Here is a 57671-nt window from a genome sequence, read left to right as displayed (position 1 = left end):
TCGTCCGCGTTCGGGACGCGGTTGTTACGGCCGACGCGTACACCAGATACGACGACGTCCTGGATCGCCTCCGCGAGCGCTCGGCCGTCCTCGTTCATCCCCATGAATCAAACGTTAGCGGCTGTTGGTCGTAGGCCTGAAGCCGGCACTCCTGCGATGACGCCGTGCCCCAGCTCTCCCCACATTCGCCCCAGGTCGCATGCCCTCACCAGCCGTGGGCTGGGCCCCAAGTCTGGTCGTTGCGTTCCATCTGGGGCCGAGTGATGTGGGTGGTGTCAGCGGTTCTCAAGCCTCGAAGGGAAGCCCCCGTGAACACCACCCAGCCCGACCCGATTCCGCACCTCATCGCGGCCGTCACGGAGCTCGGCTTCGCGCTGCGCGACCTCGACGCGTCGCGTCCCGCGCTCGTTCCCAACGCGCCGCTCGCCCAGGACGGCGCCGAGTATGCCGACGAGATCGAAGCGCTCCTCTCGCTGATCGTGAAGCGCCTTCGCGGGGAGGACCCGAAGTGACCCGCCGCGGAGTCTCGGCCCTCGCGGACGAGATTGTCGCACGCGAATCGGAGTCCGGTCAGGATGCCTTCGCCGGTCTCAGCACACTGGTTGCCCGTATCGCTGACGAAGTCTGCGTCCGCAACGAATCGCAGCTCGCGGGTCTCACGTGTGCCTTCCGCTCACGCGTCGTCGTCGTGCTCGGCGGTCGGGCGCTCGGGCCCTACGGCTCCTACCAGCCGGAGAAGTGGCAGCTGGACGAGCGGGCGCTGGACGAGATCCACGTCAACATCGGCGTGTTCCTCTTCGCGCAGATGGACTCGTCAGCCCGTGCCGAGGAGATCTTCGACACGATCTGTCACGAGCTGGCGCACCTCTACACGCGCGTCACCGGCCAGCGCGGCACCTCGGGACGAGGCAACCGCTACCACAACCGCATCTTCGCGCGCATCGCCGTGGCCCTCGGACTGCGCGTCGAGAGGAGCCCGCGCTCCTACATCGGTCACATCACGACCGGCCTGTCCACGGCGGGGTGGGAGCGCTACGCGGACCTCGTGCTCGAGCTGGAACAGGCACTGCGCCTGCTCCCAGCCGACCAGCAAGGCCACCCAACCTCCCTCGCCCCGTCCGTCGTCGTGGCCACGGCCGCCGACGCCGTGCCCGCGACCGGCAAGTACGTGTCCGCTCAGTGCGGGTGCCGAGATGAGCGTGGCAGGCCGCGGACGCTTCGCATGGCGCGCGGCTGGTGGCTCGACGGCACCGTCGGCTGCAGCCTCTGCCAGCAGGTGTTCATCGAGTCTCCGCCCACCCGGACGAGCACTACCTCCACCACCCCAGCCCACTAACCGACGAAGGAGACCTCATGTCCACCATCCCCAGCGCACAGCTCGAGGCGATCACCCGCCTGGAGTTCGCTGGCGGCGCGATCGTCGCCCCGCCTGGCATCAAGCATCTCGGCCAGATCCGCAGCACGCTGCAGGCCATCGAGTGCACCTTGCGTCAGTCCGATCCGACCACCTACGGGGACAAACCGGACTCGCCGCCGGAGACCGCGCCTGACTCGTCGCCGTCGACGGAGAGTCTCGGCCTGACCGCGGTCGGCATCCGGCTGCTGGACGGCGTGATCGTCAGTCTCGCGGCGGACCTCCGCAACGCGATGACCCGGGCTCGCGCCCAGCTCCGTCTGCTGCCCGAACTCCAGGGAGACCCGGAGCGGCTCAGCCAGGTCCTGCGGTCTGCGCTGCGCGACGGCAGTCGGTTGGGCCGCCGCATCTTCGAGGCGCTCAACAGCGACGACAATGCCGACGCCTGAGCGTCCTGACCACGGCCGCAACGGAACCGGCCCCGAACTCAGAAGCGGGGTGGCTCAGCGCCAACTGAGCCACCCCTTGTCATCGCGAAGTACCCATCCCATCACCTGCAACAGATCAAGGAAGAAGGACATCCCATGACCCCTCAAGTATCGCGTCGCACTCGTCGCGTCGGCATCATCGCCACCGCCATCGTGGCCAGCTCGGTCGCCCTGACGAGCTGCACCGGCCACGCGCCCGGCGAACTCGGTCGCCTCCAGGCGACACTCGCCAACTGCCCGGACCGGCCGCTCAACGCGCTCAACCTCAGCGACGGCTCCGGCACGACGCAAAGCGCCGAGATCGCCCGGGAGTACCTCGCCACGATCGAAGCCGACGTCGAGAGGGTAGCCGTGTGCGGTGGGCACCTCAGTGTGTCCGCGTTTGGCACCAACTCCGTCACCGCTCCCATCTACGACGGAGACCTCGAGGCTGCCGGGAGCACCGACATCGCCAAGCTCCGGCGCGTTCCGGACATGGTCGAGGAGGTCATGGCCGAAGTAACCAAGAACTACGCCCCGGCCGTAAAGCTCCTCCCCGAGGGCGGGACCGACGTCACCGGACTGTTCCGTCTGCTCGGTGAAGCCCGCGACCTGCGGCCCGACATGGCGCTGCAGGTGACCCTCAACACGGACGGGCTCACCAACCAGGGCATCGTGATCGACCACACCCTCACGGAGGCCGAGGCGACCGCGCTGGCGGACACCGTGGCCGTCCCGGATCTCTCGGGAGCGAGCATCTCCGTGGTGGGGATCGGCCGGACCACCGGCGACCCCCTGCCGAGTGACTTCATTGCCGGCCTGAAGGCCTTCTACACGCGGCTGTGCGCTAACACCGATGCCGCGAAGTGCCTCGTCGTGACGGATGGGCGGTGAGTGGCGTGGCACGCGACATGGACTCCGAAGCGGCTGCCCTTCAGGCGGAATCGCAGGCTGAGCAGATCGCACTGCAGCCCGTCGATGAGGCACGCGCCGTCACCCGGCCGTCAGAACTCGGCGAGACCTACCTGGAACTGGAGCGCCGCGCACTGGAGGACGAGCAGCCGCCGCTGTTCGACGCCACCGGGCTGGAAGCCTGCCGCGAGGCGGCGAAGGAAGCGGCGGGCCTCGGGCCCGCTGCCTCCGAAGCGGAGCGGCTCATCGAGGGGCACCTCCCGATGCTGACCGCCGCGGAAGGCCGGCACACTCGCGCCCACGACGCCCTCGGGTCGTTTCGGCGCCGCCCTCCCGGCGCGACGAAGTGGCACTACCTCGCCAAGACGGGGCTGCTCATCGGCGACGTCACGACGCTCGCTGGGTCGTTCATCTGGCTGGGTGAGGAACCTGTGCTCGCGACCGTCATGGCCGTCAGCGCCGCGGTCGCCACGGTCACTGCGGGGCTGTCCGGAGCGGAGGTGCGCGACGTGCGCAGCCGCGCGCGGCGCGCCCGTCCTGCCGAAGAGCTCACGGAGGCGCAGCGAGAATACGGGCACCTGTTCGAGCATCCCGATAAGGGGTGGCCGTTCGTCAAAGCCCTGAGCTGGGTGTCGGTGACGGTCGCGGGCACCATCGCGGCCAGCATCTTCGCGCTCCGGGCCAGCTTGGAGGATCCGCTCGTCGGGCTGGTGTTCGGCGGCATCGCGGCGGCCATCGCCGCGGCCAGCTGGATCGAGAGCTACATGTACGCCGACGACATCGCGGACCTGCTCGACACGACCGAGAAGGACTACCAGCGCGAACTCGCCCGCCACGAGACCCTCGCCGCGTCTGCTGCGTGGCGAACTCGAGAGGAAGCGCTCGTCGAGGCGGACTCCATCACCGCGGAGCACACAAAGCGCGGAGAGGCCGCAGCACATCACCTGCGGTCGCTGCGCTACGGAGTGCTTCGCAGGAATCCGCAGATTGTCGGGCACGGAGCGGCAACCGAGCCGACCGCGATCGGGCAGACGGCTCGTCGGAGCGGGGGTGCGAAGTGACCCTGTACATCCAGCCCTCCGGTTTGCTGCCCGGTGGCGTGCTGCCGCTGCACACCGAGCGCACCGTGCGGGAGCCCTATGTCGAGCTCGGGTGGCCGGGTCTGGACCCGAAGCGACCCTGCCTGGACATCCTGATCTTCGACGACTCCGGCTCGATCATGGCTCCGCACGGTGCGGACCCTGTCGGCAACCGGTTCGAGGAAGCGCGGCGGGCTATCAAGCTCGTCGCGTCCTGGGCCATCAGCGACCGGTCGAAGATCGCGATCCTGCACTTCGATCACCCTCACGGGTCATCGGGTGTTGTCGCGCTGAACGACCGGCAGCTCGGGAAGAAGCTCGTTCCCTCGTTGGAGAGTCCCGGTGGACCTGGGATCAGCGACCTCAGCCCGAGCCTGACGGAAGCGGAGCGGCTCGCCGAGGCCTACCCAGACCACGACGTGCGGATGACTCACTTCACGGACTACGAGCTGACCGACCACGATCCTGCCGCCGTGCTCTCCCGGGTCACGAGCTTCCCTGGTCACGTCCACGCGGTTGTGCTCGGCGGGGTCACTCCGCCGGACCTTGAGTCGGCTGACAACGTCACGGTGACTCCGCTCAGTCCGGGTGACCCGCCTGGCGCGTTTGCGGCGGCGATCCACCGATCGCTCACGTCGACTCGTCGGGCGTCTCGCTACTCCGTGCTGCACACCCCGCACGGGAAGCACGTGCTGTCGTGACCAAGTCCGAGCGCGAGCCCAGTTCCTGCCTGCACCAATCGCAGTCGCTGCAGTGGCGGACTTCGCCTCCGTCACGCCGCGATCGGCGCATTGACATCTCGACTCGACCCGTTCTTACTCATCCGTCCGCCCGCCGTAACCACGGGCGAGAGAGGAGGCTCATCATGACCACCACTACGAAGACCGCAGCAGCGCCCCCTGCGGCGGCAGATCAGGAGATCGCCGCTTCGCTGCAGCGCTACGGCGTAATCGCGGCAGACCCGCCCTGGGACGTGCAGCAGAAGGGAAGCTTCGGAGCCGACCAGCATTACGACCTCATGACCTTGGAGCAGATCAAGGCCATGGGCCCGGCGGTCCAAGCCCTCGCCGAGGACAACGCCCACCTCTATCTGTGGGTGACGAATGCGACGCTCCGCGTCGGCTACGACGTCATGGAGGCGTGGGGGTTCATCCCACGCTCGCCACTCACCTGGGTCAAGCCGCGCTTTACCCTCGGCAACTACCTGCGTAATGCCACCGAGCACGTCCTGTTCGGCACGCGAGGCAAGGCGCCGGTGCAGTTCCGCAGCCAGCCGACCTGGGTGTTCGCGCCGCTTCAGGAGCACTCGGTCAAGCCGGACGAGTTCTACGCCATCGCGGACCGTGTCTCCGGGCGGGACACGAAGAAGCTGGAGCTGTTCGCTCGGCGCCGCCCGCCCGCGCCGAACTGGAGCGTGTGGGGCAACGAGATCGAGAGCGACGTCTCGCTCGCGCCGTGGGGCTACCCGGTGCCGAGCGACTACGCCCGCCAGGACGACGGCGAGATGACTCCCTCCGTCGGCGACGGAGAAAGCGAGGGCTGAGTCGTGTTCGGACACGGAGACAACGAGCCCGGAGACGAGAGACCGGAGACGATCATGCAGAGGTTCTTCCGCGGCTGCCTGCTGGCCCTGGCCGGAGTGATCGCGCTCTGGCTGGCGCTGCATCTCCTGGCGCAGTTCTGGGGGTGGCTGCTCCTGGCGGCCGCCCTCGCCGGGCTCATCTGGGCCGCCGTCTGGTTCATCCGCTGGCAGCGGGACAGGCGGTGGTGAGCATGAACACGTTCACCTCTGACCGAACGATGTGGAATACACAACAGGGATTGACAAAAGACCGGGTCTACTTCATAAACGGTCATCCGCTCTGCGCTCCGGAGGCCTCCGCAGCCGCCGAGCCCGTTCTTACCAATCCGAACCCGAAAGGAGGTGAATCATGACCCACCACACCGCCAAGCGTCGCTCGTACCGGCGCCGAAATCGGCACGTTTATGTGACGACCATCCGGGGCGACCACAGCCCGGAAGCGATCGCTCTCGTCGTCACCAACATCGCGCTCTCTGGAGCCCAGCGTGAGGTAGAGGCTCGCGCCGACTATCAGGCGCGTCTCGCCCGCGAGCGAGCCCTCGAAGCCCCGCAGTGGCAGACCGCCAGCGAAGGGGCCGGCAATGCCTGACCCCTTCGTCTACACCCGCCTGTACCTGCCGCGACCGCTCGACGGCGCCGCAGTCACGAACCTGCTGGCCCGTTTGGCCGGACCGGACATCCCGCGGCCCCTCGCGTTCGAAGTCCGAGCGGGCGACGACGGCATCCAGTACATCCTGGGCTGCACGCCGACGAGCGTCCATCAGCTCAAGCACCTGTTGCGTGGCTTCGTGCCCAGGATCATTTACGGCAGCGCAACGCGTCACGCGGCTGCATCGGCCGGACGCGTGGAAGCTCGTCAGCAGGGACTCCCGCCCGGCTCCCCCGATCCCGAGATCGTGACTGCCAGCCTGTACTCCGCGCTGGCCTCGCGGAAGCAGGGCGAGACGGTCGCTCTGCAAGTCCTACTTGGACGAGCCCAGGCACCCCGTGCGCTGCGCCAAGGTCATCCGGACCCGCTCCAACCGATTGGGTCCCGACTCTGGCACGGGGTGAAACCGGCCGTCTCCGACACGCGACGCAAGCTCCAAGACCATGCAGGCGAGGCCAGGTTTCAGGTCACACTCCGCATCGGCGTCAATGCCGCAACCCCAGAGCGGCGCGCGGCGCTGGCTCGTGGCCTGTTCGGCAGCCTGCACGGGCTCGCCGCGATCGGCGTGAAGCCGAAACTCATCCGCGAGAGCCTCGACAAGCTCAACCGCGCCGTTTCCTCCGGGACGCGACTCGAACTCACTGCCGCCAACCTGACCGCCCTCCTGGGGTGGCCACTCGGCCAAGCTGACCTTCCCGGCGTCGACCCGCTCCATCCAGTGCGTCTCCCGGTGCCAAAGGCCGTCTCGAACAGAGAAAGCGTCTTCGCCGTCGGGACCGCACCCGGGCCGGAGCGTCTGATAGGGCTGACCGCTCAAGCGCGCACCAGCCACGCGGCGATCCTCGGGCCGACCGGTTCGGGAAAGACCGAGGCCGTCTTGGTGCCCTGGCTTCTCTCCGACGTCCGCGCCGGTCGGCCGGTGTGCTTCGTCGACCCGAAAGGGCAGGGCGTCGAGTACGTCCTCGACCTGCTGACACCCGAGGAAGGCGAACGCGTCGTCTTGTACGACCCGGCAGATCCCGAGGGCACGGCCGGGTTCAACCCGCTCGATGCCCGCGGACGTGACGCGTATGCCGTCGCCGACAGTGTGCTCGCCGTCTTCAAGAGCGTCTTCGCCAGCGGGTGGGGGCCAAGGACGGAGGACATTCTCTATGCCAGCGTGCTGACGCTCGCCATTGACGGACAGCGGCGACCAAGCCCGCACACGCTCCTTGACATCCCGAAGCTCCTCACGGACCCAGCGTTTCGCCGCACAGCCACGCCGGCCGTGGCCAGCGAGCCAGAGATCGCTCGGTTCTGGGCACGCTATGAAGCGCTGAAGCCGGCCCAGCAGGAAAACGAGATCGCTGCGCCGATGAACAAGCTCCGACGCTACCTCATGCGGCGCGGAGCGACCGCCATCCTGGGGCAGGCCGATCCGCCTTTTCGGCTCCGTGACATCTGGCAAGGCGACCAGATCGTGCTGGTCAGCGTCAACGAAGCGTTGGCCGGCACGGAGACCGCACAGCTCATCGGCGGGCTCATCTGCGCCGAGGTCTTCATGTCCGCCCAAGAGCGCGCCAACGAGAAGAACCCGAAGAAGCGACCCGGCTTTGTCTACGTCGACGAGGTGAGGAAGTTCCTCAAGCTCCCTGTGCCCCTTGAAGCGGCCCTTGAGATCTCACGCTCGTACGGCGTCGGCTGGGCGCTGTTCGGACAGGGCTTCTACCAAATGGGCAGCGAGCTCGCCGATGCCATCGAGATCAACACCAAGAGCAAGGTCATCTACGCTACCAGCGCGAAAGAGGCCAACCGAATCGCCAGCTCGAGCCCGGCGCTCTCCGCCGCAGACATTCAGGAGCTGCCCCAGTACGAGATCTACACCACCCTGCTGACGAGCCAAGGGCCGAGCGGCTGGATGTCCGCCCGGACGCTGGAACCACCGCCACGTCTCGGCCACGGCCGCTCCATCAAGACAGAACTCCAGAAGCGACAAGCTGCCGCCGCAGCCGCTCCCCCGAGCGCCGACCCGTTGACAACTGCAGACCCCCCGCCCGCGGTCTCCTCGAGCGCGTCGTCGCCAGTGAAGCGGAGGCGCTCATGACGGCCGTGCGAGCGACTTTCGGAAGTGGGGGAAGTGCGCGAGTCGATGCGCCAGTCGCAGCTCCGTCGTGGTGCACCAATCGGCCAGCTTCCGGCCTCACCCCGCCCATTTGGGATGGGACTCCCGCTCATTCGAGCGGTGCAGGCTCGGCCCAGCAGGCTCAACCTGGAGGTGCCCGATGACCGACACCTGGACGCCCACCAAGGTGCGCTACCTCGAGAGCCTGCTCACTGAACGCGACAGCCAGATCCTCGCCGACCTCGAACGCTTCCGAGCACTCTCAACGCGACTCGTCCAGCGGCTGCACTTCCCAGCCGGACCTCACGGCCTCCACGCCACTGCACCGACCGCAACCCGTCTCGCCAACCGTGTCCTGCTGCGACTCGAAGCCCACGGCTTCATCGCCCGCATCGACCGGCGCGTGGGCGGACCACTGCGAGGCTCCGCTGCCACCGTCTGGCACCTGGCGGCAACTGGCGAACGGCTCGTCCGAGCTCGGCGCGGCGAAGCAGGCAGGCGACGATTCATGACGCCAAGTCGCGACTTTCTCGCTCATACCCTCGCGGTGGCCGAGTTCGCCGTCACCGTCAAGGAGGCAGAGCTGGGCACCGTGCTCGACGTCCTCGAACTCGACACTGAGCCCAGCTGCTGGCGACCGTTCCAGAGCGCGCTCGGCGTGGTGACGCTCAAACCCGACCTGTTCCTGGTCGTGGCCAACTCCGATGTCGAAGCACACGTCTTCGTCGAGATCGACCGCGGCACCGAACACCTGCCCGCCGTGCTCAAGAAGTGCCGCACCTACCAGCAGTACCGGCAGAGCGGCATTGAGCAGGCGAGGAGCAGTGTCTTCCCGGCTGTGCTCTGGATCACTCCAGATGCCGAACGAGCTCGCAAGCTCCGGACCGCGATTCGAAGAGAGACCGACCTTCCGGTCGACCTCTTCAGCATCTGCGCGGAGGCCGACGCACTTCCTGCGCTGCAGAGCTTTCTCTCCATCACTCACTAACTGAAAGGACGACCCCATGTTCATGTGCCCTGACTGCCTCAAGCGGTTCACCACGAAGCGAGCCTGGCTCGACCACATGTACCGCTGCACGGCTCCGAAACGCTGACGCGCTTCCTGAGCCCCATCACCAACTTCACGAAAGGAGGTTCATTTTGACCACTTCAAGACATCAGATTCCCTTCAACTTTGACCCCGTAGTGCCGGCCTCGCTCGACCAGGCCGACACCGCACTTCAGATCCTCGACGACTGGAGCTACGGCGATACGACCGTCGCCGACGAGGGCATCGCGCGGCTCCTCGCCGCGACCCTGCACGACGGCCCAGGCACAGCGCTCGAACGCTTTGCCGCAACCGGAGAACTCGATGCGGAGGCCGCCCTTCGCGAACTCGGCGACGCCTCAGTCCCACCCGAGCGTGAAGGGTGGGTCGATGCGCTCGGCCGCTACATCATCACGAAAGGAGGCCGATCATGAGCGAACACGAACCGCACATGACAGCAGAAGCCCGGCCCTCGCCGGAACGCGCACGCCCTGACTGGCGACGACTTGTCGTTGCCCGAGACCGCTTCCTCACTCCGATCGCAGACGGCATCGCCCAGGCGACCGCTGAAGGTGAGGAGATCGACGAAGGTACCGCTCGCTGCATCGCGCACGCCTTGGGACGCGCCTACGGCCCGGGCAGCGCCCTCGCCACTTTCGGTCGCACCGGAGAAGGCAACTACCTGTCGCTTCGCGACGAGTACCTCGACCTCTACGGCGACGAACAAGCCGACGCGGTGACCAAGGAGATGATCGACTGGCTCGGCACCTACCTCGTGCAGAAGGAGAACACCGGCTCCGGCCGGCGCTTCATGAACGAGCACCTGCCACCTAAGCTCGACCAACTACTGGTGCGTACAAGCGTGCGGGTCGGGGACGGGCGATTCATTGTCAACGTCCCTGCCAGTTGGCACAGCGGCCACGAGGACGAGCTCATCGAGCTCCTCACCACGCTCCAGCTCGACCAAGACGAAGCACTCCAAGCTTTCCTGTCACTTCCTGACGTCAGCGTCGGCACCGACGACATCATGGAGAGCTTCCACGAAGCCTTCGCCGGAACCTTCCAGTCCGAAGAGGCGGCGCTCCGCGCGCTCAGCCCGCTCGAGGACTGGCAGACCAGCCTCGCGGACTGGTGCATCGACAACGGTCTCGAGCCGGAAGCTCTCGACTGGAACTACGAGCCCCTCATGGCCCGACTGCGCGAGGTGTACGACGTCGTCGAAGGGAAGGAGGCACTCCATGTCTTCAACAAGTAGCGATGCTTGGCGCCCGCAGAGCACTCACCACGCTCCTCGACGGGGAGGTCGGACGCTCACAAATCGCCGCATCCGGATATCGCCTGAGCGCCGCAACACGATCGAAGTTCACCACCTCGGTCGAGCGCTCCTGCGCCTCGCGCAAGAGCAGTACGACTCGGACGCGGGGTCAACCGCTGCCCCGCACCCAAGCCCTCCTGAGGCCCCTGAACGGCCACACGAGGCCCCAACGCGTGCGAGAGCGCCCATGGGTGCCACAAGGCCACCGGGCCGCCCAGACGGGCCGGCGGCGTAACTCGCGGCAGCACGATCACCGACATCAGGAGCAACGGAGGTTGCCATGACAAGCGATGACGACCGAAGCAATTTCTACAACGCCCGGGCGACACCGGTGGGCCCGCCCGAAAGCCCCCGGAGCGCCGAAGAGGGGCTGGACTTCGAGGGCCAACAGAGGGTTAATCCGGAGGACCTAAACGGAGGGAACCCACTTATGAGCCCACAAAACCTGGGAATCGCAAGTCCGGAGGCACCCGTCAACTCACTTGACGGGCTCGAACACCTGTTGAACGCGCACACGGGGCGAGCGCCCGAGGGCGGTCACACGGGCCTCGCTCAGGCCGTCGTCTACCTGCGCGTCTCGACCCCGCGGCAGTTGCACACGGCTGCGGACATCGATGAAGACGGCAACAGCATCGCGACCCAGCGTGTGGAGGCATTGCGGAAGGTGCGCGAGCTACGGGCGACGGTCGCGAAGGAGTTCGTTGAGCCTGGCCAGTCAGCACAGACCATCTCAAAGCGCACGGAGTTCAAGAAGCTCCTGCGCTACGTCGATGAGCACCCTCAAGTGAAGTACGTCGTGATCTACATGCGCTCACGCGTCTTCCGAAACTTCACCGATGCAGCAATCACCAAACGCCAACTACTCGAAAAGGGTGTGCGGCTCATCTCGGCCAAGGAAGAGTTCGGCGAGGGCTACATGGCTGACGCGATGGAGGCCATCACCGACATCATGAACGAAGTCCAAGTCCGTATGAACGGCGAGGACGTCAAGGTGAAGATGGCCCACAAAGTCGAGCAGGGCGGCACGGTCGGACGCGCCAAGCTCGGCTACCTCAACGTCCGCAAAGACTTCAACGGCCGACTCGTGAACACGATCGATGTCGACTTCGAGCGGGCGCCGCTCGTCGCGTGGGCCTTCGAGCAATACGCCACCGGGCGATACTCAATCTCCCAAATGACGCACATGCTCGAAGAGCGCGGCCTCACGACACGCCCCTCACCGTCCCGACCTGCTCAGGCAGTGAGCCGCAGCCGCCTCGCGCTCATCCTGCGCAACCCCTACTACACCGGTGTCATCCGCTACAAAGGCAGCCTGTACGTCGGCAGGCACGAGCCCCTCGTCTCCAAGGAGACATTCCTGAAGGTGCAAGAGGTGCTGGACCACCGCAATCGCAAAGGCGACCGCGACATCGTCCACTTCCACTACCTGAAGGGCCTGCTCTACTGCGGGCCGTGCAAAGACGCTGGCCGCACCAGTCGGCTCGTGTACAGCCAGAACGCCGGCAACGGTGGCACGTATGAGTACCTCGTGTGCACGGCTCGCCAACACAAGGAGTGCTCACTGCCGTGGCTTCGCGTCGAACAGATCGAGGGCGAGGTCCTCCCCGTCGTCGCTGCCGAAGCACTGTCTCCGGAAGCGATCGAAGACATCCGCGATGCGGTGAACAAGTCGATCGCGAACATCCTCGCCCAGGACCGCGACGTCAAGGCCCAGCTCACGAAGCAACTCCGCAAGCTCGAAGCGCAAGAAGAGCGACTCATCGAACTCGCGGCGACGGGCTCACTGCCCATCGCCAAGATCCGTGAACGAATCGAGAAGACCACCCTGCAGAAGGAGGCCGTGCTCGAACAGCTCGAGGTGACAGCCGACCGCCTGCAGTACGGAACCGAGACGGCGCTCGCCTACATCGACCTGCTCAGCGACCCCGGCGAGCTCTACAGGCGAGCCTCAGACACCGTGCGTCGCGATTTGCTCACCGCGTACTTCGACAGCATGACCGTGCGGGTCGAAGACAGCCGCGTGCACGTCTCAGGCGAGCGGCGGGCGATTAGCAATCGGCTCCGCGAGGTCGGCGGCGAGATCGCTGTTGCGGAAGGGCAGAACAACCAGGGAAAAACAGAAACTCCCCGCTCGCGAGCGGGGAGTTCAGTTCGTTCCACAGTCAGTTCATTTGACCATGGTTCGAGTAACGTTCGTATGGCTGGGGTACCTGGACTCGAACCAAGAACAACTGAGAGCCGCTTGGCCTGTCCGAGCGAAGCCCCGAATCGGTGGAGTTCCCCGTAATTTCAGGGATCTCATGGGGTTGACTCTACCGCGGGCTACCGACAGCTACGCAGTGATTCGTGCTGATTCGCGCCTCTCGGGAGGGTTTCTGGTCACCAATCTGGTCACCGGTTCTCGACGTCATCGAGCCGCTGGACGGGCACGAATGCGGCGAGCGGTTGGGGATCTCTGGTGAGGTCGTACTGACGCAGCAAGGCGATGTATCGGCGCTTGTCGATGTCCCAGTCGTACGTCTCTGCGATCGCCTCCGCGTCTTGCGCAGCGAGGAACACCAGGTCGGCGAGCAGGCGCGTCGTTCGCCCGTTCCCATCGACGAAGCCGTGGATGCGGACGGTCTCGGCATGCACGGCGATGCCGAGTTCGCGCGCGGTCCAGTCGTCGGTGTGCTCCCACCGGTACCGGATGTTGTCGAGCGATCCGCGGAGCTCGACGGCGATGTGCTCGGGTTCGACGCCGATGTTGAGATCACGCCTTCGGTACCGACCTGCCCACGTCCACAGGTCTCCGTAGAGCTTCTGATGGAGGTCACGGAGGAACGCGTCCGTGAGGATATCGGCGAGCACGAGTCGCCCGTCGGCGATGTCGTCGAGCAACGCGATGCTGACCTCATCGTTGATCGCCTGCTCGGCCTCGTAGAGGTCGATCTTCTTCGGCTCATCGCCGAAGATCTCACGAGCCTGTGGGGTGAGGGCGTCTGCTTCTTCCGGGCCCAACGGCGTTTCGCCGTAGCCGGGCTCAACACCCATCAAACGCGCTGCTTGCGCGCGGCGAGGAAGCGCTCGACCCGTTCAGAGCGAGTGACACCGACCGGCACCGACCTGTTCTCCAACGCAGCCGACGCCCGCGTCGAACGCAGAGCGGCACGATGAAGCGCCTCACGAGTGACGTCCTTGCGCTTCATATGCTCACCTCCGGGAGAACAAGATCGACTTCATTCTATCGTGCCGACTCCCATCTGGTGGGGCACGGTGCACGCCCCGCCCCCAGGCACTTCTCTGACGAGCAGTGGGGCGGAAGCCGACGTACTCCGCGAGAATTGTTCACGATGGCGCGTCCCGACGTGATGTGCCCGTGACGGGAGAAGGAAGATGGCATCCGAGAAGTTCGAGGCACCGGATCTTCAGAAGTTCATCGCCTCGCTGCGGTCCGACGCTGATGACCTGGACGACCTCTGGCGGCGTCCCGAACCACAGCTTCTCCCTGTCCCCTCGGCGGTGCGGGGTTTCCGCATCCGCATCGATCTGCAGCGCACGAAGCCGCCGGTGTGGCGACGTGTCGAGGTGCCTGGCGATATCCTCCTCCCGCGGTTGCACGAGGTGATCCAGGCGGCGATGGGATGGGCCGACAGCCACCTGCACCGCTTCCGCACGAGCAATGACCGCAACGCTCCCGAGTTCCTCACGCAGTTCGACCTTGACGAGGGCGGAGAGGGGGTGCTCGAAGACGACGTACGTCTCGATCAGGTCATCGCCGACGAGGGTGATCGGCTCTGGTACGACTACGACTTCGGCGACGACTGGAAGCACCTCCTGCGCGTCGAGAAGGTGCTCGACGACCCTCCATCGGCGCCGGTGTGCGTCGGTGGGAAGCTTGCCTGTCCGCCAGAGGACTGCGGCGGCGTCTGGGGCTACTCCGAACTCGCCGATTGGGTGCGCAGCGACTACGACGACGCGCTCCGCCCCGAGGTGTTCGAGAACGCGGAGGAAGGGCGCGCATGGTTGCCCGACGGCTGGCATCCCGACGCCTTCGACACGGATGAGACGAACGAGCTGATCACCGCGGTCACCGCGGAGCCGATCCCGGTCGTCGAGGAACTCGAATCTCTGCTCGAACTGGCGCAAAACCGCGGCGCACGCGGCCTGCGCAACGCGCTCGCGCATCCCTCTGCTTCCGGCGCGACCGATGTCAGCACCGACGATGCTGCTGATCTCACCGAGCCGTTCCGTGTGCTCCTCGACGTCGTCGGAGACGGCGTGACGCTTACCGGTTCGGGGTATCTGAAGCCCGCTGTCGTCGAGCAGCTCGCACATCGCACAGGCATCACCGAATGGTGGAACGGCAAGGCCAACCGCGAAGACCTCACCTGGCCCGTCGCGGACCTGCGCGCCACGGCGCGAGCACTGGGGCTCGTGTCGGTGCGCAAAGGCCGCATTGCTCCGACTCAGGCCATCGCAAGACGTAGAGATGACCCGCACGCGATCCTGAGGCACATCACCGGCCGGCTCCCGCTCGGAACAACCCCTGCAGAGCGGCACGCCGGATGGATGGCACTCGCCGTCGTCGCGAACGAGACACCCGCGGAACTGTGGGAAGCGAGCATCAGCGAGCTCCTCTTCGACCTCGGCTGGCGCGACCGTGAGGACCCCTACCGTGTTCCCTCCCCCGACAGCCTCACGCTCGATACACTCAACCTGCTCGCGGGCACGATCCGCGCGAGCTGGAGGCCTAAGGGCGTGAACGCCGCCGTCGCAGCCATCGCCCGGGGCGTCATACGGGCTTGACCGTGTGGTCACCGGATCGGCTGCGGCTGAGCCCGACGAAAGCCGTCACAGGTCGGTCGTACCTGTAGTGGATTCTGTCGGCTCGGACGGCGTGACGGGTGCCGTGCGCCAGCTCCGTTCGGCGGGACTCCAGATGGCTTTGCCGTCGAGCGCGTCCAGCACCGGGTCGACGAAGACAGCAGCGGCAGCAACGGCGTCGGAGAACCGCTCGGGCAGATTCGCGCCCGCCTCGCCAAGCCCCTTCCGGTAAGCGACATAGGTCGAGTTGCGCAACACTGCGAGCCCCTCGGCGGCTTGCGCCAGAGGGATCAACGTGGTCCCGCGGAACCCTGCGGTGGCCGTGAGCGCTTCGCGCAGTGCTCCGCACTGAAGAGCCTGTGTGCCGGTCAAGAGGTGGATGTCCGCGAAGTCACGCACGCGCGTGTTCGCTCGCCCCAGTTCGATCGCGGTGACGAGTTTCTCTGCGAGCACCGTCTCGATCGGGTAGCCCAGGATGCGGATCGGCGGAGCGTCCGGCCGCAGCGATGGCAGCTCAACTGTTCGCGGGGCCGGAGTGACGGGGTCGCCGAAGTTGATGTCGAGCCGCAGCTTGACCTGCGCTGTTGCGAGCTGTGCCGTCATCGTCACCCGCACGCCGGAATACAGCGCGTCGTCACGAATCACCGCAGTGGTGACTGTGTCGGACAGGAACTCCACGCCGTCGTCTGGGTCTTCGATCGCGGCGATCTCGGCCACACGACGGGCCACGGTCTCTTGATCAGAGGCCATATTACGAGCGAGGGCGTCGGCGTCGACCGTGGGACGGCGGGTGCCGAACGAAGCCAGCAACATCCCGCCCTTCAGAATGAAGTCCTCGGCGTACGGTGAGCGCGACATCCGCGACAGCCATCGCTCGACGATGTACATCGTGAGCAGTTCCTGCGTGCCACGCTTCTGGCGGCGAGCCTGGTTCTGCAGGTCGAGGTATGAGCGCCCTGCGGCGCTCTCTCGCGTGGGCCGACTCATCGGGCACTCGCAACATCGAGCGCAGCGCGCATCGGCCCAAACGTCCCAAGCGCCTCCGCGTACTCCAGCAGCAGTGCCGGTTTCGAATTCGGCGCTGCCAGGTATCGGTAAAGCGCGGCGGGCGCGATCGGCTCGCCAAGGCGCTTCCGGAACCGCATGAGATCCACCACCGTCCTCGCCGCGTCGTAGATACGGACCGGCTCCCCCGGCCCCGCCTCGAACGACGTCAACCCGAGTTCGAAAGAGGCTTCGTCGAAGCGGAACACCATCACCGGAGGGTAGGTGATTGCCGGCGTATGCGACCGTTTGGGAACCGCGATCTGTACCGACGCCGGCATCTCATCCGTCAGTTCGTGGATCGCTGCCGCCGAGACGCAGCACACGATGGCGCGAGGAGCGCGGTGCGCCACTGCGATCATGTCGGGGTACGACGCCGGGGGTGCGTCTGCTCGACGGAAGACCCCGCGCGAGAGTTCGATGATCTGCCCGCCATCTCGCCAGGCATACAGATCTCGCGGATGCACACCGTGCGCCCGCGAGGTCTCCGTCGTGAACGTCGACGGGAGCGACTCGTCCAACTCCTTCATGGATACAATCCTTGCACAGCTCACTCAAGTGTGTGCGGTTTTTATCCACCCCTGGTCACACGTTCTTCTTGCGCTGGTCAACAGCTTCCGAATGAAGCCCTCCGCGTATGGATGTCCTGCTCTCCGACCAGCTCTCGTCGCAGCGCTTGAGAGACGAGGGCCTGCCATCGGTCGGACCACATCCGATCCCACCAACGTGATCGAGGCACTGGCATACCAAGATGAATCTGGTGTAGCAGTTGGCAGGATGGGTGAGGGGCATCCGCCGACCCCGACGCTGACGGCGCTCACTGAAACTCCCCACTTCTGCTCATTGAAATTCCCCGCCCTGGGTCGCTCCGTCTCATGAGGCGGGCCTCCCTCGATGCTGGTGGTCTCTGACCACACACCAGCTTCCGAGGGAGGCCCTGTTCCTCAGGCTTTCAGAGAGGAGCAGCGTGGACATCCACGCTCTGAAACGGCAGGGGATGACGATCAGTGAGATCGCTCGTCGCACCGGCCATGACCGCAAGACCATCCGTTCATACCTGAACGGTGACCGTGTCCCCGGGGTTCGCCGTATCCGCGGAGAGCGCCGCGAGCAGCGAGCTTTCGCACCTCGACGGCGGGCACGCCCGCGTCCTCCGCCTCGGCGACGGTCACTACACCGTTGCGGGATGCGGCAATCTCCCACAGATCCTGGCGATAACCCACAGGTTCATCTCGCGACAATACCGTACTGTAAGTGGTACGCAATTGGCCTGCGTACCCAACCATGCTAGCGCTAAGCCCGTACAACGTGTGCTTGCTCTGTAGGTCAATCGTCGTCCGCGGGTATGTCGAGCGTGCCCTCATCCAGTGCTGGGTCTCCGTCAAGTTGAATGCATTCACGCCTTGCTCGTGTAAGGGCGACGTAGACGACGCAGTGCTCGTCCTCGAGCTCGTGCAGCCCGGTGGACAAGAGCGCGCGCTGCGCCCTGGTGAGGATGACGCCAACACGCTCCCACTCACGTCCTTTCGCCTGGAAGACGGTCATGCCGGGAACAACCGAATCCTTGACAAGTCGCGCCGCGAGACGCTCGACTTGTGCGACCCGTTCAGCCTCTGCGGCCGAACCAAGGCGACGCGGCCGAGTGACACCGAGATCCCTGATCGCATTTCGGAGTTCATTGAGCGCGTCAGCAGGTGCTCTCCCCGCGCGCAGCCCGGCGACTATCGGTTGCAGGACTCGATCCTGCTCGGCCAGGAACCGCTCACGATCAAGCCCGAGCCTGGCGATCGCTGCCTCTCGCCCGAACGACGACACTCCGAGACGCCCACGCGTCACGACATCCAACAACAGATTGAGTGCGGCATCAGTCGCATTCTCGATCGTGCGGAACGACAAGGGAAGGATGTTGTCTCCGGCGGACCACAGCGGTCGCCAGGTGCGCGCAAGCGCCACGTCGACCTGCTCACTCGTCCCACTGGGCAGACTCACGGGCTCGCCGTTTCTGAGCGCCCTTGCCAGCTCAGGCATTTGATCGCCAACGAATCTGAAGGACTGCGGCTGCTGGTACTCGACGAACCTCTCCGTCGTCGCCCCTAGGAGACGCTGCACCTCATCCGGTGTTGCGCCGCGCCACTTGTAGAGCGCCTGCCAAGGGTCGCCGATCAATGTCACGTCCAGGCCAGCTTCAGCCGCAAGGTGGGCGACCTTGAGGTCCAAGAAGGCAGCGTCGTACACCTCGTCAATGACGAGCGCGCGGTAGTTCTCCGCCAGCCACGTCGCCGCGAACTCGCTCAGTTCATCGACTTGCATCGCAGACAGCAGAATGTTGCGCACGTCGTCGTGACTGACGATGCCGGCACTGAGCAGCGCGTCATGCGCTGCGACATTTCCGATCCCGGTCGTTGGCCGCTCTACTCGGCGACCGCGGGAGACTACGTTTCGCTGTCCGTCGAGGACAGCGACTCGTAGGAAGTTGCTGGGAGGTGCGAGGAAGCGAAACCCGGCGGTGCCCCGGTAGTCGTCTCGAACGTCGAGTTCGCGCAGGCCAGTCGGCCAGTTGACGAGTCCAGCGTCGAGCAATCGGTGCAGCAGCTCGACATGCAAGTGATCGAAGGTCATCACTCTGTGGGGAGGCGAGATTGCGCCGCCGCCCCATCGCGCACTGATCCGGGCACGCAGCTCAGCAACAGCCGCCCGGTTGAAGCTCAGGCCGAGTACCCCTCGATCGTCACCCGCGAGATGCCGCTGGTATCCGAACCGCTCGGCGGCAATGGTCGTCTTCCCGCTGCCCGGCGCGGACACAATATTGACTAGGCGGTCCTGAGCTGCTGCTGCGAGCGCCTGCTCAGGGGTAAGCCTCACCATCCGTCTGGGTCGGCAGCTTCGTCACTCGGGGACGCCGGAGCCCCGTAGAGCCAGTCGAACATCTCAACTATGTGCAGGGGCACCGCGACGGTTGTAGGACTGGCGTCCATAATTCGGGCGAGCGCGAGCGCGAATTCGCCCTTCGCTCCCGGCTGTGCCCTGAACGCGGCATCGACAGTCTGTGCAGTGATGGGATTCGGCTTCGTCGCTCCCACTTCATCGAACGCTTGGGCCACGATCACCTCGTTGCCTGCTACAAGCGACGGCTCCAGAGTGGGTCTCGACCAGAAGAACCGGGCAGATGCGCTGTCGAGCTGGCCGTGCCAGGCGGGCGGGCGGGGGTCAGGAAGTGGATCGCCTCGGCGGTCGGTGTCCGCGAGAGCGGCGATCTTGGTTACCAACTCGTGGCCGGGGGTCGCAAGCAACCGGATGGGCCATTCACCGACCTTGTGGCCGAGCGGGAGGATTGCAAGCGAATCGACAAATCCGGTTCGGAGCTCGTCGTCTCCGGCCCATGCGTGGCCGAGTATGCGGAGCAAGGTTGCTTCCGTGACTCCTTCGACCACAAGTACTCGGTCTCCGAACAGCGCTGATGAACGTGTCGCGTCGAGGTGGAGACGCGTCTGTTGGAACAGCCGCTTCTTCAGCGCGCTGGGCAAGGGAACATCTGCCATACGTCGGGCAACGCTTGTGCCGTCTGCATCGCGGCGAACGATGACGAGTTCTTCGGGTTCGCAGGCAGCCGCAAGCTCCGGCGAGTGCGTGGTCACGATCACCTGAATGTCGGGGCGCTCTTGCACAAGCTTGCGCAGGTAGCGGATCAGCCCGAACTGCAACTGCGGATGGAGGTGCGCTTCCGGCTCCTCGATGAGCACGGTCGCGTGGAAGAGCTGCGGGTAGAACGAATCGGCGTCCGCGTCGGCCGACGCGTCTGCTGCGGCCAGACGTTCTCGTGCATTGGCAACCGGATCTTGCGGGAGATCGCTCTCGGTCCCGGCGATCTCACTGCCTGGGAGGGGTATCGTGCCCGCGTCCGGGATACCCGCCAGGGTGACGGCAATGTGCAGCAAATTGACGTAGCCGAGGCTTGAAGCCTCCAACCGCTTCGTAGCACCCCGATCTGGAAGTATCGCCAAGAGCAGCTCGAAAACTCGGGCCAGGTATGCGTCGTCTACCTGCTGCGTCCCGACGAAGGCATGATGCGCCTGGACGCCGCCGCTGATCGTCCGAAGATTCTGCGCGATACGGTCCTCGACGTTCCTGACGAGCTGGTGTGAGGTGATCGCGCTGAGCATGGCCGCAGCCTGTCCGCGGAGGGCTCGCAGCCCACCAGTCTCGGGATGGCGTCGCTCATCGGCGCGCAACAGTTCCAGGAGAATTCGCGCATCCCTGCGAGACAAGTCATCGACCGGATTGCGAAGCGCCGGGAGATGAACCAGACGAATGCCCTCGTACTCGCTCGCGGACTCCACTGAACTCCCGGCCCGTACTCGTCCAAGGGATCGTTCGAGAGGCCTGCTCCACTTGGGCGCACCAAGCCCCTGCCGCTTCCTGAACCGACCAAAGGCACCCTCATCGGACTCTTCCGCCTCGTAGGCGTACTCAACCTGCACCGATCGCGGTGGATTTCCGAGTGCGTTTGCGTCGATGGGCGGCAAGCTCGGGAACCGGCGCGGATGCGCGAGCGCGATGCCCTCGTTGATCGTGGTCTTCCCCGCACCGTTTGCTCCGAGGATGAGCGAGAACCGCCCACTCAGCTCGCAAGTAATCGACGCAGCGGCCGACGCACGGTACCCCTCGATCCGAATCCGCTTGAGATGCATTGGCTACTGCTCCACAGCGCCCGGAGCAGGGGTGTGCTCCGCCTTCGTTCCCTCGACCGCCATCCAGGCGATGAGGCGCACGTCATCCAGTGCGATGGGCGGGAGCGGTTCGACTTTCTCGGCGGGCTGGATGCCGAACCCGTCAAGCACCTGGATGATCGCGTCGACAACAGCCTCGGACTTCCCTGGGGTGCGCAGTGCGGCCCGCATCGCCTTCCTCGCCTTGGCTGTAGGCACGGTGTTCAGGCGCTTGATGGTCTGGAGCTGTGCCGCACCAAGATGACCGCCATTGTTGAGGATGACCTCTCGCGCGTCACGGAACGATGCCGGGATCTCGGCGGCGAGGGCGTTCGGGTCGGTGGAGCGCATCCACTCGTCGTGGGCGTCCTCCTGGGCGAGCGCCCATGCCTCGTAGGCGGCGCGGAACGCCTCGTCGGGCAGGGAGCGCGGGCGGTCGGGCTTGCCGGGGTCTGCGGTGACGAGCGAGATCAGGGTGTCGTCGACCACGACTCGGCCGTCCTCATCGGCGATCGGCTGCCAGGCGTCGTCGGCGTTCACGTTGCGGAACCAGATGTGGCCGGTGTCGCCCATCTTCATGCAGAACACGAAGGCGCGGCCGGCGACGGCTGGGTTCACGAATCCGCTGCCGATACCGTAGGGCAGGTCTTCGAGCCGTCCACGGAGCGCCTGGTCAGCGTCGAGCGCGTTGGCGAGCCGTCGCCGGTACTCCTCGCCCGATCCCGCCGCCGAGCCACCGCCCTGGTCGATGAGTTCCTCGATCTCGCCGACGATGGCGTCGGGGTCGTAGTGCTCCTGCGGCGGGTAGTGCGAGACGCCCGGAAGCACCTTGCCCGCACCGATGGCAGCGTCCGCCTGCCGGAGCTTGCGGATCAGGGTCTGCTCCAGCCCGAGGAACTCGTCGAGGTGCTCGGCGGGGAAGAACACGTCGAGTTCGATGGACTTGTGCTGGCTGCCGATGCGGTCAACGCGACCGTGGCGCTGCACGATGCGCATCGGGTTCCACGGCAGGTCGTAGTTGACGATGTGGGCGGCCTGCTGGAGGTTCACGCCTTCGGCGAGCACGTCGGTCGTCAGCAGGATGTCGTAGAGGTCTGCCTCGATGGGAGTGCCATCGTCGCGGAGCTGGCCCGCAGTGCGGGGCGCGAAATTGGCGACCGCCTTCGCGCGAGTGGGCTGGTCAATGCCGCCGCGCTTGCCCGAGGCGAACTCGCCGATCACCGCGGGGGCGACCCGGCCGCGGTACGCCGCGAGTGGCGAGCCGTCAGGCACCGCGTCCAGCGCAGCGACAAGGCGTTCGTGCAGGTCGCGGATCGTGTCAGCGTAAGTGGAGAACACGATGACTTTCCGCCGGTCGCCGCTGGGGGCGTTCGTCACGGCGGGCTTCTCAGCCTCGGCCGCGATCCGCTCCAGCTCGGCGAGCAGTGCCGCCACCTTCGGCTCGCCGTCGTGCGCCGCCGCCTGAGCGAGCGACTGGAGTTGACGCATCAGCACGAGGTCGCGCTCAACATCCGATGCCAGCAGCTCCGCGTCGTACAACGCGGCAGGCGTGGCCTGATGCTCATCGTCTTCGTCGAGACCGGCGACGATTTCGTCAAGGTCCTCTGACTCGGAGTTCACATAGTCCCGCAGCGCGCCACCGACCAGCACCGTGCCTTTCCCCAACGCCGAGAGGAACGCCTCGTGCGTCTGGATGAGCACACCGAGCGTGCCGGCCAACGCAGTCGGGGAGGATTCGAGGCGCTTGAGTAGCGCGGAGCGCAGCAGCCCCATGTTCGAGACCTCGGTCTTGTTCAGGTCCTCGGTCCTCAGATACCTACTGGGAACGTACCGGGCAAGCAGGAGCCGCCCCAGGTCGCTGCGGCGCACGCTGAACGACGCGACATGCGCCTCATCGTCGGGGATGTCGAGCGCGTAGGTGACCGCATCGACCAACGCCTCACCCGGCGCATCGAGCTGATAGTCCACGCGACGCACGTCGGCGTCGGGGAACTCGACCGGGATCTTCTTGCCGCCCGGCCCGGCGATCGTCTCGCCGCGGTAGTTGTCCTTGACGAACTTCCTGGTGCGCCGCACCGCGACCTGATCCATCAGGTCGAACAGGTGCGCGGGCGTCAGCGCCTCCGGGTCGAGCGCCTGTGCATCGCGGATGTACTTCCGGATCGACGGGATGCCGATGGAGGCGAAGCGCGCATCGTCGCGGATGAAGTACTTGACCAGGGTCTCCAGGTCGATGAGCGAGTTGTTCACCGGCGTAGCGGTCAGCAGCACGACCTTCTTCGGGTGCCGCCCCGCGAGGATGATCCGATCCAGCGCCTCCGAGCGCGCAGCTCCCGCGTTCCGCAGGTTGTGCGCCTCATCCACGATCACCAGCGCAGCGTCCTCGGCACGCTCGTAGAACCCGAGGTGCTCCGGGTGCCCCGGGTCCATGCGGCTGCGAATCTCCTCATAGGAGTGCACCGAGACGCGGCGAGAGATGTCATACCGCTCCAGCACCGGGTCCCACACCGATGCCTTCAGCGCTGCGGGAGCTGCGACAAGCACACGCTGACGCTGCTGCTCGGTGGCCGCTGCGATCACTTCGAGCGCGAGGAAAGTCTTACCAAGACCCACTTCGTCGGCCACCAGCACGCCGCCGATCTCCTCCAACAGCCGCCGCATCCGCTTCACGCCGTCGGCCTGGAACCGGGTCAGCTCGAAGCGCGTCGGACCAGCCTGCTCATCGTCGAGGTGCTCGCCGTAGCGGGCCAGCAACATGCGGAGGAAGACGCTCCACGGGGTGTGCTCGGCCCACAGCGGCTCGTACAGACCCGCCAGGTCGAAGACTTCGGAGTCGGCCCAGCACTCCTCGAACCAGTCGATCACCTGCGGCGTCGACCCGTGCTGCCCAGACGCGCCGACGTTCAGCTCGGCGTTGCGCGTGAGCCCAGCGTAGGTCAGGTTCGACGACCCCGCGAGATACGCGGGATGCGTCGGGTGGTGGCTGATGAATGCTTTGCCGTGCAGGAACCCGCCCGTATAGCGGCGGATCTCCACAATCGGCTCACCGCGCTCGTCGGCGGCACGCAGCCACGCCACGAGCCGCTGCGCCGACTGGGTAGCCCGAAGCTCGAACCCGAGCGCGTCGCGCTCCGCCTTCAGCCAACGCATATGGTCGGTCAGTGCCGCATCGAGTCGCTTCTGGAGCGTCGCGTCGGCATCCACCGGCAGCAGCGGATCGGGCACCGGGTCGGCCCCGAGCAGGATGCGGATGCGCGGCAGCTTCTCCAACTCATCAGCGAGCAACAGGAACCCTGCCGGGTTGATGTAGGCCGTCGCAATCGCGGCGCTCGGCGGCACCGCAAGCGCCTCCCGGTTGACCCGGAACAGCCGACGCACCTCCTCGCGCACCGTCATCGGCGGCGCGATCCGGTTCGTCGCGAAGACGGGAAGCTGGTCGGTCATACCGCGTCCTTCCACTGCTCGTAGTACGCGAGAACCCGTTCCAGTCGCGCGGTGTAGTTCCAGCCTCGGTGGAACGTGGCGAACACATGCTCCACATGCTCCGGCGTCAGCCCATAAAGGAGCGACACGAGCGCGTCGAGTTCCGCAATGAGTTCCGTCTTGGTCGCCTCGTCATTGGCCGTGCCGACCTCGACGCCGACCTCCGTCGCCCACGCTGCGTACCGCGCATCAACGGCGGCGAGTCGGCCAGAGATGTGGACGGCACGGTCAGAGAGCGCGGTGCCAGGTTCATACTTCGGAACCGGCAGATAGTTCAGGATGTTGTACTTCAGGTGCAGTTCAACCCACTTTCGCGCCGTCCAGTCGAACGGGATGCTGCTCATGACGCCCAACAGGAACGCTTCCGCTTGTTTGCTGCCCCGGCGAACGACGATCAGCGGCGCCATCTCGGTGAAGGCAACTCCCGGCGGCATCAGGCAGACGAGCGTCGTCCGGGTATCAGTGGCGCGCGCGATGTCACGGAATGCGATTCTTGCGCGGTCCATCGGAAGCTCGCCATCGGCGAACTTCAGCCCGAAGTAGGCGGAGCGCGCCGACTTGACTCCCTTGGCGAGTTTGGCGGCGAGATGTGTGCGAATTTCGTCAGGGTCGGAGAGGGCATACGGTCTTGCGGCGAAGTCGGGCTCCCAGATATTGAATGCCGCACCGGCGAGCACCCTGATCTGATCAGCCCTCGGCGCATCGACATCGAAGTCGTAGTACTTCTTGTCTGCTGTCGAGTGAAGCTCGGTCGTCGGCCGGAACTCCCAGTCCGGCCGGACCTCGTCAAACCGAGGAGACCGTTTCATTTGCGTGAACACCTCCGCGGACATCGGATCGGGAATCAGCGGGAAGGCCGTAGTCGCCGACCAAGCCGCGAACTCTTCCGCAGTGACTTCCGCGAGCGCGTCAGCCCCGGCGGCGAACTCCGCTTCGCTCGCAAACGGCCCACAGAAGCGAGCAACGTGCTCGCCGCCGCGCTCGACGACGGTAAGCCCGACCGTGTACTGCGGATGCACGTTCGGGAATACCCACTTCTGGTTGTTCAGCAGGAAGCAGACATCGGTGAATGAGCCGTCCGTAAGGATCTCGTTCCGCCACTCGACGAGCGCCGAGCCAGAAAGCGCGCCACGCGGCAGGACATTCGCGGCCCGCCCGCCGTTCCGGATGAGCCGCCAGAAGCGCCACGCGAAAGCCTGGTACAGGTCCGGGTCACCACCCGACCCAATGCCGGGGTACGGCCCTTTCACCAGCACGGCCCGGTATGCGTCCGTCGCAGCGAGCTCACGCACGTACTGCGCCTCCATGTCCGGTCGGTTTGCCCGGAACTCTGTGAGCACCAGCTTCTTTTTTGCTTGCGACATCGACCGGAGGCCGGGAATGCGCAGACCCCACCACTGATGCTCCTCTACTTTCACCTTCTCCCACGGCGGGTTACCGACCAACACGTCGAAGCCCGGCCGCTCTCGGAGAAACACCTCGGGGAAGAGATACGGCATGTGCGCAGGCTGGAGCCGATCGACGGCCTCGCGCACTTCGCGCATTGCCGCGAGGGCAGTGAACTGCTCGGCGTCCCATGCCTCGTCAATGGTCACGCCCAGGCGCTTGGCGACGGCCACATCGAAGATCGCCTTGGCCGGGGCAGCGGCGTCTCGCGCCTTCGCCAGCATCTCCGCGCCCGCCGCGACTTCGGACTTGTCGGCTTCGGATGCGTTCGCGTAGTCGATGAGGAGGTCGCGTGCGGCCGTCAGTGGTTCACGGATGATCTGCTCGAACAGCCCGTCGGCCTTCAGCGCGTCCATCGCCTCGTCGATGGTGCCGATGCCGGTGAGAGAGTTGGCGAGGACGAGTCCGTGGTCGAGGCTCGACATCGGCAGGCCGGGCACGAAGGTGTGGATCCAGAGGGCGAGCTGCGACAGCTCGACGGCGAGCGGGTTGATGTCAAGGCCGTAGATGCAGCGGCGGGCCACCTGGCGGCGAAGGAGCTGGCCGTCGGTGATCGCCTTTGCGCCCTCCGTGTCCTGCCCGAGTGCCTCGCGCGCCTTCTCCGCGAGGCGTGCGAGTTCAGCCCGCACGCCTGGCACCTCGGTGGCGGTGAGGAAGTCGCGCATGCCGCGCTCGATCTTGTCTACGGCGGCGACGAGGAAGTGGGCGGATCCCATCGCCAGGTCGGCGACGCGGAAGTCGAAGAAGGCGTCAGAAGCTTGGCGTTCCTTGCCCTCGTCCATGAGGGTCTTGATCCGGTCGAGGTGGGCCTTCAGCGCGGGCTCGACCGACCGCTCAATGAGGTGATCCACGACGATCTTCGGCGTGTAGTACGAACCGGTCGCCTTGCGCTCCCCCGAGGCGGAGTGGAAGTACGGGCGACCCGCGGGCGCGACGACCTCATCGCCATCCTTCGCGGGAACGTATGCGCCGTTCCGGTCGACGGTGAGGTTCTGCTCGGCGAGCGAGAGGCTGGATTCCAGCAGACCCTCGTAGATGGTGCCGAACTCGCGCACCTGGAGGCTGCGGAAGTCGACCGGCCCCCAGGTCCGGTCGACGGTCTCCTCGCTAAGGAGTTCCTGGAGGGCCGGGCCGATCACGCTGTCGGTGAGCTTGACGCGCGATAGCAGCGCGCCCTCTTCGGTAGCCGGGTCGAACAGGCTGCCGCCGTAGGCGGGCACCTCCCAGCGGGAGTTGCCGTGGAAGATGACCTCCCACACCTGCGCGAGATCCGACCAGATCGCTGCCGACTCAGTGGAGAACTGGTCGGGGCCGGTGCCGATCTCGCGGGTGATGAACGCTTGGAGCGAGTTGGCGTCGTAGTGATCGTTGCGACCCGCGGGCAGCAGCTCGGTCGCCTCCCCGTACGCCTGGAAGAGCAGCCGGAACAGGATGCGCATCGTCAGGCGGTACGCCATCTGAAGACCCTGAGCGTCGAGCGCGAGCCCGAGCGACGGGAGCTGATCGGCGATGGCGAGCGCGACCCGAGGCACCACGCCTTCGTACACACGGTCGCGCAGGCGCGTGCCGAGGTCGGCGGCGTACTTGCCAGAGCCGTCGAGGATCTGCTGCGCGGAGCCGCCCGCGTCGAGCGCCTCGGCGGAGAAGATCAGTGTGAGCAATGCAGCCTGCTCGGGCGCGAGCAGATCGAGATCCAGCTCGAAGTAGGTCTCGGACTGCCCGCGCTGGCCGACGCCGACACCGTCGCGTCCTGGGTAGAGCCGCAGGGTGGACTTGCGCAGCGCGATCACCCACGGCACGTCCTCGCGGCCAGCGATTTCGAGCGCCTTGGCGACGGGTGTGAGCTGGTACGTCGTGGACTTCTGATTGAAGTGCTCGTCGTCACGCAGAAGCACCGCGACGGCGCGGCGTGGGCCGCTGGAGGTGCGCAGGACGAGCAGCCGCTCCGACCCCGCGGGCTCGGTGTCGAACCCGAGCGCGGTGACCAGCTCGATGCCGCGCTTGGGCAGGATCGGCGTCGCCTTCTTGCCCGCCGACTCCCAATCCGGGCGGCGAGGCACATCGCGGTTCAGGTGGTAGGTGGCGAACAGGAAGTGGTTGGAGAAGCCGTCCGTGCCCGCCGAGGACATCGCCTCCTGGATGGCACGAATACGCCCGTGGGCGGCGAGCCCGTTCCCCTCCTCCAGCACAGACTGAAGCTGTCTCTCCGCCTGGCCGACCGTGATGGGGCCGATGGGCGGAGCGTCCGCGGACGGGTAGTGAATCCATACGCCGTCCGGCGTGACGGCTGCGACGATGAAGCCCATCGGAGCACGCGTACCGCGCGACTTCCACAGGTCATCGAGCACGCCCTTCGTCGGCCGCGCGCTCAGGCGGGCGACGCCGACCTGGATCGCTCCTGCCCCAGCGTCATCCCGGCCGAGGACGACGATGGCATCGGCCGCGCCCGCGGGCGCATCCGCCCACGCGACCGTGCTCGACCCGTCAAGCTGCAGTACCGACACGTTCCCTGCTTTCTCCATGCTCACCCCAGGTGCCCTGGAAACCACTCGACTGGCGTCACCGTCGCCACCCGTTCGATAGCGCTTTCGTCCCCGACCAGCAGCACATCGCCGTAGGTCGTCACCCGAAGCATCGCGCCATCCGCGAGCCCCTGCGCGAACGGTGTCTTGCGGCGCTCTCCCGAGTCGACGTCGGCGATCTCGTCGCCCTCGACGGTGTAGAAGTGCGGGGTGAAGAACCCGCGGGCGATGTCGCCCTCCGGGTCGGGGCCGAGGTAGCCAAGCAGCCGCGGTGTGGCCCCGATAAACCCGCCCACGGCCCCGTCGCGGTCGATCCACAGCTCGCGGCCGCGCGGCTCAACGGCAGTCCAGGCACGCACCTTGCCGGCGAAGTCTCCGGTGACCCTGGAACGCACGGACTCCATCGTGTCGGGGTGCACGACGTCGCCCGCACGAGTCATGCGATAGCGCAGCTCGGGGATGGGTCCGACCCAGGTGCCGCCGATGCTCGGGCGGGGCAAGTCGTCTGGCGCGTCGAACGGTTCAGGCTCGGCGACGGTAGGAACCGCCGCTGACGCACTCGACGCGGCCTCCGCGGGATAGCGCCCCGTGCGAAGATCGCTCAGGCGCTCGATCAGCGCGTCGATGCGTCCGGCGATGTGCATGTCGCTGAACTGCACGAATCCGCGCACCACCTTTGCCGTCTCTTCGAGCTGGGTGGTCGTCGGATCGTCGCCGAAGTGGAACCAGGTGTTCCTCGTGGCGAGGATCTTCTTCGCGGCGGTCTGCTTCTGGAACTGTCCGCCGAACACACTCAGATACGGCGAGTCCTGCTCGTGGATGTAGTCGCGGAGGATCACACCGGGGTCTTGCGGCTCGAAGCGGTGGTTGGGCCGCCAGTTCTTCGGGTCCGAGTCCTTCAGCATGCTGATCCGGGCCGCGAACCACTGCGGTCCCAACGATTCCCGCAGCGCGAAGTGGCTCGTGACGTAGAGATCCCACCCGAAAGCCCGCATGAGGGTGAAGTAGCCCTTGATGAGTTCGCCAGGCGTCTCGTCCTCGGGCAGCGCGATGGAAACGTCGACGCCACTCATGCGTTCGGGCCTTCCACCGATTCCTTGCCATAGCCGGTCATGATCGGCACGACGCGCGTGAGCGCGTAGGCCGCGAACAACGCCGTCGGGTCCGCGATAGGCACCTCGATGGCCGGCTCGGTCTTGAAGCGTGTCGCGCTCGGCAGCAGCACGCCATACGCGCCCGTGCGCGTCGCGCCGAGGTCGGCAAGCAGCGCCTGCGCGTCGCCGCCCGCCCACTCGCTGATCTGCGCCCACTCGACCGCCGCGCCGGTTGCTCGCCCGGTCTTCCCATAGCGCAACGCGCGAATGCGCGCGACCAGCTTGTCGCCCACGAGCTTCGGCGAGATCGCCCCGGCGTCCTCCAACCGCTCATAGTCCGACGGGCCAGCGAGCAGCTCGGCGAAGCCGAGCGAGATCTCGTCGCTGTCATCCCAGCGGACCAGCGAGACTTGTGCGCGCAGACCATCGTCGGCCTTGAGATTGGCGAGCACGGCGCGTGCGGGGCGCTCCTGCCTATCGCCGTGCCACTGGCTCGGCGGGACGACCGCGATCGCGTGCTGCCCATCCAGCACCTCGACGCTCACCGGCCCAATCCTGAAGCTGCTCATGCGTGCTTTCCTCCCCTCATCTGCTCCGCTGCTCGGTCTCACGCGCGAAAGTTTTTCAGACTATGACAGACCTCCGACATTCGTTAGCTGGCCTCTGATGAGGCTCCGCCGGAACGCACCCATTCATCGACTTCGCTGACCTGGAACTTCCAGAGACGTCCCACTTTGTGTGCTGGCATCCCCTTGTCGGCGATCCAGACGTAGACCGTCTCCTTGGTGACGCCCAGGTGAGCGGCGATGTCGTCGGCAGACAGCCAGGGCTCACTCACGAGGGCACCGGCTTGACGAGTTCGATCGGAGTCATAACTCAGAGCCTATCGGCGAACCCGTTGTTTTGGCCGTTTTCTCCCGGTTTGATCTCGTTCGGCTCGGTTTCGGCGCCGCTGACTACAACGACGGTCCGTCACGGTATAGGGAGCGCCCTCGGTTACGCTCATGGTTTGGAGCTTCGACCCGCTTCGTGCGCGCTTTCGCCGCTCTACGGGCTTCCTCGGCCGCGAGGTGCTCGGCCTCGATTTGCGCTGCGCACTCGTGAACGAGCTTGACCGCTTCATCTGGCGGAAGCGCATCAATCTGGGCGAGGTAGCGGCGATCCTGCGCCGCCTGCTCGCGCAGAGCTTTCACCCGAGCGGCAACCGTGCTCGGGCGCCGGTTCCCGAGAACACGCTCGTACAGCGCCATGTGCTCCCGCGACTGCCTCGCAGTGATCTCGCTGACGATCTGGCGCGCCTGCGTGGCTTCCGCGCGTGCTTCGACGACCGCGGGCACGTGGCTGGCTTCGTGCTGGGCGACTGACTCGGACCACGAGGGCAGATTGCTCTCGCTGCGGGGGACGCTCTGCCACCGGCCGCGCACGGCCCGCTCTGTCTCCACAATCCGGGCGTCGGCGTTATTCGCGGTGCGGGTGGCAGGACGCTTGCGGAACCGAGACGCGCTCTCCTTGGCCCGGCGTGCCGCGATCGCGTTCTGCTGCGCAGCCAGGAACTTGGCGCCATCCGCGACTGCCTCCTGTGTCAGCGATTCCACAACGTCCGCGAGCACGGCAGCAGCCTTCGCGTCGGCGGCTGCCGCCAGCTCACGCTGCGGCTCATATTCGGCTTTGTGTCGCTGGGACTGGTCGTGCAATTTGGCGGCTGCCGACACCCACTGCTCTCGCTCCGCGTCCGCCTTCGCGATCCGCTCGACAATACGGTCGCGCTCCGCACTCACGATGGACATGGGTCCGTCCGCGATCAGGTCGGTGACGGCCTCACGGGCGCGTTCGGTGGCGTCTTCCAAGCCGCGGTCTGCGCGGTCTCGGGCGAGCGCATCGACGAACTGCTGCTTCGCGTCTGCGAGATCGCTGGCGACGATGTGCAGCCTGTTCGTGTCGCGCCCGCGGGTCATGCCGACGTAGACGCCTGCCGCATCGATAGCGTCGGAGAGCATCGTGTGTGCAGCGTTCACGGTCGCGCCCTGGACGCCGTACGCGGTGACCGCGTAGCCGAGATGCCCCAAACACACTCACCTGTGGTCGCGCGCGTGCGCGCAACACCAATCTACCGCAGCTCGCCCACCGGTACGGGGCCGAGTCATGTAGATATCCTAGTGCTAGGATATCTACATGGCGTGCACCCCGGCAGAGCTCACGATCCTTGGACTCGTCATCGAGCGACCAGCCCACGGCTACGACCTCGAACAGGTGATCGAGCAGCGAGGTATCCGCCAGTGGACGGAGGTGGGGTTCTCCTCGATCTACTACCTGCTCACCAAACTGGAAAAGCGCGGACTCATCCAAGGCGCGCAGCCCGTGCCAGGGCCGAAGTCGCGGCGCATCTACCACGCGACGGACGAGGGCAGGCGCGTCGCCCGGCAAGACGTGATCGCCCAACTCATTGAGGCCGACCCGATTCCGCATCCGTTCCTGGTGGGCGTCGCCAACCTGCCGCTTCTCACTGAGCGCGAGTACGCCGATGCGCTGCGCGCCAGGCTCCCGCAGATCGAAGCCCGCATCACCGCGGTCAGAGAAGCCGAACAATCCCAGACCCCGCTCCCGCTCGCTGCGCGAGAGGTGTTCTCCTACTCACTGAGCCTCTTGGAGGCAGAAAGGTCGTGGCTCGCGTCCCGAGTCCAGGCATCCCATGACTGACAAGATCGACTTCAAGAAGTCTCTCGATAGCTATCAAGCCCCGCGCGGCCAGTTCCGCATCGTGAATGTTCCCGACATGCAGTACCTGATGGTCGACGGGCATGGTGACCCCAACACCGCCCCGGCCTACACGGAGGCTCTTTCGGCGCTGTATCCGGTCGCCTACAAGCTCAAGTTCATCAGCAAGCGAGAACGTGAGCGCGACTACGTGGTTCCACCGCTGGAGGGGCTGTGGTGGGCCGAAGACATGGACACGTTCACCGTTGCACGCGACAAGTCCCAATGGGACTGGACGATGATGCTCATGGTTCCCGACTGGATCGACCGGGATTCGTTCCAGAGCGCGGTCGAGCAGGCCGGAACCAAGAACAGGCCCGCTCGCCTGGACGAGGTTCGCCTCGAAACGCTCTCGGAGGGGCGTTGCGTCCAGACCCTCCACCGCGGCTCCTTCGATGATGAAGCCCCCGTGCTGGAACGCATGCACGACGAGTTCATCCCCGAGAATGGCCTACGCGTGGACGGCAAGCACCACGAGGTCTACTTCAGCGACTTCCGCAAAGTCACGCCCGAGAAGCTGCGCACCCTACTCCGCCAGCCCGTCCTCGTCGCAGCAACGACCTGACCTGCCACAGCTCCCAGCTCGATCGAGCATAGAATCAGCGCTGTCCTCCCGAGCGCCGTAGGACTACGGCTCGTAGACCTGGGCGCTCGCGCACCTGGTCGTTGACTACCTCTATGCGGGTATGTCAGCCGATAGGTTCCAGGCACTTGTTGGACATGGTGCCCGCTGACGAGGTACGCCAACGTCGAAGAGGCTCCGCGCAGCCGTCACAAGCCACGTGCTGGCCCGTCGCGCTTTGGCTTGCTGCGGCGGGGCTCGTGGTCAAACGGCTTGCTGAGTTGCCCTTCTCGCTGCCGAGTGTGCTCCTTCTCGGCGCGCTTGACCTCGATCCGCTGGGCGGCGTCGTTCACCGGAAGGCTGCGGAGTTCATCGGCCTCAGCACGGATCAGCGTGGCTCGTCTGCGAGCGTCGTCGGCATTGCGGTGCGGGTTGACCGCGCCCATGCCGAACTCAGCACGGCGGGCGTGCTCGGGCCCGAACTCGCTTACCAGCAACGTCATGCGCTCGCGCTGGTGTCGCTGCCTGGTCTCCTTCTGCTCGGCATGTACTACCTCGACCGCGCGTTCGGCGTCGCTGACACGGGGGTCTGCCTCGGCTCGTAGTGCCGCTGCCTGGACCGCCCAGGCGGGTAGGGATTCGGGGGTGCCCGGCAGTTCACCGCCCCAGACTTCGCGCACCTGCGAACGGACGTTCCGGGCCTGCTCCGTCGCGGTCTGGTGCTCGGCGCGGGCCTTGCGCCTGCCGAACCTCCCGGTGGTCGCCAGCCGCGCACTCGCAGCGGCCTCAGTTTTGATGGCTGCGAGGTAGGCCGCGCCATCCGTCTCGGCCCGCACGGTGAGTGGCACGGTGACCTCGGCGCGCACCCGCGCCGTCTCGTCCTCTGCTCTGCGGAGTGTGGTGGCGTCTTCGTCGTCCTCGGCCCGGTGTGCGGCGCGCTGGGCGTCGAGGCGTGCGGCGGCTTCCTCCCACCGTTGCGCCTGCCGGTGGGCACGCTCGGCTTCCTCGTCAAGTCGGGCGAGTTCATCGGTGACGAGCCGAACAGGGCCATCCGCCACGAGGCCGCGCACGGCGTCAATGGCTTGGGCGGTGGCGTGGTCGAGACCGCGGTCGGCGGGGTCGCGTTGCATCGCGTCGATGAACTGTGCCCGCGCCTCCGCGAGGTTCCCCGCGACGACGTGGAGCCGGTTCTGCTCGCGGCCTCTCGTCATGCCGACGTAGACGCCTGCCGCGCTGGTCGCCTCGCTGAGCACTGTATGCGAGGCGTTCACGGTCGCGCCTTGGACGCCGTAGGCGGTCGCGGCATAAGACAGGTGCGCATGCTCACCCACATACTCGCTCGGTAGGGCGACCGTGTTCAGATGCTTGCGCCCGTTGCCAACTTCGCGGACATAGACGGTGCCGTCGTCGGTGACTCGTTGCACGATCCATTGCTGCCGGTTAGCCACACCCAGGTCGCTGCTGTTCTTCCTCGTCTGGATGAGGTCACCGGCCCCGATGGATAGCCCGTCGCTGCCGGTCGCCGTCGCCATGTCATCGACCTCACCGCGCTCGACCCGGCCAGCACGGATGCGCTCGTTCAGCGCGGCGGCTTCGTCGTTGGTGGCGACCGTGGTCACCTCACCCTTGCGAGCGTGCGCCGTGACGTACTCACGGGCCGCATCGTCGTCGGCGTGCAGGGTGACGAGGTTCATCGCGGCGAGCCGGTCGAACACCGCGCCGGGGTTCTCCCGGTCCCGCATCACCAACGTCAGCGCGGCGTACTTGGTATCAGCGAACCTGTGGAGTTCGGTCATGTCATAGGTGCGGCCCCTGATCTGCGCGGCCATGTCCAGCACTCCGCCACGACCGACGGCGGGGAGCTGCGCGCGGTCACCGACGAGTGCGATCGTCGCCCCGGCCTCGGCGGTGACGGTCAGGAGGGCGTGGGCGGTGTCCTGGTCGAGCATGCCTGCTTCGTCCACGATCACCCGCTCACCAGACGAGAGCGCGGCATCGCGCGGCGGGCCGGTGTAGGCGCTGCTGGTTGCGGGGTCGGTGTCGCCGGGGTTCAGGCGTGTCCATACGCCGTCGTCGTTCCACCGCCACCCGTGCGCGTAGACGAGTGCGGCGACCGAGGTTGCGGGTACACCGAGTTCCTGGTGCGCAACCTGCGCCGCTCGCAGCGTCGGCGCGACCACCCGCGAGGCTCTGCCGTGCTCAGCTGCGACCTGGATAGCCGTGCGGAGCATGGTGGTCTTCCCGCTGCCCGCTGCGCCTTCCACGATCACCAGCGGGTCGGTTGAGGCGACCGCGGCGGCCGCGACCGCCTGCCCCGCATCGAGTCCTGCCGCGTGCGCGGCACGAGGCACATCGGGGTGCTCCGGCTCCCGCTTGGGTGTGCTCGCAGCGAGCTGGTCGCGCAGCGCGGTCTCAGCGGCCACGACACTCAGGCTGGTCAGATGCGCCACATGCTCCGGCGTCGCCGCCCCTGGTGGCAGGACGGAGAAGCAATCGTTGGTTGCGAGGCTGGCTGCCAGGCGGATGAACTCACGCAACTCGGCGGGCGTGGCCTGCACGCCGTGTTCGGTGGTGATGCGGGTGACGTGCTCGGCCACGGTGTGCGGCGTCCACGTCGATGCCGCCGCTGCGCAGCGATCCAGCGCACGGCTCGCGACCTCCTGCACGGCGAGGTCATCCAGCGACACCGAGGCGCGCGTTTCGCGCCGCTGGACGCGGGCGGGGTCGTATCCGGCGTCTGCGAGTTCCTGCCGCCACCACTGCTCGTTCTTCAAGTCCGCGGGCTTCTTGCCCGGACGCTGGTGTGTCCACGCGACACCCTGGAACTGTGCCGTGAGCACCGGGCCGGGCGTCTGACCGGGGTGCGCGGCTTCCCATTCGGCTTCGAGGCGGTCGAGGTTGCGTCTGATCTGCGCCGACCGCTTCGACATGACCGCGTTGAACGGCTCCAACTCGGCCACCTCACCGGACACCGGATCGAGGGTCAGGCCGTGGCGGTTCAGCGTCTCGGTCAACTCAGGATGCGCGGCGATCACAGCGGTGCCGAGCGCGCGGATCGCTCCCTGCTGCTTGAACAACGCCGCGGTGTCCAGCGCACGCCACTTCCCAGCCGCCCACACCCTCGTGCCGATCTGCATGTGGATATGCCGGTGCGGATCACCCGCCCGCGAGGTCTTATGCGAGATGCCGACGACCTGCATACGCTCAATAGGCACGACCTCCCGCGCGTCACGCGGCCCGACCCTCGTCACGGAGTGTTGGCCGAGCCAGCGGCGAATCTCGGCAAGAGCGTCCTGCTGAGCCTGGTCGAGTGCGACGGAGACTCTGGGGTGGAGGGCGGCGGCGGCCGACAGGCTCTTGGGTGCGTTGATCGTCATCTCCGCGAACAACGGCGATCCCTTCGTGCCCTCGCCAGGCTTGCGCGGGGTGCCCATCGACTCGCCTGTGATCGGGTCTGTCCAGTCCACCCACCCCTCGTACTCCTCAGCCGAGAGGGAACGGGCGGCGCTAACCTCGCCGTACGCATCGAGGACGACGTACTCGGCTACGGCGTTGTCTGCGCCGAGGTAGTACTCGTCGGCGCGGGAGCGGTCGGCCTCGACATAGCGGCGCGCGGCGGCACCGTTGCCGCGGAACAGGATCACGCCGCCCTTCATCCTGGCCTCCCTCATGAGTCGTCTCATGAGGGAGGTGCGCACGTCCCACCAACGGTGGCATACGTGCATAACTGCTATTGGGGGTAGCGGAGTCTGTTGGTGGGGGCAGGTCAGGCTGCGAGTCGGGCGAGATAGGTGTCGAGGACGACGGTGATGTGCTCGGGCGTGAATGATTCGGGGTCGGCGATCGCGTTGAGCGTGAGGCCGTCGGTGAAGGCTCGCAGCAGGGTGGCTTCGCGTGCGACGTCGGCGCGGGGCGCGAAGGTCTGCGCGGTGACCCGACACAAGTGCTGTAGTCCATCCTCAATCCCCCGGAGGATTGCCCGGAGTTCGGTGTCGCGTGCGGTGGCGGTAACGGCGAGCCAGACGTGTGCTTCTGTTCGGCGCGCCGCGTCCAGTGGGAGCGCTTGGAGCCACGCCTGACGAATATCGTCGTGGGGGTTGCCTGCGGGAGCAAGGGCTGCAAGTCGCTCTGCTTGGTCGTCGCGAACCATCTGGATGGTCGCTGCAAGCATTTGGTCGCTGCTGGGGAAGTAATGCCGCAGCGTCGACGGCTGCACGCCCGCTTCGACTGCGACCGTACGCACGGACACGGTGTGGATGCCGTCGCGTTCGATCAGCCGCGCGACCGCGCGCGTGATCGCCATCCGGCGTGCATCGTGATCCACGACCTTCGGCATCGATCCTCCTCGGTCATCTTCCCTCACCTATTATGGTACGACTGTGCGATAACAGCTTGATGCCACTCGAAAGGACTCTCGTGCGCAATCTCTCAGCTCGCCAGGTCACGGGGCTGCTCATTGTGGGCACGACCTCGGGCATGGCGATCCCCTTGGTGCTGTGGTTGATCCGCGACCCGGCATGGTTCGTCACCGACCTGCTCGGCGTGAACCAGGCGGCATCTTCGATCCCGTGGGCCTGGGTGCTCGCGGCGGTCATCGTCGTCGCGTACGTCGCGTACACGTTCTGGGCGGTGCCGTTCGTCAAGGAGCATGCCACCTCGTTCACGGGCCTCAAGCTCCTCGCCATCCCACTGGCACTGGTCACAGGGACACTGGAAGAACTGCTGTTCCGCAAGTTCCTCATGGACTGGCTCGACGGGCTCGGCGCAGCCGGTGTCCTGCAAGTCCTCGCGGCGGCGGTCGCCTTCGGCGTAGCGCATTCCCTCTGGGTGCTGTTCTCTCGTGACGCGCGGATCATTGTCCCTGTCGTCACGGCCACTACCGCTCTCGGCGCGGCGCTCGGCGCGACCTACCTTCTCGCAGACCGCAACGTGCTCCCCGTGATCGCTGCGCACATCGCCATCAACCTCGTCATCGAACCCTGGCTGCTCCTCAGCTCCATCAACGGGCGATGGGACACATCAACCCACGAGCCGGTGAGCGACATCCGCGTCAAGTGACAGGTCCTAGTTCGTGAACGCGGTGTGACGCTTACGAATCTGGCCTCGAAGTAGAACGACAGCCCTGACGATGCGTGCGAGCGCGCTGACGCGCGCCTCGGTTTGGGTTCCGGTGGCGCACCTCCCTTCTGGGAGGCGTCACCGTGGACGAGCATCTTATACCCCGCGCAGACGGCGCTACAGGTCCGGCTGGTTCGGCCAGCGGCGGGTTCGAGAGCCCGGAAGGTCTACGCGCCCTGCTCACCCGGCTATACGACGCTGGACCTGGTGCGTGGCGGGGTGATCGTGAAGCGGCAGAACTCATGCGCTACACCGCGATCAAGTACCGGCCACTTGCCAGTAAGCACGGTCTGGATGCCTGGGAAGTAGCGTCCGCCGCGTTCGAGGTGATGCTCGCCCCTTCGACGCGGAACGCGGGCAACCCGTGGGCGGTGGTCACTCGTGCTGTGCAGATCACCTGTAACGCTGAGACTCGTGCCGCCGGGTTGCTGACCTCGGCCAGCAAGGTGCGCCATACCTCTCGGATCGTTGGATTTCATGATGCCGTACGGTTCGCCGAACGAGAGCGCCTGGCTGACTATCACCCCGCGTTCACACACCACGACGACGGTGACGCAGAAGACAGCGAACATGAGGCAAGGGTGGCCGCTCTGCTGTCTGTCACTGTCGCACTGTTCGCCTCTACGGGGTGGGATGCGGCGCTGGTCGCCGAGTGCATGGAGCATGTGGCCTACCGGCTCGCCGACCTATCATCGCGAGCCCGAGCGGTCGAGGTGCTGCGCCGTGACCGCGCGATGCCGATGCTGCTCGGACTGCCGCCTCGGTCGTGGTCTGCGCTGTTGCGGATCGTGCTGGGGCATCCCGCCCCGAAGCACCCGGGCACTCCGGTCGGTGACGGTGTGTTCCTGCGGTTACTGAACGGCGAACCGCTGGACGCTCTGCGCAGCGACGAGGCGCTGATGGATGCGATCCGCGCCGCCAACCCCGACAAACACACCGCACCATGAACTGGGGGTGGGGTTCCGCACCTAACGGTATGGGCACCCACACCGCCAATCCCGCCACCTCTGCTTCATCGGATGACGCCACCCTTGGCGCACGACTCGCCGCCGCCTCACGTAGTGCGCAGGGCTTCACCACCGTGGTGGAGGATCCTGCTGTGCTGGCCGAACTGCGCGGCCTCTGCACCGCCCCTCGGCCCATGAACGCGCCTCGGGGCGAGAAGCGCGACAGCCCCGCACCCTGACATGCTTTGGCAGTCAGGGGCGCGGGACCGATCACACCAACTGAGCTATGCGCGCCAGATGAACTCGACCCGGTGCGAGAGGATTTCGGCGCGGTACGCGGCACGGCGCTCATGGAAGGCTTCGACGGTTTCGTTGCGGCGACGGGCCGGGGTCGCACCGTTCATGCCCTCCGGGAGAGCGTGAACGAGGACGGCTTGCAGGATGAGGCATGCTGCTTGGTACTGCCACATCGGAGTACGGCCCTCCCACTCGGCGGCGACGGTGGTCACGTCGATGCTCGGCCCAGCATGCTCGGGCGTCGTGGCGGCGTACTCGCGGCGGATGGCCTCGATCCGCTCCGCGATCCTCGCGCGTTGCCGCACCCACATGGCCTTGTCGATCAGACCGTCGTAGTAGTCATCATCGAGCCGTGCCAGTCGCTCCCGGTCCGCGTCGAGCGTCGCTGCGAGCCCGACCCGCGCCGCAAGGTCACCGTCAGACTTGCTGCGTTTTGTGGGGTGGAGGGTGATCTGCTCGAACGTCGCGAGCACCGCCTCCTCCACGAGTTTCGTGATTTCAGTCGAGCGGATTGATCGGTGGCACCCACCGCGCGTGGGCTGGATGCACTGGTACACGACGCCACGGTGAATCATCGCGGTCCCGCACTTCGAGCAGCGGATGAGCCCGGAGAACGGGTACATGCGCTTCGCCGCGCCGGTGCCGGGCTGGTGGAAGTTCCGAGCCTTCTTCCGCGCGTCGAGCACGTCGGAGACTTGCTGCCAGGTGTCCTCGTCCACGAGCGCAGGCCACGCCGCTTGCACCTGCATCTTCGAGGTCTTCGCGCGGCTCCCATCGGGCATCACGGGCCGGTATTCGCGTGTCCCTTTGTTCGAGGGGTTACGGAGCATCAGTTTCAGCGTCCGATCCGACCACGCACACTCATGAGTGGTGAGAATGCCGCGCTCATTCCAGTCCTTCCGAATCCGATACAGCGAGTCACCGGCCAGCACCCGCTGGTACGCCTCGATCACCAGAGGCCCGGTCACCGGATCGACAATCAGGACGCCGTTCTCGGCGCGGTAGCCGAACGGCACCCTGCCGCCGTGCCAGGCACCCTCGACGGCCTGCTGCTTCGCCGCCCGCGCGACACGGCGCGCGGTGTCAGCGGAGGACTTGTTCGCCATCGCCACCAGCACCCGCGCCATTGCCACGTCAGAGTCCGTGTCCAACCTGAGTGAGCCAGTGACGGAGCGGACGGTGAACCCGCCGAGGACTTTCGCGTCGATGAGGTCTTCCAAGTCGCGCGGGTCGCGCACCGCCCGATCCAAGTCGTAGGCGATCATCACCTGCGCATGCCCGTCGCTCAGGTGTTTCAGCATGGTACGGAACTGCGGGCGGATCACCCGGCGCACCCGCTCACCAGACGGCAGTGTGATCGTGCGCTGCTTGAACGCCGACGTGTCATTCTCACGAAACACCGCTGCGACTTCCCACCCGTGGGCTGCGACGTATGCACGGCAATCGGCCTCCTGCCGATCTACGCCTCGTTCGGTGCCCTCGGGGTCATCGCTGATCCTGACGTACATCACCGCCCGCACCGGCGCTGCTGATCCCGTAGCCTGCACCTGCTGTTCCTGGCCCATGTTCCGGCCCCACCTTCCTACTCGTGTGAGAGGTAGGTGCGTTTACAGAACCTCGGCTAGGCCAGATGCGCATCCTCGGCCACGTACTCCGCGGGCAAGGTCACGGTGCGCTGCCACTTACGGCCGTTGCCGGTCTCGACGACGCTCAGCGCACCGTCGTCGCCGACGTGCTGCACGGTCCAGGTCTGCCGGTTGGCAACGCCGAGCGTGGACTCGTTGCTGCGGGTCTGGATCACGTCCCCGGCGCCGATGGGCAGCCCGTCGCTGCCGAACACCGTCCGCCCGTCGTCAACCTCGTCGCAGTCGACCCGCTCGGCACGGATGCGTTCGTTGAGCGCCCGGGCCTCGTCGTTCGTCGCGGCGGTGATCGCATCCGCTGTACTCGTCGTCGTGGCGATGGCCGACCGCAGGTCCTCATCGGTGTCGTGCAGGGCGATCAGTCCGCGCTCGTTCAGCCGATCGAAGATCGCGGCGGGACTGCGGGCATGCCGCAGCTCGAGCGTGAACGCCGCATACGCGGGGTCGGTGAAGCGGTGCAGGCTCGTCATATCCACGACTGCTGGGGTGAGTTTGGTGGCGATGTCGAGAACGCCTCCGCGTCCGACGGCGGGGAGTTGCGCCCGGTCTCCGACGAGCGCGACAGCCGCCCCGGCCTCGTCCGCGACCTGCAACAGTGCGAGTGCGGAGTCTTGGTCGAGCATCCCTGCCTCGTCGACGACGATCCGCTCACCAAGTGCGAGACTCGCCTCATGCACCGGCCCCCGGTAGGTGCTTCCGGTTTCGGGATCGGCATCACCGGGCCGCAGGCGTGTCCACACGCCGTCGCTGTTCCACCGGAACCCGTGTGCGTAGACGAGCGCGGCCACGGAGTCGGTCGGGATGCCGAGTTCCTGCGCCGCGACGTCGGCGGCCTTCTTCGTCGGCGTGACGACCCGCGTCCCACGGCCCTCGGCTGCTGCGGCTTCGATGGCCGTCTTGAGCATGGTCGTCTTACCCGACCCCGCGGCGCCTTCGACCACGACGAGCGGGTTGGCGGATGCGACGACTGCGGCCGCTCGTTCCTGGTCATCATCCAGGCCCGCCTGCACCGCGAGCTTGTGTACGCCCGGGATGCGCTGGTTGGACTTCTCCGCGCGTGCGGTGAGCAGGTCGCGCAGGTCCGTCTCGGCAGCGACGACGCGCAGCGATGTCAGATGCGCGACGTGCTCCGGCTTCGGCGCGCCGGGTGGGAGGACGGAGAGGCAGTCCGATGCTGCGAGCTGCGTCGCCAGTTGCACGAACTCTCGTAGCTCCTCGGGTGTGGCTTGCACGCCGTGCTCGGTGGTGATGCGGGTGACGTGCTCGCGCAGCGTATGCGCCGTCCACGCCGATGCACCCGCCGCCGCACGGTCAAGTGCACGAGATGCGACTTCTTCGATGCGCAGTTCGTCGAGCGCGACCGGTGCAGGCCTGTGCGCCCGTGGTGCATCCGGGCTGTAGCCGGCGTCTTCGAGCTCCGCGCGCCAACCGGCCTCGCTGCCGAGCACCGTGGGCTTCTTCCCCGGGCGTTCGTGCTCCCACGCCTTCGCTTTCAGCCGCGCCCGCACGACCGGCCCGGGTTCCTCGCCGGGATGCGCAGCTTCCCATTTGGCCTCGAAGGTGGCGAGATTGCGTTCGACCTGCGCACCGCGCTTCGACAGGGCCGCGTTGAACGGCTCCAGCTCTGCGACCTCTCCCGTCGCCGGGTCGAGCGTGAGACCGTGCTTGTCGAGTACGGCGGCGAGTTGCGGGTGGGCGGCGATGATCGCGGTGCCAAGGGCGCGAATCGCGCCCTGCTGCTTGAACAGCGCCGCGGTGTCCAGACCGCGCCACTTCCCCGCGGCGTAGACGCGGGTGCCGATCTGGAAGTGGATGTGCCGGTGCGGGTCACCCGCACGGCTGGTCTTGTGCGCGACCGCGACGGTCTGCAACTGCTGCACCGGCACAATCTCTCGCGCGTGCCGAGGCCCGATCCGGGTGACCGAGTGCTGGGCGAGCCAGCGTCGGATCTCCGCCGCCGCATCCTGTTGCGCGGCGTCGAGCGCGTCGGAAACCTCCGGATGCAGGGCGGCGGCGATGGAGAGAGACTTCGGGGCGTTGATCACCATCTCCGCAAACCGCGGCGAACCCCGCATCCCCTCGCCCGCGCCGCGCGGGGTTCCCATCGATGTGCCGCTAATCGGGTCCGTCCAGTCGACCCATGCGGCGTACTGCTCCGGGTTGAGCGTACGCCCCTCGATGACCTCGCCCGCGGCGTCGGTGACGGTGAACCCCGGCAGCGCGGTGCCGCCCTCCAGGTAGTACTCGTCGGCGGTGGATCTGTCGGACTCCAGGTACCGGCGCGCAGCCGTGCCAGTACCGCGGAACAGGACCACGCCGCCTTTCACCCCGGGCCTCCTCACGAGTCGTCTCATGAGGGAGGTGCGCACGCCCCACCCGCGGTGGCATACGTCCATGAATGAATCTGAGGAGATACGCGTGGTGCGACCGTCTGGGCAGGGGCGCAGATGAGAGGGCTAGACGATCGGGGCAGAGTGGCGACGGTCGTTCCGGGAGCGCCGTCCATGGTCGCGGCGCGCTGGTGACGCGCGAGCGTCGTTGAGCCGAACGATACAGCCGAGCGGCTCTATGACGACCTCAGGGGCTCATCTGTTTGCGGACGCGAACCGGCAGCACGACCGGACAGCGCGAAGCGGTGGTTCATAGCTCCACGAGGTGCGGAGGCGACAGCTTCGGGGTCCGATGCGACGGTCCCGGCAATTTTCCGGGGCCGTCAGCGAGGGGCGTGCGCGCCGTCCAACACGTTTATCCGCGTCGTCCACGGTGCCGCCAAATTGACGGAACCGTCCGGCCTCCCAAAGTCTGGACGGCCGAATCCTCGTACGGTGGTGGCAAGTTGACACCGCCTGCAGTCCCGGGGCTCGGGCTTCGTGGTGGTGCAAGATTTGCGCCACCACGGTGGTGTCGATTCGGCACAACCGGCGTTCTTTTCACGGGGGGTGCCGAATCGACACCCCCGTCGCCGAGCCTCGGCCCGGCACAGCCATCCCCGGCCGACCTACGGTGGTTGAGATTCCACACCGCCGCCGCCCGCTCATGGACTTGTGGTGCAGGTACGTTACCTCTCCTCCCGCACAGGTGCAAGGCTTCATTGAGAAGGTACGCCGGCCCATTCCGCGCGACCGGCGAGCCGCATGACTCACGTCCCAAGGATCGTGTCGAGGATGTCGGCGGTGACGACATCAACTTGCTCGGCCGTGATGACGTAGCTGTTGCGTGTGACCATCTCGTTCGCATGCCCGAGCAGCCGTGACGCGATCGTGAGCCCCGCCGCGCGCTCCACGAGAGTCGCGGTGGTGCGCCGGTAGATGTGCGTCGAGTACTCATCCACGTCAACACCGAGACGCACGAGCTCATCACGGTTGTCGTCGATGAACGAGCGCAGTAGACGCTCGTAGTTCGACACGCTCATCGGCTTGCCGGTCTTCGTCGGGAACAGCAACGCCTCCAGCCCCTTCTCCGCGAGTGCGAGCCGGCGCCGCACTGCGTCGGCCGCAAGAGCGGGGAGCGCGACGCGACGACGTTGGCGGGTACGCTTCGGGGCGTTCTTCCGCTGAATGCCCTGCGCCTTGTTCTGGATCACGGTGCCGTCGATCAGGATCGTCGGCGGGGCGGTGGTCATGTCCACGTCGCAGCGGCGCAGGCCGATGCACTCCCCCACGCGAGCGGAGGTGCCGAGCATGATGTCCATGCCGTCCACGAGCGCCCGCCAGTTCGGGCGCGGTCCCATGCCCTCCGTCTCCCGCCACCGGGTCATGAGGTCGCGGATCGCCTCGATCTGCTGCGGAGTGAGCATCGCGGTCTTCTTATCCGGCGTCGGCAGCCGCGTGACGTCGCGCACCGGGTTCGTCGGAATCGCGTCGTCGCGCACGGCGAACCCGCAGATGAGCGAGAGCACCGAACGGGCCTTCCGCGCTGCGGACACACCCCGGTCGGCAAGGAGGTTCTGGATGATCCGATCGCAGCGGCCGACCGTGAGCGCCTCCAGCGTGACGCCGCCACAGACGGGGACGAGCGTGAGACGGACGGTGGTCTCGTAGTTCTCATACGTCGACCACGACAGCGTGCCGTTCTCGGCGCGCACCTTCACCGTCGGCAGCCACGCCTCCGCCGCCTCCTGGATGGTCGATGCGGCGGTGACGATGGCCTTCGCGTGCGTCGTCAGGGTCTTCGCGCGCGACAGCAGCTCCTCGCGGGCTGCATCCTCGGTAGCGGCTTCGGCGCGGAGCTGCACCAACTCGCCGGAGTCGTCGCGCATCCGGGCGCGTGCCCGCCACTTGCCGCTCGCGAGCTGGGTCACCTGCACCTGGCCGACCTCGCCCGCGGCGATCTTCGGCCTAGCCATGACGCTGCTCCCGCGCCCACGCGAGCACGTCCTCACTGTCGTACTTCACGTGCCGACCGAGCTTCAACCACGGCGGTCCCGACTTCGTGAGCCGCCAGCCTTCGAGCGTGCGCTCGGGCACCCCCAGCAGAACGGCGACCTCGGCCTGGGTCAGGAACGCGGGCTCGACCGCGATGCGTGCATGAGCTTCCATGCCTGACAGGTGCGGAGCGCGTACCCGCGCGAACGAGCGGGGGCGAGTGCGTACCTCATCGGCAGAGACGACCACGAAACGCGCCCCGTGGGGGTTTCTGGTCACCAATCTGGTCACTGGACGCCAGATCGGGCCATTCGATGGAGTGAGGAAGGAGCCAGACTTCCTAGAGAACTCTAGCGATTCGTTGCTGGGGTACCTGGACTCGAACCAAGAACAACTGAACCAGAATCAGCCGTGTTGCCAATTACACCATACCCCAAGGGGGTTCGGCCGGAGCCGTACCGAAGGTCAAGCTTAGCCCACCGGAGAGGCGCGGCCAAACCGGGGCGACCCGGCGCGTCGCGCTCAGCGGATTCACACGCGGCGCCTCGATCGCTCCTGGTGGGCGGCACTACCGTCGCGTCGTGACCGTCCTCGCCGCTCCCCCACTGCCCGTTGCCGCCGGCGTGACCGGCCGGTCCTGGGGCTCACGCTGGGGCTGGAGCGTCGCCGCCCTCGCCTTCGTCACGCTGCTCCTCACCGGATGGGGTGTCGGCGGGTCGATGTCGGACTACTACGCGTCGATCGCCCTGTCGATGAGCGAGAGCTGGTCGAACTTCTTCTTCGGCGCGATGGACCCGGCGGGCACTGTCACCCTCGACAAGATCCCCGGTTCCTTCTGGATCCCCGCGCTGTTCGTGCGCGTCTTCGGGTTCTCGCCCTGGGCGGTGATCGTCCCGAACGCACTCGCGGCCTCGGCATCCGTCGTCCTCGTGTGCGTCACGGCCCGGCGCTGGGCGGGCCCGCTGGCGGGGCTGACGGCGGGCGCCGTCGTCGCGACCACGCCGATCCTCGTCGCCGTCGCGCGATCGAATCAGCCGGAGACCTTCTTCGTGCTCGCCCTCGCCCTCACGGCATGGGCGGCCACGAGGGCGCTCGACCGCCGGAGTCTCGGCTGGCTGCTGCTCGCCGGTGTGTTCATCGCCGCCGGATTCCACACCTACATGCTCGAGGCCTGGGCGGTGTGGCCCGCGCTCGCCCTGGCGTACCTCTGCACCCGCCAGTCGTGGGCGCGCCGCATCTGGCACCTCGCGGTGGCGGGTGCGACGAGCCTCGCACTTTCCCTCGTCTGGATCGTCGCGGTCGCGCTCGTCCCGGCATCCGCCCGCCCCTACATCGGCAGCACGCTCTCCAACAACCCGTGGGAGATGGTCTTCGGCTACAACGGACTCGGTCGCTTCGGGCAGATCACGGCGGACGAGACCGCCTATCGCTCGTTCACACCGCCGTTCTCCGGCAGCCCCGCGGCACTGCGCCTGCTGAACGACGCGCTCGCCACCCAGATCGGGTGGATGCTGCCCACCGCCCTCGTCGCGGTCGCCGTAGTGTTCGTGCTGCGCTTCCGGTTGCCGTTGACCGTTTTCGGAACGGCATGGTTCGTCACCTTCGCCGCCATGTTCTCGGCCGTGGCGGGCATGCACCAGTTCTACACCGCAGCACTCGCAATCCCCACAGCCCTGCTGATCGGAACCGCCTTCGCGCTCGCCCGCCGCCGCGGCGTGCTCTGGGCGCAGCTGGCGCTGCCCGCGACCGCGGCCGTCACGGCACTGTGCATCAGCATCGCCACCCCGGCGGCGACGTACTCCCTCGTCGCGGCGGCGCTGCAGTGCGCCGTCGCCGCGGTGACGGCGGGACTCGTGCTGACCGAGCGCCGTCGCGGGCGGCGGATGCCGGTGACCGCGGTCGCGGGCATCGTCGCCCTGCTGCTGACGCCGATGGTGTGGGCCGTGGTCACGATGGGCACGCCAAACTCGACCAACCCCGTGGCTGGAGGGGTCGCGGCGCAGGGCGTTCCCGGAGCGTCGGGAGGCTTCGGCGCCGGCCGCGGCCCCGGCGGCGGCGCGGGAACGTTCGGACAGGCGCCGTCTGCCGGGCGGGACGGTCGCGCGGCCGGCGGCGCCGGAACCGGCGGCATCGGACGCGGGAGCGGAGTGCCGGTGTTCGGCGCCTCCAGCACGGCGCAGCTCGCCTGGCTCGAGGCGCACCGAGACGGCACGCCCTACCTCGCGGCCGCGTTCGGCGCGCAGTCTGCCGCGAGCCTCATCATCGCCTCGGACGGTCAGCCCGTGCTGCCGATCGGCGGCTTCAACGGGAAGGATCCGGTGCCGACCCTCGCCGCCTTCCCGCAGCTCATCGCCGACGGCGACCTGCGCTACGTCCTCGCCGGCAGCGCCGGCGCCCTGGGTAGTGGTGGGGGTGCTGGTGGTGTCGGCAGCGGGGGCGACACCGGCTCCACGAGTGCGGAGATCCGCGCGTGGGTGCGGGAGAACTGCACCGCGATGACGGATGCCGCGGCATCCGGAATCTACGACTGCACGCCCTGAGCGGGTTCTCCGGGTCGGGTCAGCCCAGGTGGTCCACGAGCGCACCGAGGCGGCGGATCGACTCGGCCTTGCCGAGCAGCTCCATCGACTCGAACAGCGGCGGTGAGACGCGGCGACCGCTGACCGCCACCCGCAGCGGGCCGTACGCGACGCGGGGCTTGAGGCCCAGGCCGTCGATGAGCGCGCCCGCGAGCGCCTCCTGCACGGCGGCGGCGGTGAAGCTCTGCTCGGGCACCAGCTCGAGCGCACCGACGGATGCCACGAGCACCTCGCCGGCGTTGGCGGGGAGGCTCTTCAGCGCGTCCTCGTCGTAGGCGACCTCGTCGCGGAAGAGGAAGCCGAGGAGGCCCGGCGCCTCCCCCAACAGCTGCATGCGCTCCTGCACGAGCGGGGCCGCGGCATCCAGCGTCGCCTGCTGCGCCGCCGTCGGCGGGTTCGCCACGAGACCGGCCGCGTGCAGGTACGGCACGAGCCGGCTCGCGAAGTCCGCCGGCTCGAGCATGCGGATGTGGTCACCGTTGATCGACTCGGCCTTCTTCTGGTCGAAGCGGGCCGGGTTGGGGTTGACGTCGGCGATGTCGAACGCGGCCACGAGCTCGTCGCGGGAGAACACGTCGCGATCGGCGGCGATCGACCAACCGAGCAGGGACAGGTAGTTCAGCAGGCCCTCGTGGATGAAGCCCTTCTCGCGCAGCAGGAACAGGTCGGCCTGCGGGTCACGCTTGGAGAGCTTCTTGTTGCCCGTCTCGCCGAGGACGAGCGGCATGTGCCCGAACCGCGGGACGAAGTCGGTGACGCCGGCGTCGTTCAGCGCCGCATACAGCGCGAGCTGACGGGCGGTCGACGGCATGAGGTCCTCACCGCGGATCACGTGCGTGATGCCCATGAGCGCGTCGTCGACGGGGTTCGTGAAGGTGTAGAGCGCCTGGCCGCCCGCCCGCACGACGACGAAGTCGGGGAAGGAACCGGCCGGGAACGTCACCTCGCCACGGATGAGGTCGACGTAGGTGAGGTCGTGGTCGGGCACGCGCAGCCGGTAGGCCGGCTCGCGACCTTCGGCGCGGAACGCGGCCTTCTGCTCGTCGGTGAGGTCACGATCGAAGTTGTCGTAGCCGAGCTGCTTCGCGCGGCCGGCGGCCTCGTTGCGGGCGTCGATCTCCTCGGCGGTGGAGTACGACTCGTACACCGCGCCGGAGGCGATCAGCCGCTCGAGCACCTCGGCATAGATCTCGCGGCGCTGCGACTGCCGGTACGGCGCGTGCGGGCCGCCCTTCTCGACACCCTCGTCCCAGTCGATCTCGAGCCAGGTGAGCGCGTCGACGAGCTGACGGTAGCTCTCCTCGCTGTCGCGGGCGGCGTCGGTGTCCTCGACGCGGAAGATCAGCTTGCCGCCGGTGTGCCGCGCGTACGCCCAGTTGTACAGGGCGGTGCGGACCATGCCGACGTGCGGCAGCCCCGTCGGCGAGGGGCAGAACCGCACGCGGACGTCGGTGCCGGAGGCGGTGGTGGTGCGGGGATCGATCGCTGCAGACATCCGCACCAGTCTAGTTCGCGGCTCGCTGCCGTTCCGGCGAGGCGGCTGAGGCGAGAACCTGCTGCAGAGCATCGAGCGCGGCGGCGAGCGACGGCACCCGCTCCGCGCCCTGCGCCGTCACGACGTGGAGACGCCGCGCCTCCGCCGGCGGCAGCGGCGCCGTGACGATGCCGGGCAGCAGCGGGAACGACTCGAGAGCCATGCGCGGCAGCGTCGCCACGCCGATGCCCTGCGCGACGAGACCCTCGACGGCCACGTAGTTGTCGGTCTCGTATCCGATGCGCGGCGTGAATCCGGCGCGTCCGCACAGTTCCAGCAGGTGGCCGCGACAGCGGGGGCAGCCGGCGATCCACGTCTCGTCCGACAACTCGCCGACATCGCGCACGGCGGCGTGGCCGGCCGGCAGGACGAGCATGAGGTCATCGCGCCCCGCGCTGCGCACCGAGAGTCCGCGGGCGCTGGAGCGGTGCGGGTCGTCGCGGTCGCCCGGGTAGCTGAAGGTGAGGGCGATGTCGGCACGGTCCTCGCGCACGGCCTCGACCGCCTCCGGCGGCTCCGCCTCCAGATACGTCAGCGACAGACCGGGATGGGATGCCGCGAGAGCCGCGATGAGCCGCGGCACGACGACAGGCGACGCGGATGGGAAGGCCACGAGCCGCACGACGCCGGTGCGGAGCCCCCGCAGCTGAGCCAGTTCCTCGGCCGCCGCGTCGACGGCGAGCGTCACGGCGGGCGCGTGGCGTGCAAGCACACGCCCGGCTTCGGTGAGACGGATGCCGCGCCCCACCCGCTCCACGATCGCCACGCCGAGCCGGGACTCCAGGCGCCGCAGGTGCTGGCTGATCGCCGGCTGACTGAACCCCAGGGTGCCGGCGGCGCACGTGATCGACCCGGTGTCGGCGATCGCGCGGACGATGCGCAGCGTCTGGACGTCGAGGACGAGACTCGGTTCTTCCGGCATCCATCCATAATCACACGTCATGACTTTGATCGGACACCTGTCGTAGACGCATACGTTGCGCGACGAGAAAGTGGATGCATGAGCCCGACGTCCCTCGCCGCCCGCCCGCCGGCCGACCTCGGAAGTCTCGAGGCGCTGCGCGCGCAGTTCCCGGATGCCGCGGGGTATCTCGCCGCATGCACGGTGGGACTTCCCACGTCGGGCACGCGCGCGGCGGTCGCGGCCGACCTCGCCGGGCGGCCGGACGTCGCGGAGTACTCGCGCGCGGTCGAGGCGTCGCGCGCGCACTTCGCGCGACTGGTCGGGGTGACGCCGGACCGCGTGGCGATCGGAGCGCAGACGTCGGTCCAGGTCGCGCTGCTCGCGGCATCCGTCCCCGAGGGCGCCGACGTACTCGTACCCGAGCATGAGTTCTCGTCGCTCGTGCTGCCGTTCGTCCACGCGGGGCGCGGCATCCGCGTGCGCACGGCGCCGCTGGCGCGTCTCGCCGACGAGATCCGGCCGGGTACCGCGCTCGTCGCGTTCTCGCTCGTTCAGTCGGCTTCGGGCGAGGTCGCCGACCTCGACGCGATCGTCGCCGCCGCCTCCCGGCGGGGCGCTCGGACCGTGTGCGACGCGACGCAGGCGGTGGGGTGGCTGCCGGTCTCCGCCGCACGCGTCGACGCCCTCCTCTGCCACGCGTACAAGTGGCTGTGCTGTCCGCGCGGCGTCGCGTTCCTCACCGTGCGCACGGAATACGCCCGCGTTCTCGTGCCCGTGCAAGCCGGGTGGTATGCGGGCGAGGACCCATGGACCTCATGCTACGGCGGCGACGCGGACCTGGCCGGCTGCGCCCGTCGCTTCGACGTCTCCCCCGCCTGGCAGGCCTTCGTCGGCGCGGAGCCCGCTCTCGCCGCGTTCGCCACGACGGACATCGCGCAGGTGCACGCGTGGACCACACGGCTGGCCGCGGCCTTCCGCAAGCGTCTGGACCTGCCGGAGCCGGAGCGTCCGAGCGCCATCGTCACGTGGCCGGATGCCGATGGATGCGACCTCGCGCGCCTCACCGCGGCCGGCATCACGGCCTCCGGCCGCAATGGCAGCGCGCGCGTCGCTTTCCACGTCTTCAACGACGCCGGTGACATCGACCGGGCGGCGGTCGCGCTCGGACGCTGACCCGCCGACTCCCGACCCCACCGCTCCCAACAGCAAGGGATCGTGCGCGACACGCCGGCGCGGGCCGTCAGCCTGCGGCGTGTCGCGCGGCATCCCTTGCCGTTCGCCATCGCATCGCGAGCCCGCCGAAACCTCGGCCCTGGGCCGAGCCCTCACCTCCGGGCCGCGCCAGGCGTGAGGGTTCGGCTCAGAGGGGAGGGTTCGGCACTGCGGAGGGATCCGGGCCGGGCGGATGCCGCGGGCCACACGGATGCCGCGAGCAACACGGATGCCGCGGGCCACACGGATGCCGCGGCCCGGGCGGATGCCGCGGGCCACACGGATGCCGCGGGCCAGACGGATGCCGCGAGCAACACGGATGCCGCGAGCAACACGGCGGCCGCGCGTCAGCGCGTCAGCGCGCGGCGCGCGCGTACGGCGCGAGCACCGTCACCGCGGCGACGACGATGAGCGCGACGAGCGCGAGCCCGCCGTAGCCGATCGCGCCGAGCACGAAGCCCGCGCCGATCGCCCCGAGGCCGCCGACGAGGCTCATCGCAAGGTCGCTGCGGCCCTGGCGGCGCGTGCGCAGCGACTCCGCCGACGACTCCGTCAGCAGGGTCGATCCCGCGACCGTCGACGCGCTCCAGCCGAGGCCGAGCAGGACGAGCGCGACGGTGACGGCGGCGCCGGACTCCTGGCCGACGGCCGCGGTCAGCAGGGCCGCGGTGAGCAGTGCCTGGCCGAGGAGGATCGTGGGGATGCGGCCGAGTCGGTCGGCGAGGACGCCGAACACGGGAGCGAGCGCGTACATGCCCGCGATGTGCAGGCTGATCGTGAGTCCGATGATCTCGAGGTCCGCGCCGTGGTGGAGCAGATGCACGGGCGTCATCGCCATGACGGCGACCATCACGCCGTGGGCGCCCGCGATCGCGACGATCGCGTACGCGGCCGCCCGCGGCCGGTCGGCGCGGGCGATGCCCGCGGCGGCTCCGGTCGCCGCGCTGCCCGCGATCCGCGTCGCCACCAGCAGCGGATCGGGCCGCAGCGCCGCGAGGTACAGCGCGACGGCGAGGATCTGCGCGACGACGGTGAACACGTACGGCCCGGTCAGCGGCGGCATCCCCAGCGCGTCGCCGAGCGCCTCCCCCGGACCCACGAGGTTCGGCCCGAGGACTGCCCCGATGGTCGTCGCCCAGACGACGAGCGAGAGATCGCGGCCGCGCGAGGCCGCCGTGGCGAGGTCGACCGCCGCGAACCGCGACTGCAGGTTCGCGGCCTGACCGGCACCGATGAGCGCGAACCCCGCCAGCAGCAGCGGGAAGACCCGCACGCCTGCCGCGAGGATCACGACGGCGACGCCGACGAGCGCGATGAGCATGCCGCCGGCCAACGCGATGCGGCGTCCGCTGCGACGCGCGAGCGCTGCGAGCGGGACGGCGAGAGCCGCCGTCCCGAGCGTCACGAGCGCGGTCGCGAGCCCCGAGAACGCCTCATCGCCGGAGATGTCCGCCGCCAGCACGGCGCCGAGCGAGATCGTCGCTCCGAAGGCGATGCCGCCGAGGATCTGCCCCGACGCGAGCACCCCCACGGTCCGACGCCGCAGGCGGGCGAGCGCGTCGTCGTCGTAGGCCGCGGCATCCGTCGCCGACGTCGGTCCGGTCGCGTCAGCCATCGGCGCGCGGCGCGTCGCGGACAGGGTTCCGCAACGTCCCGAGCCCCGTGATCTCCACCTCGACGACGTCGCCCGCGACGAACGGACCGACGCCGGCCGGCGTCCCCGCAAGGATCACGTCGCCCGGCAGCAGCGTGAACGCCTGTGAGGCGTACGAGATGAACTCGGCGACCGAGTGCACCATGTTGCCGAGCGGGCCGTCCTGGCGGACCTCGCCGTTGACCCGGGTGATGATGCGCACATCGGATGCCGGGTCGAACTCGGTCTCGATCGCGGGACCGAGCGGGCAGAACGTGTCGAACCCCTTCGCGCGCGCCCACTGCCCATCGGTCTTCTGCAGGTCTCGCGCCGTGACGTCGTTGCCGATCGTGTAGCCGAAGACGTGGTCCAGCGCATCGGCGACCGACACGTTCTTCGTGACGCGGCCGATGACAGCGGCAAGCTCGCCCTCGTAGTCGGTGCGCTCGGACTGCGGCGGCCGCACGATCGTGTCCCCGGGTCCGATGACGGAGGTGTTGGGCTTGAGGAACATCATGGGCTCCTCGGGCACCTCGTTGCCGAGCTCCGCCGCGTGGTCGCGGTAATTGCGGGCGATGCCGATGACCTTCGAGCGCGGGATCACTGGTGCGAGCAGCGCGACCTCGCCGAGCGGCACGCGCTCACCCGTCGTGTCGAATCCGGCGAACAGCGGATCACCGGCGAGGACGACCAGTTCGCCCTCGTCGACGATGCCGAACCGGATGGCGTCCTGGTGGCTGAAGCGGACGATCCTCACGCGTCAGAGCCCTCGGCGGCGTCGGCGTCCAGCCGCAGCAGCCAGCCGTGCGTGTCTTCCCGGCGCCCGTACTGGATGTCGGTGAGCTCCTGCCGCAGCGACAGGGCGAGCTCGCCGAGGGGCTGCTCGTCGACGAAGTCGTGACCCTTCAGCTGCCCGATGGGAGCGACCACGGCCGCGGTACCGCACGCGAACACCTCGACGATGTCGCCCGAGGCGACGCCCTCGCGCCACTCGTCGATCGAGACGGCACGCCCCTGAACCTTGTGCCCGCGGTCGGCGGCCAGCTGGAGGATGGAGTCGCGCGTGATGCCCTCGAGGATCGAGTCCGACTGCGGCGTGACGAGCGTGCCGTCCTTGTAGACGAACACGACGTTCATGCCGCCGAGCTCCTCGACGTTGCGGTCGGAGTCGAGGAAGACGACCTGGTCGCATCCCTGCTCGTAGGCCTCGGCCTGCGGCAGCAGACTCGCGGCGTAGTTGCCGCCGGTCTTGGCGGCACCGGTCCCGCCCTTGCCGGCGCGGGCATAGTCCTCGCTGAGCCAGATCGAGACCGGCTTGGCGCCGCCCTTGAAGTAGGCGCCGACCGGCGAGGCGATGAGGTAGTAGGCCACCTTGTTCGCGGGGCGCACGCCGAGGAACGCCTCCTTGGCGAACATGAAGGGCCGCAGGTACAGGCTCTGGTCAGCGCCGGAGGGGACCCACGCGCCGTCGACCGCGATGAGCTCGCGCAGCGACTGGATGAAGTACTCCACCGGCAGTTCCGGCAGCGCGAGCCGCCGGGCGCTGCGCTGCAGGCGACGGCCGTTCTGGTCGGGGCGGAAGGTCCACACCGAGCCGTCGGCGTGACGGTAGGCCTTGATCCCCTCGAAGATCTCCTGGCCGTAGTGGAGCACCGCGGCGGCGGGGTCGAGCGAGATGGGCCCGTAGGGCTGCACGCGGGGACGGTGCCACCCGCCGCGCACCGACCAGCAGATGTCGACCATGTGGTCGGTGAAGGTCGTGCCGAAGGCGGGGTCGACCAGCAGTTGGTCGCGCTCGGCGGGCGTCTTGGCGGCGAGATTGCGCGTGACGGCGAACTCGAGCGGGGCGAGGGCGGTGTCGGGGTCGTAGGTGAGGCTCATGAGATGTCCTGTGAGATCGTGACCGGTGCGGCGGGATGCGGCATCCTCAGGCTACGCCGCGGGCGTCGCGGCGGGGAGCGCCCGGGCGATGGCGTCGCCGGTCTGTGCGGTCGTGCGGGCGGATCCGTCCCGGGCGGCGATATCGGCTTCGATGGCGCGGGTGACGCGCCGGGCCTCATCGGCGAGCCCGAGGTGATCGAGCATGAGTGCGATGGATCCGATGGCGGCCGTGGGGTCGGCCTGCTGGGTCCCTGCGATGTCGGGCGCTGAGCCGTGCACGGGCTCGAACATCGAGGGGAAGACGCCGTCGGGATTGATGTTCCCCGATGCGGCGAGGCCGATGCCTCCGGTGACGGCGCCGGCCAAGTCGGTGAGGATGTCGCCGAAGAGGTTGTCGGTGACGATCACGTCGAAGCGGCCCGGGTTCGTGACCAGATAGATGGTGGCCGCGTCGACGTGTGCATAGTCTACGGTCACGTCGGGGTGCTCGGATGCCACGGCGTCCACGATCCGCTTCCACATGCCGCCGGCGTGCACCAGCACGTTGGTCTTGTGCACGAGGGTCAGTTTCTTCCGGCGCTTCTCCGCCTGCGCGAAGGCGTAGCGGACGACGCGCTCGATGCCGTAGGCCGTGTTGACCGAGGTCTCGTTGGCGACCTCGTGCGGCGTGCCGGTGCGGATCGAGCCGCCGTTGCCGACGTACGGCCCCTCGGTCCCCTCGCGCACGACGACGAAATCGATCTCGCCGGGGTCGGCGAGCGGACCTGGCGCCCCCGGGTACAGCCTCGACGGGCGGAGGTTCACGTAGTGGTCGAGTGCGAACCGCAGCTTCAGCAGCAGGCCGCGCTCGATGTTCGCATCCTTCAGGCGCGGGTCGCCGGGCACGCCGCCGACAGCGCCCAGGAGGATGACGTCATGGCTCGCGATCGCCGCGAGGTCATCGTCAGTGAGCGTGTCGCCGGTCTCGAGGTAACGCGCCGCGCCGAGCGAGAACCGCGTTTTCTCGAAGGTGACGCCGGAGTCGCGCGTCACGGCATCCAGGACCTTCTCCGCCTCGGCGACGACTTCGGGACCGATGCCGTCGCCCGGGATGACGGCCAGCTTGATGACGCGCGACATGGATCTCCTCGTGCTCACAGAGACCGCGCGAGGCGTGCCGATCAGTGCTCGGCGTGCGCGGTGCGGGACCCCTTCAGCGTAGTGGCCGCGATGACCGCTGCGATGCCGACGAGGACGGCGCCGATCACGGCCGTGATGCCCACCCCGGCGTCGAACGCGTGCGCTGCCGCGGTGCGGAGGGCCTCGGCGGTGGCGGGATCGAGCGTGTCGGCGACGGTCACCGCGCCCGCGAGGGTCTCGCGCGCGGCATCCGCGGCGTCGCCGGCCACGCCCGCCGGCAGCACGATTCCGGTGCGATACGCGGCGGTGAGGATGCCGCCGAGCACGGCCGTGCCGAGGACGGCGCCGAGCTCGTACGCCGTCTCGGAGACCGCGCTGGCGGCCCCCGCCTTCGCGGGCGGGGCGCTCGCGAGGATGAGGTCGTTCGAGACGGTCTCGGCGGCCCCGATGCCGATGCCGAGCAGCGTGAACGCGCCGATCAGCAGCGCGAGCGCGCCGTCGCCGACTGCGAGCGGGACGAGGAGGTACGCGACGACGGAGAACGCCAGCGCGACGGGGACGACGATGCGGGCCGACACGCACCGTGCGACGGGCACCACGAGCAGGCCCGAGATGATCATCGCGAGCATGCCCGGCACGAGCGCGAGCCCGGCGTTCATGGGCGAGAGCCCGACGATCAGCTGCAGGTGCTGCGCGACGAAGTAGAGAAACCCGACGAGCGCGATGACGCTCAGCAGGTTGACCAGGAGCGCGCCGCTGAAGGTGCCGCGCGAGAAGAGGCGCATGTCGAGCATGGGCTGCTTCGCGGCGAGCTGACGACGCACGAACAGGATGCCGAAGAGGATGCCCGTCGCGGCGAGGATCACCGGCAGCGGACCGAACCCGTGGACCGCCACCTCCTTGATGGCGTACACGACGGGGACCATCGTGAGCATCGACAGGGCGATGCTCACCGGGTCGATGCGACCGGGGTGCGGGTCGCGGCTCTCCGGCACGAGGAGCGGCGCGAGGACGAGGAGCGGGACGAGCACGGGCACCGACATGAGGAAGACCGAGCCCCATGCGAAGTGCTCGAGCAGGAAGCCGCCGACGATCGGCCCGAGCGCGGCGCCGGCCGAGAACATCGAGGCCCAGACGGCGATCGCGAGGCGGCGCTGGTCGCGATCGGTGAAGATCGACCGCAGCAGCGAGAGCGTCGAAGGCATGAGCATCGCACCGAACACGCCCATCCCGGCACGGGCGGCGATGAGCCAGGCGGCGCTGGGGGCGAACGCGGCGAGCACCGAGACGGCGGCGAATCCGGTCGCGCCGATCAGCAGCATCCGGCGCCGGCCGAACCGGTCGCCCAGGGTCCCCATCGTCACCAGCAGGCCCGCGAGCACGAGCGGGTAGGCGTCGATGATCCACAGCTGCTGGGCGCTGGAGGGGTTCAGGCTCAGCGAGATGTCGGGCAGCGCGAAGCTCAGCACGGTGTTGTCCACCGAGACGAGCAGCACGGGCAGCATGAGGACGACCAGCGCCGTCCAGCCGCGCCAGC

At 67.6% G+C, this 57671-nt stretch carries 47 protein-coding genes, 1 tRNA gene and 2 pseudogenes (2 of these 50 running past the window's edge); 22 read left to right on the top strand and 28 right to left on the bottom strand.

The window, feature by feature from the left end; genetic code table 11:
* A protein-coding gene (locus JOD60_RS10580; RefSeq protein WP_076690577.1) for a hypothetical protein crosses the window boundary here: on the bottom strand, window positions 1-104 show its 5' portion. Its footprint begins 1390 nt before the window's first position; 104 of the gene's 1494 nt are visible here — the first part of the coding sequence; the start codon lies at window positions 102-104; the stop codon falls past the left edge of the window.
* 204 nt (window positions 105-308) lie between these two features.
* On the opposite strand from JOD60_RS10580, the gene JOD60_RS10575 reads away from it, so the two are divergent.
* The 14 genes from JOD60_RS10575 (at window position 309) to JOD60_RS10510 (ending at window position 12773) form a co-directional block, all read left to right on the top strand.
* Window positions 309-512 (top strand): hypothetical protein, encoded by a 204-nt coding sequence (locus JOD60_RS10575; protein WP_076690576.1) that lies wholly within the window; start codon window positions 309-311, stop codon window positions 510-512.
* The gene (locus tag JOD60_RS10570) at window positions 509-1336 is read left to right on the top strand and encodes a hypothetical protein (RefSeq protein ID WP_076690575.1); all 828 of its coding nucleotides are present in this window, start codon (window positions 509-511) and stop codon (window positions 1334-1336) included. The genes JOD60_RS10575 and JOD60_RS10570 overlap by 4 nt, the downstream gene beginning before the upstream one ends.
* Window positions 1337-1353: 17 nt before the next feature.
* Window positions 1354-1803 carry a hypothetical protein gene (locus tag JOD60_RS10565; RefSeq protein ID WP_076690574.1) on the top strand — a complete coding sequence of 150 codons (450 nt, stop codon included), beginning with the start codon at window positions 1354-1356 and terminating at the stop codon, window positions 1801-1803.
* A gap of 135 nt (window positions 1804-1938) precedes the next feature.
* Window positions 1939-2715 (top strand): hypothetical protein, encoded by a 777-nt coding sequence (locus JOD60_RS10560; protein ID WP_076690573.1) that lies wholly within the window; start codon window positions 1939-1941, stop codon window positions 2713-2715.
* Between the two features lie 17 nt (window positions 2716-2732).
* The gene (locus JOD60_RS10555; protein ID WP_076690572.1) at window positions 2733-3794 is read left to right on the top strand and encodes a hypothetical protein; all 1062 of its coding nucleotides are present in this window, start codon (window positions 2733-2735) and stop codon (window positions 3792-3794) included.
* On the top strand, window positions 3791-4513 hold the full coding sequence (locus JOD60_RS10550) for a hypothetical protein (protein ID WP_076690571.1): 723 nt from the start codon (window positions 3791-3793) through the stop codon (window positions 4511-4513). The genes JOD60_RS10555 and JOD60_RS10550 overlap by 4 nt, the downstream gene beginning before the upstream one ends.
* Window positions 4514-4677: 164 nt before the next feature.
* A complete protein-coding gene (locus JOD60_RS10545) occupies window positions 4678-5355 on the top strand; it encodes an MT-A70 family methyltransferase (protein ID WP_084201985.1) in 678 nt (225 codons plus the stop codon).
* Window positions 5356-5409: 54 nt separating this feature from the next.
* On the top strand, window positions 5410-5583 hold the full coding sequence (locus JOD60_RS10540) for a hypothetical protein (RefSeq protein WP_157127933.1): 174 nt from the start codon (window positions 5410-5412) through the stop codon (window positions 5581-5583).
* Window positions 5584-5743: 160 nt separating this feature from the next.
* Window positions 5744-5983 carry a hypothetical protein gene (locus JOD60_RS10535; RefSeq protein ID WP_076690569.1) on the top strand — a complete coding sequence of 80 codons (240 nt, stop codon included), beginning with the start codon at window positions 5744-5746 and terminating at the stop codon, window positions 5981-5983.
* Complete coding sequence (locus tag JOD60_RS10530; protein WP_076690568.1) at window positions 5976-8126, top strand: type IV secretory system conjugative DNA transfer family protein; 2151 nt, start codon at window positions 5976-5978, stop codon at window positions 8124-8126. The genes JOD60_RS10535 and JOD60_RS10530 overlap by 8 nt, the downstream gene beginning before the upstream one ends.
* A gap of 205 nt (window positions 8127-8331) precedes the next feature.
* Window positions 8332-9132 carry a replication-relaxation family protein gene (locus JOD60_RS10525; RefSeq protein WP_198159157.1) on the top strand — a complete coding sequence of 267 codons (801 nt, stop codon included), beginning with the start codon at window positions 8332-8334 and terminating at the stop codon, window positions 9130-9132.
* 152 nt (window positions 9133-9284) lie between these two features.
* Entirely contained in the window at window positions 9285-9605 is a 321-nt protein-coding gene (locus JOD60_RS10520) for a hypothetical protein (protein ID WP_157127932.1), read from the top strand.
* Window positions 9602-10426 (top strand): hypothetical protein, encoded by an 825-nt coding sequence (locus JOD60_RS10515; RefSeq protein ID WP_076690565.1) that lies wholly within the window; start codon window positions 9602-9604, stop codon window positions 10424-10426. The genes JOD60_RS10520 and JOD60_RS10515 overlap by 4 nt, the downstream gene beginning before the upstream one ends.
* 340 nt (window positions 10427-10766) lie before the next feature.
* Window positions 10767-12773, top strand: a complete 2007-nt coding sequence (locus JOD60_RS10510; protein WP_084201984.1) for a recombinase family protein — start codon at window positions 10767-10769, stop codon at window positions 12771-12773.
* A 104-nt stretch (window positions 12774-12877) separates the two neighbouring features.
* Here JOD60_RS10510 and JOD60_RS10505 read toward each other — a convergent pair whose 3' ends face one another.
* Window positions 12878-13519, bottom strand: a complete 642-nt coding sequence (locus tag JOD60_RS10505; protein ID WP_076690564.1) for a Fic family protein — start codon at window positions 13517-13519, stop codon at window positions 12878-12880.
* Window positions 13520-13861: 342 nt separating this feature from the next.
* Between JOD60_RS10505 and JOD60_RS10500 the strand changes: the two genes are divergently transcribed.
* Window positions 13862-15274, top strand: a complete 1413-nt coding sequence (locus JOD60_RS10500; protein WP_076690563.1) for a plasmid pRiA4b ORF-3 family protein — start codon at window positions 13862-13864, stop codon at window positions 15272-15274.
* Window positions 15275-15319: 45 nt separating this feature from the next.
* On the opposite strand, the gene JOD60_RS10495 is transcribed toward JOD60_RS10500, so the two are convergent.
* The gene (locus JOD60_RS10495) at window positions 15320-16180 is read right to left on the bottom strand and encodes a nucleotidyl transferase AbiEii/AbiGii toxin family protein (RefSeq protein ID WP_232321750.1); all 861 of its coding nucleotides are present in this window, start codon (window positions 16178-16180) and stop codon (window positions 15320-15322) included.
* Between the two features lie 95 nt (window positions 16181-16275).
* Window positions 16276-16866 (bottom strand): type IV toxin-antitoxin system AbiEi family antitoxin domain-containing protein, encoded by a 591-nt coding sequence (locus tag JOD60_RS10490; RefSeq protein ID WP_076690561.1) that lies wholly within the window; start codon window positions 16864-16866, stop codon window positions 16276-16278.
* Window positions 16867-17333: 467 nt separating this feature from the next.
* Here JOD60_RS10490 and JOD60_RS17405 point away from each other — a divergent pair.
* Window positions 17334-17378: pseudogene (locus JOD60_RS17405) on the top strand (hypothetical protein); the annotation flags it as partial.
* Window positions 17379-17481: 103 nt separating this feature from the next.
* On the opposite strand, the pseudogene JOD60_RS17400 reads toward JOD60_RS17405, so the two are convergent.
* From JOD60_RS17400 to JOD60_RS10445, 9 genes and pseudogenes are all read right to left on the bottom strand, one after another.
* Window positions 17482-17622, bottom strand: a pseudogene (locus JOD60_RS17400) (hypothetical protein); the annotation flags it as partial.
* A 40-nt stretch (window positions 17623-17662) separates the two neighbouring features.
* Entirely contained in the window at window positions 17663-19201 is a 1539-nt protein-coding gene (locus JOD60_RS10480) for a UvrD-helicase domain-containing protein (RefSeq protein WP_076690560.1), read from the bottom strand.
* Complete coding sequence (locus JOD60_RS10475) at window positions 19195-21024, bottom strand: ATP-dependent nuclease (protein ID WP_084201983.1); 1830 nt, start codon at window positions 21022-21024, stop codon at window positions 19195-19197. The genes JOD60_RS10480 and JOD60_RS10475 overlap by 7 nt, the downstream gene beginning before the upstream one ends.
* Before the next feature lie 3 nt (window positions 21025-21027).
* The gene (locus tag JOD60_RS10470; RefSeq protein WP_076690558.1) at window positions 21028-24486 is read right to left on the bottom strand and encodes an SNF2-related protein; all 3459 of its coding nucleotides are present in this window, start codon (window positions 24484-24486) and stop codon (window positions 21028-21030) included.
* A complete protein-coding gene (locus tag JOD60_RS10465) occupies window positions 24483-28475 on the bottom strand; it encodes an Eco57I restriction-modification methylase domain-containing protein (RefSeq protein WP_198159156.1) in 3993 nt (1330 codons plus the stop codon). Before JOD60_RS10465 ends, JOD60_RS10470 begins: the two co-directional genes overlap by 4 nt.
* A 20-nt stretch (window positions 28476-28495) precedes the next feature.
* Window positions 28496-29566 carry a hypothetical protein gene (locus JOD60_RS10460; protein WP_076690556.1) on the bottom strand — a complete coding sequence of 357 codons (1071 nt, stop codon included), beginning with the start codon at window positions 29564-29566 and terminating at the stop codon, window positions 28496-28498.
* Window positions 29563-30132, bottom strand: a complete 570-nt coding sequence (locus JOD60_RS10455) for a hypothetical protein (protein ID WP_076690555.1) — start codon at window positions 30130-30132, stop codon at window positions 29563-29565. Before JOD60_RS10455 ends, JOD60_RS10460 begins: the two co-directional genes overlap by 4 nt.
* A 107-nt stretch (window positions 30133-30239) precedes the next feature.
* Entirely contained in the window at window positions 30240-30425 is a 186-nt protein-coding gene (locus tag JOD60_RS10450; protein ID WP_076690554.1) for a helix-turn-helix domain-containing protein, read from the bottom strand.
* Between the two features lie 118 nt (window positions 30426-30543).
* Window positions 30544-31653, bottom strand: a complete 1110-nt coding sequence (locus JOD60_RS10445; protein WP_076690553.1) for a hypothetical protein — start codon at window positions 31651-31653, stop codon at window positions 30544-30546.
* A 106-nt stretch (window positions 31654-31759) separates the two neighbouring features.
* Here JOD60_RS10445 and JOD60_RS10440 point away from each other — a divergent pair, with 106 nt between their 5' ends.
* Both JOD60_RS10440 and JOD60_RS10435 read left to right on the top strand, forming a co-directional pair.
* Window positions 31760-32284, top strand: a complete 525-nt coding sequence (locus JOD60_RS10440) for a PadR family transcriptional regulator (protein WP_076690552.1) — start codon at window positions 31760-31762, stop codon at window positions 32282-32284.
* Complete coding sequence (locus tag JOD60_RS10435; protein WP_076690551.1) at window positions 32277-32906, top strand: GyrI-like domain-containing protein; 630 nt, start codon at window positions 32277-32279, stop codon at window positions 32904-32906. The genes JOD60_RS10440 and JOD60_RS10435 overlap by 8 nt, the downstream gene beginning before the upstream one ends.
* A gap of 206 nt (window positions 32907-33112) precedes the next feature.
* On the opposite strand, the gene mobF (JOD60_RS10430) is transcribed toward JOD60_RS10435, so the two are convergent.
* Together mobF (JOD60_RS10430) and JOD60_RS10425 are read right to left on the bottom strand one after the other, a co-directional pair.
* Window positions 33113-36574, bottom strand: coding sequence for a MobF family relaxase (gene mobF, locus JOD60_RS10430; protein WP_076690550.1), 3462 nt, complete (start codon window positions 36572-36574; stop codon window positions 33113-33115).
* A 95-nt stretch (window positions 36575-36669) separates the two neighbouring features.
* On the bottom strand, window positions 36670-37239 hold the full coding sequence (locus JOD60_RS10425; protein ID WP_076690549.1) for a TetR/AcrR family transcriptional regulator: 570 nt from the start codon (window positions 37237-37239) through the stop codon (window positions 36670-36672).
* An 80-nt stretch (window positions 37240-37319) separates the two neighbouring features.
* Between JOD60_RS10425 and JOD60_RS10420 the strand changes: the two genes are divergently transcribed.
* Both JOD60_RS10420 and JOD60_RS10415 read left to right on the top strand, forming a co-directional pair.
* Window positions 37320-37961, top strand: a complete 642-nt coding sequence (locus tag JOD60_RS10420; protein ID WP_076690548.1) for a CPBP family intramembrane glutamic endopeptidase — start codon at window positions 37320-37322, stop codon at window positions 37959-37961.
* Window positions 37962-38263: 302 nt separating this feature from the next.
* Window positions 38264-38968, top strand: coding sequence for an exopolyphosphatase (locus tag JOD60_RS10415; protein WP_232321749.1), 705 nt, complete (start codon window positions 38264-38266; stop codon window positions 38966-38968).
* 284 nt (window positions 38969-39252) lie between these two features.
* Here JOD60_RS10415 and JOD60_RS10410 read toward each other — a convergent pair whose 3' ends face one another.
* From JOD60_RS10410 to JOD60_RS10390, 5 genes are all read right to left on the bottom strand, one after another.
* The gene (locus JOD60_RS10410; protein ID WP_076690546.1) at window positions 39253-40830 is read right to left on the bottom strand and encodes a recombinase family protein; all 1578 of its coding nucleotides are present in this window, start codon (window positions 40828-40830) and stop codon (window positions 39253-39255) included.
* Between the two features lie 56 nt (window positions 40831-40886).
* Entirely contained in the window at window positions 40887-43235 is a 2349-nt protein-coding gene (gene mobF / locus JOD60_RS10405) for a MobF family relaxase (RefSeq protein ID WP_232321748.1), read from the bottom strand.
* 812 nt (window positions 43236-44047) lie between these two features.
* The gene (locus JOD60_RS10400) at window positions 44048-45253 is read right to left on the bottom strand and encodes a tyrosine-type recombinase/integrase (RefSeq protein ID WP_076690545.1); all 1206 of its coding nucleotides are present in this window, start codon (window positions 45251-45253) and stop codon (window positions 44048-44050) included.
* The gene (locus tag JOD60_RS10395; RefSeq protein ID WP_076690544.1) at window positions 45246-45446 is read right to left on the bottom strand and encodes a helix-turn-helix transcriptional regulator; all 201 of its coding nucleotides are present in this window, start codon (window positions 45444-45446) and stop codon (window positions 45246-45248) included. Before JOD60_RS10395 ends, JOD60_RS10400 begins: the two co-directional genes overlap by 8 nt.
* 190 nt (window positions 45447-45636) lie before the next feature.
* Window positions 45637-45708: transfer RNA gene (locus JOD60_RS10390), tRNA-Gln, on the bottom strand.
* Between the two features lie 145 nt (window positions 45709-45853).
* Here JOD60_RS10390 and JOD60_RS10385 point away from each other — a divergent pair.
* On the top strand, window positions 45854-47812 hold the full coding sequence (locus tag JOD60_RS10385) for an ArnT family glycosyltransferase (protein ID WP_232321747.1): 1959 nt from the start codon (window positions 45854-45856) through the stop codon (window positions 47810-47812).
* A gap of 19 nt (window positions 47813-47831) precedes the next feature.
* On the opposite strand, the gene gltX is transcribed toward JOD60_RS10385, so the two are convergent.
* Window positions 47832-49346 (bottom strand): glutamate--tRNA ligase, encoded by a 1515-nt coding sequence (gene gltX / locus JOD60_RS10380; protein WP_076690542.1) that lies wholly within the window; start codon window positions 49344-49346, stop codon window positions 47832-47834.
* A 10-nt stretch (window positions 49347-49356) separates the two neighbouring features.
* A complete protein-coding gene (locus JOD60_RS10375; RefSeq protein ID WP_076690541.1) occupies window positions 49357-50307 on the bottom strand; it encodes a LysR family transcriptional regulator in 951 nt (316 codons plus the stop codon).
* Between the two features lie 78 nt (window positions 50308-50385).
* Between JOD60_RS10375 and JOD60_RS10370 the strand changes: the two genes are divergently transcribed.
* Window positions 50386-51462, top strand: coding sequence for an aminotransferase class V-fold PLP-dependent enzyme (locus JOD60_RS10370; protein ID WP_076690540.1), 1077 nt, complete (start codon window positions 50386-50388; stop codon window positions 51460-51462).
* A 152-nt stretch (window positions 51463-51614) separates the two neighbouring features.
* Here JOD60_RS10370 and JOD60_RS10365 read toward each other — a convergent pair whose 3' ends face one another.
* The 6 genes in view from JOD60_RS10365 to JOD60_RS10340 are tightly spaced (at most 51 nt apart) and all read right to left on the bottom strand, a layout consistent with a single transcriptional unit that may run on beyond the window.
* Entirely contained in the window at window positions 51615-51836 is a 222-nt protein-coding gene (locus JOD60_RS10365; protein ID WP_157127930.1) for a hypothetical protein, read from the bottom strand.
* Between the two features lie 20 nt (window positions 51837-51856).
* On the bottom strand, window positions 51857-53116 hold the full coding sequence (locus JOD60_RS10360; protein WP_076690539.1) for an MFS transporter: 1260 nt from the start codon (window positions 53114-53116) through the stop codon (window positions 51857-51859).
* On the bottom strand, window positions 53109-53891 hold the full coding sequence (locus JOD60_RS10355; RefSeq protein WP_076690538.1) for a fumarylacetoacetate hydrolase family protein: 783 nt from the start codon (window positions 53889-53891) through the stop codon (window positions 53109-53111). The genes JOD60_RS10360 and JOD60_RS10355 overlap by 8 nt, the downstream gene beginning before the upstream one ends.
* Entirely contained in the window at window positions 53888-55015 is a 1128-nt protein-coding gene (locus JOD60_RS10350) for a branched-chain amino acid aminotransferase (protein WP_076690537.1), read from the bottom strand. Before JOD60_RS10350 ends, JOD60_RS10355 begins: the two co-directional genes overlap by 4 nt.
* A gap of 51 nt (window positions 55016-55066) precedes the next feature.
* A complete protein-coding gene (locus JOD60_RS10345) occupies window positions 55067-56134 on the bottom strand; it encodes a 3-isopropylmalate dehydrogenase (protein ID WP_076690536.1) in 1068 nt (355 codons plus the stop codon).
* Between the two features lie 41 nt (window positions 56135-56175).
* Window positions 56176-57671, bottom strand: the 3' portion of a protein-coding gene (locus JOD60_RS10340; protein ID WP_076690535.1) for an MFS transporter. Its footprint extends 52 nt past the window's final position; 1496 of the gene's 1548 nt are visible here — the last part of the coding sequence; its start codon lies beyond the right edge, outside the window; its stop codon occupies window positions 56176-56178.

Origin of the sequence: Microbacterium aurum, from assembly GCF_016907815.1 — a bacterium.
GTDB classification, from domain to species: domain Bacteria; phylum Actinomycetota; class Actinomycetes; order Actinomycetales; family Microbacteriaceae; genus Microbacterium; species Microbacterium aurum.
Note: the sequence above shows the minus strand (reverse complement) of the source record. Positions and strands in the feature narration are given on the sequence as shown.

Coding starts and splice junctions, on each gene's coding strand:
- JOD60_RS10475 (WP_084201983.1), bottom strand. CDS start 21,024: ATGCATCTCAAGCGGATTCGGATCGAGGGGTACCGTGCGTCGGCCGCT.
- JOD60_RS10510 (WP_084201984.1), top strand. CDS start 10,767: ATGACAAGCGATGACGACCGAAGCAATTTCTACAACGCCCGGGCGACA.
- JOD60_RS10400 (WP_076690545.1), bottom strand. CDS start 45,253: ATGGCTAGGCCGAAGATCGCCGCGGGCGAGGTCGGCCAGGTGCAGGTG.
- JOD60_RS10370 (WP_076690540.1), top strand. CDS start 50,386: ATGAGCCCGACGTCCCTCGCCGCCCGCCCGCCGGCCGACCTCGGAAGT.
- JOD60_RS10500 (WP_076690563.1), top strand. CDS start 13,862: ATGGCATCCGAGAAGTTCGAGGCACCGGATCTTCAGAAGTTCATCGCC.
- JOD60_RS10395 (WP_076690544.1), bottom strand. CDS start 45,446: ATGGAAGCTCATGCACGCATCGCGGTCGAGCCCGCGTTCCTGACCCAG.
- JOD60_RS10560 (WP_076690573.1), top strand. CDS start 1,939: ATGACCCCTCAAGTATCGCGTCGCACTCGTCGCGTCGGCATCATCGCC.
- JOD60_RS10350 (WP_076690537.1), bottom strand. CDS start 55,015: ATGAGCCTCACCTACGACCCCGACACCGCCCTCGCCCCGCTCGAGTTC.
- JOD60_RS10480 (WP_076690560.1), bottom strand. CDS start 19,201: ATGGTGAGGCTTACCCCTGAGCAGGCGCTCGCAGCAGCAGCTCAGGAC.
- JOD60_RS10460 (WP_076690556.1), bottom strand. CDS start 29,566: ATGAGTGGCGTCGACGTTTCCATCGCGCTGCCCGAGGACGAGACGCCT.
- JOD60_RS10540 (WP_157127933.1), top strand. CDS start 5,410: ATGCAGAGGTTCTTCCGCGGCTGCCTGCTGGCCCTGGCCGGAGTGATC.
- JOD60_RS10425 (WP_076690549.1), bottom strand. CDS start 37,239: ATGCCGAAGGTCGTGGATCACGATGCACGCCGGATGGCGATCACGCGC.
- JOD60_RS10415 (WP_232321749.1), top strand. CDS start 38,264: ATGCGCTACACCGCGATCAAGTACCGGCCACTTGCCAGTAAGCACGGT.
- JOD60_RS10505 (WP_076690564.1), bottom strand. CDS start 13,519: ATGGGTGTTGAGCCCGGCTACGGCGAAACGCCGTTGGGCCCGGAAGAA.
- JOD60_RS10345 (WP_076690536.1), bottom strand. CDS start 56,134: ATGTCGCGCGTCATCAAGCTGGCCGTCATCCCGGGCGACGGCATCGGT.
- JOD60_RS10565 (WP_076690574.1), top strand. CDS start 1,354: ATGTCCACCATCCCCAGCGCACAGCTCGAGGCGATCACCCGCCTGGAG.
- JOD60_RS10515 (WP_076690565.1), top strand. CDS start 9,602: ATGAGCGAACACGAACCGCACATGACAGCAGAAGCCCGGCCCTCGCCG.
- JOD60_RS10490 (WP_076690561.1), bottom strand. CDS start 16,866: ATGAAGGAGTTGGACGAGTCGCTCCCGTCGACGTTCACGACGGAGACC.
- JOD60_RS10555 (WP_076690572.1), top strand. CDS start 2,733: ATGGACTCCGAAGCGGCTGCCCTTCAGGCGGAATCGCAGGCTGAGCAG.
- JOD60_RS10545 (WP_084201985.1), top strand. CDS start 4,678: ATGACCACCACTACGAAGACCGCAGCAGCGCCCCCTGCGGCGGCAGAT.
- JOD60_RS10410 (WP_076690546.1), bottom strand. CDS start 40,830: ATGGGCCAGGAACAGCAGGTGCAGGCTACGGGATCAGCAGCGCCGGTG.
- JOD60_RS10375 (WP_076690541.1), bottom strand. CDS start 50,307: ATGCCGGAAGAACCGAGTCTCGTCCTCGACGTCCAGACGCTGCGCATC.
- JOD60_RS10435 (WP_076690551.1), top strand. CDS start 32,277: ATGACTGACAAGATCGACTTCAAGAAGTCTCTCGATAGCTATCAAGCC.
- JOD60_RS10360 (WP_076690539.1), bottom strand. CDS start 53,116: ATGGCTGACGCGACCGGACCGACGTCGGCGACGGATGCCGCGGCCTAC.
- JOD60_RS10535 (WP_076690569.1), top strand. CDS start 5,744: ATGACCCACCACACCGCCAAGCGTCGCTCGTACCGGCGCCGAAATCGG.
- JOD60_RS10495 (WP_232321750.1), bottom strand. CDS start 16,180: ATGTACATCGTCGAGCGATGGCTGTCGCGGATGTCGCGCTCACCGTAC.
- JOD60_RS10440 (WP_076690552.1), top strand. CDS start 31,760: ATGGCGTGCACCCCGGCAGAGCTCACGATCCTTGGACTCGTCATCGAG.
- JOD60_RS10530 (WP_076690568.1), top strand. CDS start 5,976: ATGCCTGACCCCTTCGTCTACACCCGCCTGTACCTGCCGCGACCGCTC.
- JOD60_RS10470 (WP_076690558.1), bottom strand. CDS start 24,486: ATGACCGACCAGCTTCCCGTCTTCGCGACGAACCGGATCGCGCCGCCG.
- mobF (WP_076690550.1), bottom strand. CDS start 36,574: ATGAGGGAGGCCAGGATGAAGGGCGGCGTGATCCTGTTCCGCGGCAAC.
- gltX (WP_076690542.1), bottom strand. CDS start 49,346: ATGTCTGCAGCGATCGATCCCCGCACCACCACCGCCTCCGGCACCGAC.